Below are 41,372 nucleotides of genomic sequence, written 5' to 3'. Positions count from 1 at the left end.
AAGGGCAGGTCGCCTGTTCCACTAAAACAAAGCCATCTCCTTAAGTTGACGATTAGGAGCATTTAGTCAATTTTTAGAGATACCCTTAAATTAAACCTACCAATCTAATCAGCTAAGTTGCCAACTTTTGTTTAAAATTCTTAATCCAATAAAAAAAAGCCGCTTCTCTTGTGAGAAACGGCTTTTCTATTATGGCTCCGGTGACAGGATTCGAACCTGTAACAACTCGATTAACAGTCGAGTGCGCTACCGTTGCGCCACACCGGAATAAGTTGTGGTCTGTATTTATTGTCCTTTAGGCCCTGCTGACGGGATCAGCGTTGACTCTATTTTCCGCTCAACAACAGATTATCGCTGTCCCTCGATCGTAACGCAAGAGCACAGGACATTAAAATCCGAAATTTATCAAAGGGCTGAAAATTAATCCATTTGCGCCCCATTGTCAAGCGGTTTTGGCCCTCTAGTTTACAACATTTCGCTCCGCCCTTCCAGTGACTTCATCAAAGTCACGGTATCGGCGTATTCAATATCCGATCCGATGGGCAGGCCGCGGGCAATCCGCGTCACTTTGACCGCAAACGGCTTCAGCACTTTGGAAATATAAACCGCGGTGGACTCCCCTTCCATATCCGGATTGGTGGCGAGAATCACTTCCGTCACGTTGCCCTTCGCCACTTTCGCTTTCAGGTCATCGATGGTCAACTCCGACGGCCCGACGCCATCCAGCGGTGAGACCACTCCCATCAGCACGTGGTAAACGCCTTTAAAATGCCCGACGCTCTCAATGACATAGACGTCATACGGTTCTTCCACCACGCAGATTTGCGTCTGGTCGCGGCCAGGGTCCCGGCAGATGTCGCAGGGTTCTTTTTCGGTGATGCCGTGGCACTGGCCGCACAAGATGATCTTCTCTTTAATATTCTGAATTGCCTGGGACAGTTTTACCGCCCGTTCCTTGGGGCCGCGCATCAGGAAAAAAGAAAGCCGCTCGGCGGTCTTTTGACCGATCCCCGGTAATCTCTTTAACTCATCGACCAGGTCTGTGACCGCTTCAGGTCTTTTCACGTGATTGACAACATTAGTTTAAGCCATTGATGAATTGCAAGTGAAGGAATGGGCATCTCCTAGGTCCCTGGAAACAGGCCGGGAATTTTGATCCCGCCTGTCAGTCGGGTCATTTCCTCCTGGGCCAGGTCCTTGACCTTTTTATGGACCTCGTTCATCCCGGCAAGAATCAGATCCTCGAGCACTTCCCGGTCCTGCATATTGATGAGTTCATCATCGATGTGAACGGATAAAACCTGATGAATGCCATTGGCGGTAATTTTCACCATGCCGCCGCCGGTGGACACTTCAACCGTTTTACTGGCCAGGTCTTTCTGGATATCGGCCATTTTCGATTGCAGTTCTTTGGCCTGTTTAAACATCGAAACCAGACTACTCATGTTATTTACCTGTCTAATTTAATTTGGGCCTGTCAGCCCGTGACCACGCCGCCAAAAATCTCAAGGGCTTCCCTGATAATTTCGGATTCTGCGATTTGACGCTTACCATTATAGTCGATCGGAGTTTTTTTTTCCGCCTCATTGTTGGCGGCCGCTTTGCCAGACCCGCTCTGTCCCTGCGTTTTGAACGAAAGCCTGACGTTGACCGTCCGGTGGCACACGGCCTGCACACTGTCCTGAATGACTTTCAGGTTCTCCTCTTTTTCGATCAACTCCTTGGTGTAGGAGTCGGCAACGCTGAGATGGATCGCTGAGTCCGTGAGTTCGACGAAATCGCAGACCATGAAATAATGGCCAAAAGACGCTTTTCGCTTCACAATTTCCCGCTGGATTTTCTCCCAGGACTCTGAAGCCCCTCTGTCCTCTCGATTTTCAAGGGAAATGGAAGACTCCGGCGGTTTAGATGTTTCCGTCTGTTCCGGGGGTTCAATCCGGCTCTGCTCTTTTTTGGGTTGCGGCGCAATCGCCCGGCTGGGTTCGTCGGCAACCTCGCCCACGGTTTTATTGATGGTATCGATCAAGGCGTCGATCTTTTGAAACGGGCGGATGTCCGTCAAACGCAGGACCGCCATTTCAAACACCGCCCGCGTCTGCGAACTGCGTTTCATTTCCGTTTCCGTCCTGGACAGGACGGTGAACATCTGTTGCCATTGGTCGGAATCCAGTTGCCGGGCTTGCCGGGCCAGCACCGCGAGATCGCAGGTCTGAGCATCGAGAATCGTTTCTGGATTCTTTGCAATTTGAAATATCAGCAGATTGCGAATGGTTTCCAGCAGATCGCGGCAAAAATAGTTGAGATCCTTGCCGGCATTGGCGATTTCCTGCACCTGCTCGATGAGTGCCGCCGCATCACGGGCGATCAGGTGGTCCACAAAAGTTTCGAGCGCGCTTTGCCCGACAATGCCGAGAACGGATTCGACCGACCCCTGCGTCACTTGCTTGCCGCTGAAGGCAATCACCTGATCGAGCAGACTCTGGGCGTCACGCATGCTACCGGCCCCGGTTTTCGCGATCTCGTCCAGACTCTTCGGGTCGATTTCGATGCCATCGTGTTTGCCGATCAACGCCAACTGCTGGACAATCTGTTTGTGCGACAGGGGTTTGAACTCGAAACATTGACAACGGGACAGGATGGTCTCTGGAATCTTGATCAATTCCGTGGTGGCAAAAATAAAAATGACTCGGGGCGGCGGTTCCTCCAGCGTTTTTAAGAGCGCGTTGAAGGCGCTTTTAGAAAGCATGTGCACTTCGTCAATGATATAGACTTTGTACTTGCAGGAGGAAGCTGAGTATTGGATGTTTTCTACAAGGTCGCGGACTTCCCCGACTCCGTTGTTCGAGGCTCCGTCGATTTCCTGCACATCGAGGCTGGTTCCCTGCTTGATCTCGATGCAGTTCGGGCAGACATCGCAGGGCTCACTGCCCTTCGGGTTCTGGCAGTTTAACGCCTTGGCAAGAATTCGGGCCGAAGTGGTTTTGCCAACACCACGGGTTCCCGAAAACAAATACGCGTGCGATACCCGATTGAGTTCAATGGCATTGGTCAGGGTGCGGACGATGTGCTCCTGCCCGATCAGTTCACTGAATGTCTGGGGACGCCATTTGCGTGCGGAAACCTGGAATTCCATAAAATCATCCTGGAGGATGGCAACGAACCATCAGAAACGGTGGGAAACCTGGCAAATAAGGTGGATTCAAAAAATGATGCTTTTGGGCTTTTGAAATCGCCCACCCCCTATTTTAAGGGGTCATAGCCCAAGTTAAAATTTTCAAGACGCCCTGAAAATTAGAAGGCAGAATTGTTGGGGAACTCACAGCACACAAGGAAAAGTGCTACCGCTGCTTCCTTCCGGACCTGACGGGGTTCGCATAACCTTATTGCGTGAGGCCCAACAAAACTGCCCATTTTCTTTAAATATCAACGGAGAGGGAGGGATTCGAACCCTCGGTAGGGGATTAGCCTACACACGCTTTCCAAGCGTGCGCCTTCAACCGCTCGGCCACCTCTCCTTAAATAATTTCTGCTGTGAATAGTGAATGGTTCCAAGGCCTCATAGGGTCCAGCGTAACGCTGAAGGAGAGGGTGGGATTCGAACCCACGGTCCCCTTTAAAGAGGACAATTGATTTCGAGTCAATCGCCTTCGACCACTCGGCCACCTCTCCTAAAGGGTCTCAATCCATTCACTACCAACAACGCTTCCCGGCAATGAAGCCAGAAAAATAAGAATGCGCCCAGGAGGACTCGAACCTCCGACCTACGGTTCCGCAAACCGTCGCTCTATCCAACTGAGCCATGGGCGCATGCTAAATCTGAATCAGGGGAGACATCAACCAACGCTTCCCTCCGATCTAATAATTTATCCAGTGTTTGTCAGGATATATCCACAGGGATGTGATCCTTCAATTCCAGCGCATACACGTCGTGTTCAAAGGCGTACATTGTCGGATATCTAGCGAAGGTCCAACCTTTGTATAGAATTTTTCCGTTTTCTTCAACCGTAAGTTGCACAGCGGGGTTGATCACCTGATTATTCATGGAAGTATACGTTCCCTGATCCATGACGAAGTTGGGTAAAAAAGGGCCGACCGTGACTTTGATTCCGGAATCCGCCACCACGAAACTCGATCCGATCTCCGCAGTTTTGAGCTCGTTTTTCCCTTCGTCGGCCTTGTTGCGGACCAAAATTTTCACCGCTTTCCACTTACCTTCAACATCTTTAGGAATGTAGACCTGCCGCTCCAGCTTTTCCGTTTCCTCAACATCAGGATGATCCTTGACCTCTCCGCCGGAACCTTCTGGCCTTTGCGTCTCTTGAAGAAGCTCGTTCGTTGAGCTGTCAGTCAGGGTGAGCCCCGGAGCCGCGTCCATCGGTTTCTGAGGTTCTTTATCGTCTGTTTTTGTACAAGCGGTAACAAACACGCCGAATAGTATCAACGAAACGGCAAAGAAACGAAAAACAATTTTAAAGCCAATGGATGATTTGGACATCGCCCTTTCACTCATAACAAGTTGCCAACATTTTACAAAGAAATCTCAAAAATATTATGGCGGAGAGGGAGGGATTCGAACCCTCGGTAGGGGATTAGCCTACACACACTTAGCAGGCGTGCGCCTTCAGCCAACTCGGCCACCTCTCCTTAAATAAATACATACCAACGAACCCTTTGAAGAGCAACCCTCAAGTGATTGATTGGTAAGGACTTATTAATAAAATAATTGGCGGAGGGAGTAGGATTCGAACCCACGGAACTTTCGTTCAACGGTTTTCAAGACCGCCGCCTTAAACCACTCGGCCATCCCTCCTCTAGGATGTGCTAATAATTATCCAGTTCACTATAAATGTCAAGCAGGGTGTTTTCCATTCTTGTTTCTGCTTTGCGATTCAGTGGCAGGATTTATCTTTTTTCGACGATTATTCCTGCTCCTTACGAAGTATTTCCCTGCCATGCATATAGGGCTGAAGAACCTCCGGGATGACGATGGAACCGTCCTCCTGTTGAAAGTTTTCGAGCACCGCCACAAACAACCGCCCTGCCGCCAGACCGGACCCGTTCAAGGTGTGAACAAATTCCGGTTTTTCCCCTTCGCCGCGTTTAAAGCGAATGCTGGCCCGTCGGGCCTGGTAATCGGTGAAATTACTGCAGGAAGAAATTTCCCTGAATGTGTTTTGACTGGGAACCCAGACTTCCAGGTCATAGGTTTTCGCCGCCGAAAACCCCAAGTCGCCGGCACACAATACCACCACTCGATAATGCAGGTTCAACTTTTTTAAAATGGATTCCGCATTTCCTACCAGGGATTCCAGTTCCTGGTACGACCGTTCCGGCTGCACAAACTTGACCATCTCCACTTTATCGAACTGGTGCTGGCGAATCAATCCCATCGTGTCTTTTCCGTACGATCCCGCTTCCCGCCGAAAACAGGGGGTGCAGGCCGTATAGCAGATGGGCAGGGAGTCGCCCCTCAGCACTTCATCCCGATGATAATTAGTCAATGGCACTTCGGCGGTCGGGATCAGGTAATACGGGTCATCCTTCATTGCGAACAGTTCCTCTTCAAACTTGGGAAGTTGACCTGTCCCCTGCATGCTCTCCTGGTTCACCAGAAACGGCGGATAAAGTTCCTGATAGCCATTCTCTCGAGTTTGCACATCGAGCATGAAACGGATGAGCGCGCGGAGCAACTCAGCTCCTGCGCCTTTGTAAACGACAAAACGCGATCCGGCAATCTTTGCCGCTCGTTTGAAATCCAGCAGGTCCTGCTTTTCGCCCAGTTCCACATGGGTTTTGGGAGTGAAAGAAAATTCCGGTTTTGTTCCCCATTCCCGTACCGGCTGATTTGCCGATTCATCGGCTCCATCCGGGGTGGAGTCGTCTGGAAGGTTGGGAATACTGAGCAGGGTGGCTAAAATTTCCGCTTCACAATTGCGGGTTTTATCATCCAGCTCTTTGATGGAAGCGTTGATGATTTTGACTTCCTGCATTTCCTGAGCCGCGTCTTTCCCTTGTTGCTTGAGCTTTCCCACCTCGGCTGAGAGTCTCTTTTTCTTATTTTTCAACGCTTCGGATTCGGTCAGACAGCGCCGCCGTTCTTCCTCCGGTCGCATAAGGTCTTGCAACGCTTGAGAAGTCCCCGGACTCCGGCGTTCCAGACGGGTCTTCACGGCTTCCATATTTTCTTTGATCGTTTTTATATCCAGCATTATTTCTTCTTTTTTATACTTTTATTTTTTTTCATTCTTTCCTCAAGACCTTCCATCTTGGTCTTGAGAATGGCGGGGTACGGGTAATTTTCTCCCAGAAGTTTGAATCGCTTGAATGCCTCCTCCAGGTGTCCCTCTTCCTCCAGACAGGAAGCCTGGATGAAATCCACCTCAGCCTTGAACTTGCTGGTGGGGTATTTCCCCATGAAACTGTCGTATTGCTCACGAACTTGAGAAAATCTCTGCAAAGTAAATAAAGTTTCGATCACTTTGAACTGAGACTCTTCGGCCCGTCGGGAATCGGGATATTTATCCAGCAGGACTTCCCATTCAGCCAGAGCCTGCTCATAATTCTGCATTTTGAAATATACCGAAGCGATGCGGTATTGATGATCGCCTTTTTCTTCTTTTTCATCATAACGATTGATCAGGTGTTGATACTCGATGATCGCCTGCTCGTAGTCCCTGAAAGTAAACTCAACAATTTCCGCTATATATTTTTGCGCGTCATGAGCAAAAGATCCCTTTTTGTTTAATTGCAAAAGCTCCTGAAAATACATGATCGCCTGCGAGCTGTTGCCCAGACTGAAGTGAGAAATTTCTCCCAGACGAAACAGAGCCTCTTCCGCCGGCGGACCGGACGGGTTTTTTTTCAGCACCGACTTGAACAGTTCAACGGCCTGTTGGTTACGGCCTTCGACCCATTCATTGTGAGCCTGCTGGATCAGAGGATCTGGCCCATCATTACCACAGCCCGACAGAAGGTAACAAAAACATAAGCCAACCAGAGAAATAAAAAGTCTACGAGAAAGCAGGCGGAAAAAGTGAGGGGGCGGCGCAGAAGAGGCTTCGGCTCGTAGAAATGGAAACGGGCTATGAACCCTCGATACTGGATTGAAGTGCATTGCTCCGGGTGCCTTTGTCATTCGGGGCGACTCGAGATCACTCGATCAGCTTTTCGACGCTGACCACCCGGTTGTCCTGCCCCAGGCCCACCAGCCGGACCCCTTGAGTATTGCGGCCGATCACGGAAATTTCTGTGACTTTGAGACGGACAATATTGCCCCCGGACGTGATGAGCAACAACTCTTCGCTGTCTGTTACCTGATGAATGGCAATGACGGAGCCGGTCTTGTCGTTACAACGGATGGTCATGACCCCATACCCGCCACGGCCCTGGATGGAATATTCTTCCAAATTAGTTCTTTTCCCATAACCTTTGTCGGTGACGGTGAGGAGCATGTTGCCGGGTTCCACGATCTCGGCGCCGACTACCCGGTCATCCTGGCGAAGCTTGATGCCGCGCACCCCTCGGCCGGTGCGTCCGATAGTCCTAATTTCACTGGCCTTGAAGCGGATGGAGTACCCGGCATGCGTGGCCAGTAATATTTCCTTTTCGTCCTCACACAATTCTGCGGCGATCACCCGGTCGCCCTCATCCAGCGTCAGACCGATAATCCCACCCTGCCGGGGTTTGCTATAGCCCATCAGCGAAGATTTTTTCACGATCCCGTTTGCCGTCACCACAACCACGGATTTATTCTCTTCAAATTCGCGGACGGAAAGGATACTGGAGATGGTTTCTCCGGCTTGCAGTTGCAGTAAATTGGCCACCGATTTGCCTTTGGCGATACGGCTGACTTCTGGAATCCGGTAAACTTTGAGCAGATGCACTTTACCAATACTGGTGAATATCAACAGCGAGCTCAAGGTCGAGGCGATGAACAGTTTTTCAACCACATCTTCTTCTCTCAAGTCCATCCCCTTGATGCCCTTGCCTCCACGATGCTGGGCGCTGTAGTTGTCGGTGCCTTGCCGCTTGATATACCCGCCACGGGAATACACGACAACCACATCCTCATCGGCGATCATGTCTTCTATATCGATGTCATAATCTTCCGATTCCATGATCTCGGTGCGCCGGTCATCGCCGTATTTGTCTCGAATCTCGGTGAGTTCCGCGCAGATGATATTCAACTTCACTTGTTCGTGGGCGAGAATATTTTCCAGCCTGATAATTTCCTGTTTAATGGCTTCCAATTCATCGATGATTTTTTGGCGTTCCAGTCCGGTCAACCGATGCAGACGCATATCGAGAATGGCTTTGGCCTGTATTTCCGATAAGCCAAAGCGGGCCATCAACTCAGTTTTTGCGACCGCAGGATTTTCCGATTCACGAATCACGCGCACCACTTCATCGAGATTGTCGATGGCGATTTTCAAGCCTTCAAAGATATGCTCGCGTTCCCTGGCTTTATTCAAGTCAAACTGGGTCCGGCGGGTGATCACTTCCTTGCGGAAAAGAATGAAGTTCCGCAAAATCTCCTTGAGGTTCAACACCTTGGGCTGCTGGTTGACCAGAGCCAGCAGGATGATGCCAAACGTTTCCTGCAACTGGGTGTTTTTATAAAGCGTGTTCACAACAACCTGGGAGATCGCTCCCCGCTTGAGTTCCAGCACCACGCGGATGCCGTCGCGGTCCGACTCGTCTCTGAGATCAGAAATTCCTTCCAGGCGCTTGTCGCGAACCAGTTCAGCTATTTTTTCAACCAGCTTCGCCTTGTTGACCTGAAAAGGCAGCTCGTTGATAATAACGCGTTCACGATCCCCCTTCTCCATCGGTTCGACTGCAACCCGCCCACGAACCTTGATGAGCCCTCGCCCTGTGCGATAGGCGGAACGGATGCCCTGGGTTCCATAAATAAAACCACGGGTTGGAAAATCAGGACCCGGAACAATAGCGATGAGTTCTTCGATCGAACAATCCGGATTGGCAATGAGGTGAATGGTGGCGTCGATAATTTCCCGAAGATTGTGCGGAGGAATGTTGGTGGCCATGCCGACTGCAATGCCGGACGATCCATTCACCAAAAGGTGCGGAAAACTGGCAGGAAGAACTGTGGGTTCTAACAGAGACTCGTCATAATTGGGGTCGAAGCGGACGGTATCTTTTTCGAGATCGCGCAAAAGTTCCTGCGTCACCTCGGCCATGCGGATTTCCGTGTATCGCATTGCGGCGGCGGAATCGCCGTCTATGGAACCGAAGTTTCCCTGACCATCGACAATCACATAGCGTTGCGAAAATTCCTGGGCCAGGCGCACGATGGTGTCATAAACCGCCGTGTCTCCATGCGGATGATATTTACCCAGAACATCGCCGACGATACGCGCGGATTTTTTATAAGGCCGGTTAAAAACGTTTGACGCTTCATGCATGGCATAAAGCACCCGGCGATGTACCGGCTTGAGTCCGTCCCGAACATCCGGCAGAGCCCGTCCGATGATCACGCTCATGGCGTAATCCATGTATGAACTCTGCATCTCGTCGTCAATATTTATCTGGTCTATCTGTTCCGGCACTGTTTTTCCTTTAAAGGCTCATTATAATAAATCAGGTCCAGCGTGACGCTGAATTAGATATCGATGTTTCTTGCCTGCAAAGCGTGTTTCTGGATGAAATCCCGTCTCTGTTCCACGGCGTCACCCATCAGGGTGGTGAAAAGAAGTTCAGACGCTATCAGGTCATCCGCCTTGACCTGCAGGAGAACTCTTTTTTCAGGGTCCATGGTGGTTTCCCAAAGCTGATCGGGATTCATCTCGCCCAGACCTTTATAACGCTGGATATACATCCCTTTTTTCGCGGTCTCCAGAATAGCATCCATCAGATCGTGCATGGAGTTCGCTTTTGTCGTGTCGCCGTTATGCTTCAGAGTAAAAGGCGGGTGATCTATGGGACGAAGAGGTTCATACACTGCGAGAATTTTTTGCATGATGACCGACTCGATAAAATCCGCATTGAACTTTATATTGAATTCCCGGCCATGACTCAAGCCCTGGATAAAAAACTTGAATAAATCGGTATCGGCGTCATGGTCCAGAAGCAAGCGCACTCCTGTGATCTCCGTGTTCAAATCAATTCTTTCAATTCCGTGCGACGTTTTCGCCGACATCCGGGTTTCATCGTCATGATCCAGCTCGATGAGGTATTTTTTAAGCTGGCTCTCTATATTCCAATTGACGCGTTCCGGGTTTTTAAATTCTATCGGGACGTTCAGGTATTCCTGCTGGTAGTGGAATTTTTCCCTGCATTCCGAGTCGATGAGTTGATCCAACACATTGACCACCGTTTCCACCAAAGCATCCAGACTCTCGAAATTTTTGCGGCTGACATTGAGCTTAACCAAAGCCGACAGGATTCCCGCAGGGATATTATTTTTCACCACCTGATCAAACCGATCCTGATAGCGGGAAAGATTGTTTATGAAACTGACCAGTTCCGGCCCTTGCAACGAACGGTCGTTATCGGCATTTTGAACCTCGAGGTTGTCCGTTCCCTGTTCTACAAGATATTGAAAAAGCATCTTCTCGTTTTTCATGTATTTTTCGGTCTTGCCTTTTTTGAGCTTAAACAGCGGCGGTTGCGCTATATACAGATAACCTTTTTGAATCAACTCCAGCATTTGCCTGAAGAAAAATGTCAACAACAAGGTCCGAATATGCGATCCATCCACGTCCGCGTCCGTCATGATAATGACTTTGTGATAGCGCAGATTTTCTACTTTAAAGTCGGAAATGCCAATCCCTGTTCCGAGAGCGGTGATGAGCGTGCGAATTTCATTGCTGGCCAGCATTTTATCGTAACGGGCTTTTTCCACATTGAGAATTTTACCGCGCAAAGGCAGAATCGCCTGATATTGGCGGTTCCTGCCCTGTTTCGCCGACCCTCCCGCCGAGTCTCCTTCCACCAGATAAAGTTCCGACAATTCCGGACTTTTTTCCGAACAATCGGCCAGCTTACCCGGCAGCGAACTCACCTCCAGCGCGCTTTTCCGACGCACCAGGTCTTTGGCTTTTTTAGCCGCTTCCCGCGCCTGCGCCGCACTGATGGCCTTGGCAGTGATGGCTTTCGCAATCACCGGCTGTTCCTCAAATATCTGCTTCAATTTATCGTTGACCATCTGCTCAACAATACCTTTCACATCCGTATTGCCAAGCTTGCCTTTCGTCTGCCCTTCAAACTGAGGCTCCGGAATTTTAATGCTCAACACAGCGATCAAACCCTCCCGAACATCTTCGCCCGTCAGGCTGGGGTCGGTGGCTTTGATCATATTATTCTGTACCGCATAACTGTTGACCGTCCGGGTCAGGGCGGATCGAAAGCCGCTCAAATGGGTGCCGCCGTCGCGGGTATTGACGTTATTAACAAAACTGAAGATCTCTTCGCTGTAGCCATCGTTGTATTGCATGGCCAGTTGCAGGTCGCAATCTTCTTTTTCTTTCTCGATCCAGATGGGATCAGGATGCAATACTTTTTTATTCTGACTCAGATGATCGACAAAGGACACGATTCCGCCTTCATAGAAAAATTCACTGTCCTTGCCATCCCGCTCATCATGCAAATGAATTTTCAGACCTTTATTGAGAAAGGAAAGTTCACGCAAGCGGTTAGCCAGAATTTCAAAACTCAGCGTCACTTCTTCAAAAATGGTCGGGTCCGGCTGGAAGTCTATTCGAGTCCCTGTGGCATTGGTTTTCCCTACAATCTCCAGAGGGGTGATGGGTTTGCCTATCTCATATTTTTGCGAGTAAATGGCCCCGTCCCGTTTGATTTCGAGATGCAAACTCTCGGACAGGGCATTGACCACCGACACGCCGACTCCATGCAACCCGGCGGAAACCTTATATGAATCTTTATCGAATTTACCGCCGGCATGCAGCACCGTCATCACCACTTCCGCCGCAGATATATTACGGTCGGAATGAAGATCTACAGGAATGCCACGGCCATTATCGATAACGGTCATGCTGTTATCCAGATGGATAATGACCTCGATTTCCGTACAGTGACCGGCAATGGATTCATCGACGCTGTTATCCACCAGTTCGAAAACGAGGTGATGCAGTCCCGCCGTTCCGGTGCCACCAATGTACATGGCAGGTCGTTTGCGGACGGCTTCTAATCCTTCAAGGATTTTTATATTTGTGGAATCGTAGATCGGTTGTTGCTCTGGTTTCATATTACAAAAGACAAAGAAAAAATAAGAGTAAGTAACTAGATGAAGTAATAGGGGCTGTTAGTATGTGGAAAACCCACTTAACTCCATATATATTAGTGTTTTAAGTGAAGAATAAGATGTTATCAATTTTGCTGTTATTCAGGTGTGGGGGAGGATAAGTTTACTGAGGCTCCAGTATACCGTATTTTTGCGGGATTACTCACATTTTTTATTCACTTTTTATACACTTTACTCACTTTCAATCTTTTCGGTAATGTCTTGTATATTCTTGGCTAACTGGTTATTTTCCAGAACGCTCTTGGTAATTTTTTTGTGGGAGAAAATAACCGTGGTGTGGTCTTTTCCGCCAAACTGTTTGCCGATATCCGGGAGAGAGCATTTGGTATATTCACGACACAGATACATCGCAATTTGGCGGGGAAAAGAAATTTCCCGGGTCCGTTTTTTGGACTTCAAATCCGCAACCTTGAGATTGAAATAGGCCGCCACGATTTTCATGATATTTGGAACGGTGAAGTTTTTGGTTTTATCGTAGGAAAATTCCTTCAAGATTTCTTTTGCCAGGTCCAGGGAAATTTCCCGGTGCGTGAACGAGGCATAGGCGATGATTCGAAGGAGCAGTCCTTCCAGTTCCCTTATATTAGATTTGATGTTGCTGGCGATGAACATGGCGACATCCTGGGGAATAACTTTTTTGTGGATATCGGCTTTTTTGTACAGAATAGCGACCTTGGTTTCCACATCCGGGTGGTTGATATCCGCGACAACACCGGAATCAAAGCGCGAGCGCAGACGTTCTTCAATGTTTTGCATATCCTTCGGATACCGGTCACTGGAGATGACGATCTGCTTGTGAGATTCGTACAAGGTGTTAAAGGTATAGAAGAACTCTTCCTGGGTTCGGTCCTTACCTGCCAGGAATTGGATATCGTCTATCAGCAATACGTCAAGAGGACGATAGCGTTTTCGAAATGCCGGCATCTCGTCCCTTTTCAGAGACTCGATCAAATCCACCGTAAACGTTTCTGCTGACAGGTATCGGACTCTGGCGTTGGGATCATTTTCCAGAATCTGGTGACCGATGGCATGCATAAGATGAGTTTTTCCCAGACCGACCGCTCCGTAAATAAATAGCGGGTTGTAGGCCATCGCCGGATTATTGCCCACTGCCAGCGCTGCGGCATGGGCGAATTGATTGCTGGACCCAACGACAAAATTAGAAAATTTATATTTGGGATTTAATGAAGATTCTATCCTGAGGTCCCAGATATCATTACTCGGGGCGGGTATGATTTGCTCGGTTTTGTTGTTATTAGTAAGCGCGTTCTGCGCCTGATTGTTGCCTCGCGGTTCACTGTCGACGAAGAAGTCCACCCGAGTTCTCTTTTTCAAAAGAGATTCAAGAGTGGACTCGATCAAATCCTGATAATTTTCCTGCAGACACTTTTTATAAAAATTATTGGGAACGGCAATCGTGAGCGATTCGTTATGTAAAGCGTAAGGATAAGTGGAAGCGAACCAGGCGGTGTAGTTCTCCGGCAGTATTTGTTCTTCGATTTCCTTCAAACACTGTTGCCAAAGAATGTCCTTCGAATTCATAAATTCCTAGTGGGCAGAAATTTGTAAGATTATTTTGGAGGGAAAGAAGTGGGTAATATATAAAACCAATTTTCTAAAATCAACTGGAAAAACAAAAGTAAAATGAATTGTTAGCTAACCCTTAAGTTAACAGAAGTATTTTGTTGAAAAAAAAATTAAAAACGGCTGCAAAAAAATTTCCTTCTTCCTTTGAGTTTCTTATTTTAACGTCTGCCTAACTTTTTTTTGCCCAATCTTTGTTTGTTTAAAAAGGTTTACGGGCTTGCCACCTTACTCTTTCTGGTAATAAGTGAGAGGGAGAAAAGGCAGGCCCCACGCGGAAATCTGCGGCGATAAAAATAGGATTTTTTTGCTCAAAATGGCGGATAGAGCTAAAATTGTTTTAGATGAAAATAGTATTTAACTCGACTCTCCCTCCCCTCAAGTAAACTCCACGCTATAAACCATTCAGCCAGTGATACAGCGGACTCAATTCTTTATATTGTTTAAGGCAGTAATCCACCGCTTGTTCCGTGGACAGCTGGCTTGCAACCGGTGCTTCGATAAACGCATATAGGTTTTTGTGTCTGAGCAGATCTTCACGCGGATGGTCTTTTTCAAAGCCTTGGGGAACCCGCCTGTAATGAGGTTCGTTGATCCAGAATCCGTTTTGCCTGAATCTATCCAGGATTTTTGCTAACTGCGGTCCCTGTTTTACATCGGCGACGGATTTTCGATACCTTTCCAGCATCCGGTGGTCGTTTATTTCATAAACCCCGGTGCCGAGAGCCAGTGTGCCGGGTTGCAATCTGAAAAAGTACATGGCCGAGGAGCAACCCTTTTTACCCTTTTTGTCAGCTGACGCAAAGGCTATTTTGATCATCGGGTTGTAGGGTGTTTTGTCCTTGCTGAAGCGTATATCGCGATGGATGCGAAAAATCTTGCCTCTCACCGGGCCGCCGATCAACGCTTGCATTTTGTCGGTCATGACCGCTACAAATTCTTTGGTCGGCGCTTCCAGCGATTCCTGGTAGCGGGTTTTGTTTTGCTGGAACCATTCCTTATTATTGTTTTTTTCAAGTTCCGCCAGGAATTTTATTCCTGCTTTGGGAAATCCGTGAAAAGGTTTCATTTTTACCCCGGAAACACGTGCGGCGGCGGGTCGCGAGGGTCAACGAGTTTTTTGTGCAGAAACTTTTCCTCGGTGGGGCCCGGCGGCTGGGATTTCCTTATATAGATTTTCGCCAGTGGATCTTCATAAAACTTGAGCCATTCGGTTTTATTTTCCATAAAATTCCGATTGGGGTCCGATTTGCGTATGACAACAAGATCGGTCGGGAAATCTTTCAGCAAGCCGTCTCCTTCCGGCTGGCCGGCGGTGAAGGCCATGTGTTGTCGCAGGATTTTGTCCGGGTAGACGGTACGGAACCTGCCGTCGACGGAAACCCTGGACTCGGGCAGTTTCCAGATAAAATATTCGCCCCAGTCGAAGGGGACGAGAGCATTGCCGTTGATTCCGTTTGCCAGCAGAAACTGTGCGGCGTAGGTGGGGTAGCGCCCCGGTTCCACCAGAATTTTGAAGTCACTGGTCTGGTACTTGCTGAGCCCGACAAATAAATGCCCCACGGTTAATATAACGATTGCTGATTTCAACACCATGCTTACCTGAGTTGACAGGCCGTCCAGGGTTTCCTGGATGTGAAAGCGTCTCGAGAATTCTGCCATCTTGAGCGGCAGGTAGGGGATCATGACGATTGCCGCGAGCACGGTGTGGCGCTGGTGTTTGAAACCGTAAATGATTGCCAGACCGATGATGAGAACTTCCCACAGGCGTTTACGCCCTGGAACAAACAACGAGGCCACAAACAGGGCTGTCAGGATTTTGAACTCCAGAAACCCGGTGCCCGACAGGGGGACCGGGTTCCATTCGCCAATGTCGCGCGGCACGGAGAGTGACTCGAAAAAAAATACCCATAGTTTGTAACCTTCGGGGTTGACCAGAAGAGCCAGGCAGGAGAGGGTAAAATAACCCAATAAAATCCTGCCGTGTTTTTCTCCGGTATAGAGGCAACGCCCTCCCTCCACTGCGGCCACCGCACCGAAGATGCCTATTCCCGCCACCACGCCACCATGACAATTCGCCCAAACGAGCATTAAAAGCGGGGACCAGGCCAGGGCCTTTAAATTGCCGTCAAAAAATTGTTGCAACTGCACGACAAGCAGGGTTAGAAAGAGAAACGTTAAGAGGTGAGGGCGGGTCATGAACCCGGGAGCTATCACGGTGACCAGAAGAAAGAAAATGAGCAGGTAAATGTACGCGTTATTTTCTTTGGCAAAATACAGTGAGGAGAGCAGATGAATAATGAATAGTCCCAGTGCCAGCTTGAAAACCAGAAGACCTGTGGAACCCAGCGCCGCATAAATCAGATAATAAAAAATTTCTGCCAGCCATTCGTGATTGACCCAGGGCAGGCCCTCGGCTGTATAGGAGTATGGGTCCGTGGACGGTAATGAATTTTGCATCCAGGCCGCTTCCCCGAATTTGAGATGTCCCCAGAGATCTGTATCGGCGGAGATCAGGGAAAATTGATTGAATGCGTATGCCAATATCAGGACTTTGAAGAGCAGGGCGTATATTCGGTTTGCGGGTTGGGTCATAATTTAAAAGGACGGGTGAACTCAGGATTCTGTTATATTTTTGTTGGGTTCCTATTTATCGGGAACAATGAGATAATAGCAAATTGTTGAACCAGCGGAAACCTCAAGTCAATTTACCTATGCGAATCATCGTCTGCGTCAAACAAGTCATCGACACCGCCGCCAAAATCAGCATCAAGGAAGGCCAGATTGATGCGACCGGCAGCCCCAGGGTGATGAACCCCTACGATGAGTTTGCGGTGGAGGAAGCGCTCCGCATCAAGGCCAACAAGCCTGATTCGGAAATCACCCTGATCAGCCTGGGGCCGGAGAGTTTTAAAGAAGTTTTGAAAACCGGGCTGGCGATGGGGGCGGACAAAGCCATTCACTTGAGCGATGCCGCGTTTGACAACCTCGATAACCTGGCGGTGGCCGAGGCGCTGGCACAAGGCATTTCCACGCTCGCATTCGATTTGATCCTTTGCGGGCGGCAAGCCGTCGATGACGATATGGCCGAGGTCGGACCGGCGCTTGCGGTTTTACTGGATATTCCCTTTGCCTCCGTCGTCACTCAGTTGACGTTCTCTGACGATTATAAACAGGCTCAAGTTACGAGGCAGATAGAAGGCGGCTCCGAGTGCCTGGAATCTTCTCTGCCGCTTTTATTGACTTGCCAAAAAGGGCTTAATGAACCGCGCCTGCCTTCGCTCAAGGGAATCATGGCCGCCAAGAAAAAGGTGATTCAGGTGCTGGATGCTAAAAGTATCGGATTCGACCCCGAAATTTCGGGTGCGCCGAGAGTCCGGCAAATGGATTTCTCCCTGCCGGCTGCGAGAAAGAAAGGCCGGATACTCGATGGGCCTTTGCCAGAGTCGTTGCCTCAACTGGTGCGCCTGCTGCGCGAAGAAGAAAAAGTGATATGAAATTTATTGGAGTGACCCTTTAACCCCTCACCCCTCCTGACGACTATGCAAGACGCAACTTCCAATCAAGAAAATTCCGCCTCCTTCTCCTTTATGGATCGGCTCCGGCAATATTTTTATAAATATAAAGCCGGAATCGGGCTGTTCGTTCTCGTCCTGTATGTTCTGCTTTTAGGGTTGGGGACGATCGGTGAAATCTGGGAAGTCGAATGGATTCTGGACCTGCCCCTGTTCCGCCCGCCCGGAAAATACTGATTGCTCCCCGGCGGATATTGCCTGCCCGGTTGTTTCAGCCCTTTATTACTTTCTATTGAACCCGGTTCATTAAATGCGTTATCCTTTTGCCTTCTTTGGTCTGAATGGAGTGAAAATCAGTGACTAGCGGCAACCCAATTTTTGCGATCGTTGAGCAGGTGGAAGGCGCAGTTAAGCCGGTAGCTTTGGAAGTCATCCATGCGGCCAGGCAGTTGGCAGATAAAGCCGGTGGGCAGGTGACCGCCCTCTGTCTTGGGGCCGAGGATGGTGCCAACTTAAATTCTGAAGTCCTGTTTCACTACGGGGCAGACCGGATTCTTGTATTCTGCCATGCCCGGCTGGCCCGTTACACCACATCCGCCTATCTCGCGGCCCTGTTACCGGAGATCCGTGCCCGAAAACCCGAGTTTCTGCTTCTTCCCGCCACCAACCACGGCAAGGAACTGGCGGCGGCCCTCAGCGCCAAATTAAAAACCGGACTGGCGACAGATTGCATTTCCCTCGATCTGGATTCCGCCGGAGGATTGAAGGTGCGTCGTCCCGTCAATGGCGGGAAAGCCATTTCCACCCTGGTCTACGATTCTTCCCGTCCTCAGATAGCCACCCTGCGCGCCAATGTTTTCCGCGCCGATGGACCCGATACCAAACGGTACGGGGACGTTGAAAGGGTGGATGTGCAAATGCAATCCCTTCCCTTTGCGATGCAGTTGAAAGAAATCGTTCGGGAAGCGGGGAAACAACTTGATATTACCGAAGCCCGGATCGTGGTGTCCGGCGGGCTGGGGATGCAAAGTGCCGAAAACTTTAAACTGCTTGATGAATTGGCCGAGGTTTTAGGGGCGGCGGTTGGAGCCAGCCGTCCGGTGGTTGACGATGGCTGGCGGCAATATTCCAATCAGGTTGGGCAAACCGGGCGCACGGTTGCGCCTGATCTTTATATTGCCTGCGGAATCTCCGGCGCCGTCCAGCATCTGGCGGGGATGTCTTCCTCAAAATGTATCGTCGCTATTAATAAAGATCCGCATGCGCCGATCTTTTCGGTTGCCGACTATGGAATCGTTGGCGATGTTCTGGAAGTTCTTCCTCTTTTGACCGCTGAGTTTCGCAAGGTTTTGTAGAAGGACTGTGAGAGGAATTGAGAGCCGATCCTCATATCCCGGGACCAAAATAGCGATTGTAACCTTCCTTTTGACTCTTTATAACTCCCTTTAGCGGTATAAAAATAACTGTGTCCTACCTTAAACAATTACTTGAAGTATTTGCCGATCAACGGCTCCAGCTGCCGTCTTCCGAGTGCTCCGACAAATGGGCCGGGGCTTTGGATACGTTTTTGGGCGAGTGGGCCCGATGGAACGACAAGATCAACCTGACCGCCGAAGGCGATGCCAAAGCGGTCATTGAAAGGCATATTTTTGACTCCCTGCAATACGTGCGGGCAGTGCAGAGTCCTCAGGGCCAGGTCATGGACGTCGGTAGCGGCGCCGGGTTTCCCGGCATCCCCCTGAAAGTTATTTTTCCCGAACTAAAATTTGTTCTGGTTGAAAGCCAGAGGAAGCGCGCCAGCTTTTTACGCAACTGTGTTCGTAAAATGAGCCTGGATAATGTGGAGGTATTGAACCAACGGGCCGAAGATTTGAGCGCCGACTATCTCGACCGATTCGATCTTGTGGTTTTTCGCGGGGTGGGGGACATTCTTTATTGCTCGAAACTGGCAGGCCCTTGTTTAAAAATGGGCGGGCGGGTGGTTATCAAAAAGGAACCGGATGCCAGGCCCCCTGAGTTTACCGAACAATCAGGTTACAAATTTCAGCTGCAGGATGAAATCCCTTTCGAGGGCGGAACCGGGGTTTTGTCCAAGCTGATGCTATTTGCCAAGTGTTCCACGTGAAACCATAGTTTTCAAGGGCATACAGAGCTTCCGGTGTTCCACGTGAAACCAGGGCGCTGGACGAAACATTTAACTTCCATTCTTCTGCCGAAACCCATTGCTGAATCCGTCCCGAACTCCGATATTTTGATAGGATGTGTTTTTAAACTGTGCTATGATTTTTGCAGACGTACTCCTTTGGAAATCAAGCAAATATGGGAAAAACAATCTGCATCGTCAATCAGAAGGGCGGGGTTGGCAAAACCACGACAGCCATCAACCTTTCGGCCTGTCTGGCTCTCTCCGGTAAAAAAGTTCTCCTGGTAGACGTGGACCCGCAGGCGAACGCCTCCAGCGGTCTGGGAATCACGTTGCCGGACGATGCCCTGGGTCTCTATGATCTGATGATGGGGGAGGCGACGCTCGAGCAGGTGATTTACCCGACAGAAATAGATACCCTGAAAATCATCCCCTCCTCAGTCGATCTCACCGGCGCGGAAATTGAACTGGTTTCCTGTGAGAACCGCGAGAAACGATTAAAAACCGTCCTGCAAGGGACGGAGGAAGAATATGAATTTATCCTGATAGATTGTCCCCCGTCCCTGGGATTGCTCACGCTGAACGCCCTGGCGGTTTGTCAGTCGGTACTGATCCCCATGCAGTGTGAATATTATGCGTTGCAGGGGTTGAGCCATCTGCTGAAAACTTTGAAGCTGGTCAAGCGCTCCCTCAATCCGGAATTGAAAGTCGAAGGCATTCTTCTGACCATGTATGACGGCAGGACCCTGCTGGCGGGTCAGGTCCGCGACCAGGTCAAAAAATACTTTCAGGAATTTCTTGTTGAAACGATCATCCCGCGCAACGTTCGTCTGAGTGAAGCCCCCAGCCACGGCAAGCCCGTCATCCTCTACGCCAACCGCTCCCGCGGGGCGGAATCCTATATCGAGCTGGCAAAAGAAATTATTTCCCGCACAAAAAACGGCGCCCTGCAAAAAGACTCAAGAGGTGAGCGCGTCGCATGAATCGAAAAGCCTTGGGCAAGGGAATCAATGCCCTGATTCCGGACTTTGAAATAGGGGTTCCGCAGTCCGGGGGCGCCGGTCCGGGGGTGGGGGAGCTGTTGATCGACGAAATTTCTCCAAACAAGCTCCAGCCCAGAAAATACTTCGACGACGAAAAACTTGAAGAACTCGTGCAGTCTATCCGTGAAAACGGGGTTCTTCAGCCTGTGGTCGTGCAAAAAGGCAAAAATAACGGTTATGAGCTGATCGTCGGTGAGCGCCGCTGGCGCGCCAGCAAGAAGGCAGGCCTTAAAAAAATTCCAGCAGTCATCAGGGAAGTCAGTGATACGGAATCCCTGGAGCTCGCCATCATTGAAAATATTCACAGGCAGGATCTCAACCCTATCGAGGAAGCCGAGGCCTACTCGCGGTTGGCGAACGATTTTGGGTTGACTCAGGAGAAGCTGGCCAAACGGGTGGGCAAAAATCGAACTTCCGTCACCAATACATTGAGACTGCTCAAGCTACCGCAAAGCGTCAAAGAGGAAATGGTTGCGGGGCGATTGTCCATGGGGCATGCGCGCGCACTCCTTGGTTTGGAGTCCGTGCAGGACATGGAAGCCTTGAAAAAGGAAATCCTGAAAAAGGATTTGAACGTTCGGCAGGTGGAAGGCCGGGTCAAGCAAATGAAAACCCCGCCTCATGAGGCGCCTCCCGCCAGGAAAAAAGATGTTTTCATTAAAAATCTGGAAACGGAAATGGAGCGTAAGCTGGGGACGAAAGTTGAAATTGTCCCGCGCAAGAAGGGCGGTAAGGTTGTGGTCACTTATTATTCAGACGATGACCTGGAACGCATCCGCGGCATGATCGTGAAAAAAGTAAATTGATAAAAAACTGAAGTCAAACATTTGGTAGGGGAGATCGTATGGCGCAGAAAAAAGACGACGCCGAGCTGAAGGCCTATATGGGCGAGGACGCTGTTTTCAATGGTTCGCTGACTTTTGAGGGGACCGTGCGAATCGATGGCCGCTTTGAAGGCCAGGTGGTAACGAAAGACACGCTTATCATCGGTGAGTCTGGAAGGATCATTGCGGATATCAACGCCGGAACTATTATTTGCAAGGGCAAGGTCGAGGGCAACCTCATCGCCTCCCAAAGAATTGAGTTGCATTCTGCCAGTCAGGTTGTGGGTACTGTGAAAACTCCATCGCTTTTTGTGGAAGTTGGCGGCATCCTGGATGGGGAGTGCGATATGTCGAGCCAGGGAAATAAGGTCGTTGAGTTGAGGAAAAACGAAGTGGTCGGAACCGGCTGATTCCTTGCAAGAAAAACAGTGCACCTCTATTGATAGCAGCGCTGGAATTTTTTGGCAACGGCAGCGCAGTGCGGTCCGCCACTTTCAGATGATAGTACCAACGTTTATCCAATCCATTAAAATTCCAACTGCAATTCCTCAGGACATCCAATAAATCAGTGATTACGGGGTAATGTTTCCTGCGGAATTTTCCGCTATGATAATCAATGAAAAAGAAAATCCGGGCAAAGGTTCGCTTTATATTGTGAGCACCCCCATCGGCAACCTGGGGGATTTCACCATTCGCTCGGCGGAAATTCTAAATGGGGTGCAGTTCATTGCCGCCGAAGATACCCGGCGGACGCGAATTTTGTTAAATCATTACGAAATTAAAACCCGACTGACCAGTTTTCATAGTTACAACCAGGAAAAAAAAGGGCCGCAACTCATCAGCCTTTTAAACGAAGGGCAGGACATGGCCCTGGTCTCGGATGCGGGGACTCCGGGAATTTCGGACCCTTTATTTCATTTGGTGCAACTGGCGTTGGAAGCGGACATTCAAGTCCTGGCTCTGCCAGGGCCCTCGGCGGTTCTGGCGGCGCTCACGGTTTCAGGATTGCCCATGGATCGGTTTGTGTTTGAGGGATTTCTGCCGGTGAAGAAAAGAAGGAAGACGCGTTTGGAAGAATTGGCCCTGGAGAAACGGACCATTGTTCTTTACGAATCGCCGCATCGAATTCACAAGACGCTACGGGACTTACACAGCGTCCTGGGCAACCGCAAGGTGGCCCTGGCCAGGGAACTGACCAAGTTATTTGAAGAAGTGATTCGCGGCAATTTAGGGGATTTGGTCGAATCGCTCAGCGAAAGAAAATTGAAAGGCGAGATCACTCTGGTGATTGCCGGAACTTCAAACAAGGAGAGCTAGATGGCAATCATTTCAATCATTGGCCCCAAGGGCGGGATTGGAAAGACCACATTGTCCATTAATACCGCCGCGTCCCTGACGCGGGCGCTGGCCGGGCAGGGTTTGAAGAACAGGGTTTGCCTGGTGGACCTGGACTTGCGCCTGCCCACCATCTCCAGCATTCTGGACAGTCATCCGCGTAAAACGTTTTACGACCTTTTTGAGATCCTTGCCAGCAAAACCCATCAGGCCGAAATTCTGCAAAACCTTTACCAGATCATCAGTACCTTCAAAAATTATCTGGAAGGACATCTTGCCTCCAACAGCCGTCAGCTGGAAAAAAGCCTGTCTGTTTATAAGACAATCAATACCAACCTGTTTTATTTTTCAGATTTTAAGTTTGGCAACGAAGTTTACGATTTATTTCTCCAGCGGGGAAAAATCGAACGTCCGTCGCACATAAAAGCTCTATTGCCCATTTTAGCTAAAATAGATGCTATTGAATTTAAGGCCATTTTGGGCGTTTTTCAAGAGGCGGCGCGGCCAATGGTGGCGGAGTTTGTCAATTTTATTGAAGAGTATGGTTTCTCCATTATCGGCGGCGAAGTGCCGATCATGGGCAAAAAAAATCATCGCAAAAGAATCAACGAGCCCGCCTTCCTGTTGCTGTTTCTGGAGTTTCTCAACGAGGTTTATGGGAAGTTTGATCACATAATTTTAGACACGCCTGCCGGAGGCGTCAATCATCTTTCCTCGCTCATGAATTCCATAGACCAGGTCATTTTGGTGTTTGACATGAGTAACGTCATCGCCATCAACGGAAGCCTGGACGCCCTGCATTCCTTCATTGATTATTATGAAGACTTTTTTGATGATTTTAACCAGGACCGCTTGACGGGCCTTGACAAGGCCCATGTCAACCGGCTGGTAGCGGCAAAAGGCCAGCAGGCGATCGCGGAGTCTCTGCGTAATAAAAAAATAGGTGTTTTTTTCAATCGCTGTCAGGGAGCGAATGAAATCAAAGATTGTCTGCGCCGGTTACGAGAATACCTGGATACGCTGGATAAATATGAAGAATACAAAAACCGTATATGCATCGTGGGAATGATGCCTCAGCACAGAATCATTAATATTACCAATAACCGCGGGGCCTTATTTTACGATAAGGACAGGGAATTGAAAAGCCGACTGGACCTTGTAGCAAAAAGTATTATGTCGGAAAATGCATCCAGCCCGACCCTGGCGAGCTCGGATGAAGAAATTCTGAAATATCTTCACAATAAAGGGAAATCCAGTCTGGCGGCTGGAATAAGTCGTCTGGCCGCAAGTTTCAGCTGATCTGCTTATGGGAAATCCAAAACTCAACATTATAACCCCGCAGGAATTTGACTTTATGCAGGATAAAGATCCTGCCGGGGACTACGACCGTGAAACGCGGGAGGTGTTGTACAAAATCATCCAAAAACTGGGGGATCAGGGTCGCAAATGTTCCCGCCAGGAAAAAAAGATATTTAAGAAATTCGCAGGCGCCAACTTCGGCATTCTGATCAGGCGAGGAACCGAATCGGAAGGGAAAATTCTCCATCCGGGGGCAGTGCGCGTGGAAGGAAATTTCGAAGGGGAGATCCTCATCAACCAGACCTTGACGGTTGAACCCGAGGGCAAGGTTTTAGCCAGTATATCTGCGGCAACGGTGATTTGCCGGGGACTTATCGAAGGCAATATCCAGGCCCTGGTTCAGGTTCGCCTCTGTAAGGGATCTACGGTGCGTGGAAGCATTTATACCCCCTCGCTCCACGTCGAAGAAGGAGCGTTTTTTGAAGGCCGATGCTCCATGCCCAACCAACCCGGAGAAATTGCCATCCAGGAAAAGTCCAAGCCCTGGAAACTCCTCTCTGCGGGGTGATTATTTTTCTACCTGGTTACCATAATTACAACAATTTACTTTGAAATTCGTTGATTCCGCGTTAAGATTAAATGACGCAAGCCCGTATAATTCAATTGGTTGAAAAGGATCTAGATAAAGTGAATCCATTGGAAAGTACATCCTCTGCCAGTTCAAGCTTTTCCAGCGCTTCTACCGATCGCAAGCTGGCGGTTCTTAATGTTCCCGACTATAATCTGATTGCCAATAAAGATCCGCGTGGGAGTTACGACCGCAAAACGCGGGAAAACCTGTATTGGATCATTGAAAAGCTACAGGGGAACCCTGTGCGGTTGACCTCATTGGAACGTCGTTTGCTGGAAAAATTTGGCAATGCCAGTTTCAGCCCGTTGAAGGCGCAGGATAAAAAGGTCAAGTTTGAAGTCGCCTGGTACCGGTTGTCTCTGGGGGTCAAGCGGTATTTGAAATTGACAGCCATGGCCTTTTTGATTCTGGGGACAGCCACCTGGATGATTTACCAGTTTGGTGTTGATTCCGAGACGCAGCGGGAAATAGATATGGCTTATTATGCAGGCATGAACCGCGTGGGTCTGGTCTCCAAAGAGGATTTTGAACACATTAATGAAAACCTGACCGCCACGTCCTTGAAACTGGCGGAAACCCGCAAAAACAATGTCGAGCTCAGTCGCATGGTTGAGCAGATGATCCTCAATAATCAGGTCACTGAAAATTTTAAATACATTTTAAAACAAATCTACCAGGATCCCCGGACAAAATATGTTAAAAAGGGGGACCAGGTATCGCTGGTGTTCAATGATCGCAACATTGCAAGCTACAAAAGCCGACCGGAGCTTTGGTATATTGTGGGGGTCATTGAAAGCGGGGTGATTCGGGTGTATTACGATAATGAAAAAATCCTCGAAACCGAGGCGATTTTTGGACGCACCGGTGAGGAAACTCCCGCCGGCGAATATGAAATTGTAAATAAAGTTTTTAAACCCACCTGGTATAAAAAGGAAACGCTCAACGGCAAAACCCGTGTCCGCGCGATTCCCTTCGGCCATGAGGAACACGATATTGGCCGTTGGTGGATGGGGCTCAAGAAGGTGGGCGAGCCTGTCAAGGGAAGTTATGGGATTCACGGGGTCAATATCCAGAAGGTCAATGAGTTTTACAAAAAGAATTTCGATTGGCGAAACGGCAGTGCGGGATGCCCAAATATACAGGGCTGGTATTTGCAATTCCTGGCGAAGGTGGTGCCTGTGGGAGCGCATGTCAATATTGTGCAAAAAGACAAATGGCAGTCAGAACAACAAGTGTCTCCTCCCTCCGCCGCATAAAGCCCTTCCTTATATTTCTACTCCAAAAATTTTGAATTGAGTAACGACCTGTGAAAAAACTCTGGGGCGGCAGATTCCAAAAAACCACCGATTCGCTCATGGAGCGTTTTTCGGCTTCGATTTCATACGACCGGCTTCTCTACGCCTATGATATTGAGGGAAGCATTGCCCATTGCAAAATGCTGGCGAAATGCAAGATCATCAAACAGGCTGAAGCGAAAAAGATCATCGGCGGCTTGCAGAAAATTCGTATTGAGTTTGATGAAGGACGCTTCAAGGTTCAGGAACGTCTGGAAGATATTCACATGAATATTGAGAGCCGCCTGGCGGAGCTTGTGGGGCCGGTGGCCGGTAAACTGCATACGGCGAGAAGTCGGAACGACCAGGTTTGCCTCGATATCCGCATGTATTTGCGGGACGAAGTGGCGGAGATCATCCAGGAAATAGAGAGCCTGGGTAAAACCCTGCTGGCTCTGGCGAAAAAGAATATTGACCATATCATCCCCGGCTACACGCATTTACAGCGGGCGCAACCGTTATTATTATCGCACCATCTGCTGGCGCACCTGGAAATGCTTCTGCGCGACCGCGAGCGCCTGCAGGACGCTTTGAAACGAATCAACATCATGCCTCTAGGTTCGGCGGCGCTGGCGGGAACCAATTTTCCCATCGACCGCGAGTATACGGCGAAGTTGCTCAAGTTTCCCGAAGTGTCCCACAACAGCATCGATTCGGTGAGCGATCGCGACTTCCTCATCGAATTTTGCAGTGCGGCTTCGATCCTGATGATGCACCTCAGCCGGTTTTGTGAAGAGGTGGTGCTCTGGTCGTCGAGCGAGTTCAATAGAATCGAGTTGTCCGATGCGTTTTCGACGGGCAGCAGTATCATGCCGCAAAAGAAAAACCCCGATCCGGCGGAACTCATCCGTGGTAAATCCGGGCGCGTGTATGGCAGTCTGGTTGCCTTGCTGACGCTGATGAAATCCTTGCCGCTCGCTTATAACCGGGACTTGCAGGAAGATAAGGAGCCGGTGTTCGATACGGTCGAAACCGTAAAAATGTGCCTGGCGGTTTTCAATGGCATGATAAAATCGGCGAAATTTAAAAAAGTTCCTCTGGAAAACCTTCAGTCCGAAGGGTTTTTGACCGCCACGGATATAGCGGATTATTTGGTTTTACAGGACGTCCCCTTCCGCGACGCGCATGAGATCACCGGAAAAACGGTGGCCTATTGTATAAAAACCAAAAAAAATCTGGAACAACTCGCATTGGCGGAGTTTCAAGATATTTCTCCAAAGTTTAAGAAGGACGTTCTGGATCATATTGCCATTGAAAAATCCGTGGAAAGAAAAGCCTCCTACGGCGGCACCGCCCGGAAAAATGTGGTTGCGCAGATGGCGCGGCTGCAAAAAAAAATAAAAAAGGCTGAATAGAAGTTTTTTGCCGGTCCAGAAACGGGCCCCTGAAAAATTTCCGGTACCAACACGCAACCTTTGGAAGGCGCTAAATGAATAAAAAACATTTTATAATCCTGGGAGTGATTTTAAGCCTTTGCCTGCTACAGACCGCCTGTGGTCATAAAGGGCCGCCTCAACCTCCTAAGGAGAATGTTGCGCTACCGGCATTCAAAATTTTTTGATTCCAGTTGTCTTTCCTGAGTGAAACTTATTAATGCCCAACCCAACCCCCATCAAGGCCCGACCCATGAACAAAGACCAGATCGCGATCTACCTCAATGAGCACCTGGAGTTTTTCAATGACTATCCCGAGCTTTTAACCAAAATCCAGGCCATCGATATGCAGGATCTGCCCCTGGAGCCATTGGGAACATTGAGTCTGGCGGACCGGATCATCAAGCGGGCGCACGCCGATAAAGAGCATTTGAAGAGCAAACTGGAATGGTTTGTGGAAATTTCTCAGGCCAATGAAAAAATTCAGGAGCACCTTTTCGAAATTGAGCGGTCGATTCTCACCAGCTCCAACCTGAATCAGCTGGTGGAGCAACTTCGGGAAGATATCAGCTCGCGTTTTGCCATTCCGCATGTGTTGATTTGCCTGGTGGATGAGGAAGACTACTTTATTGAAAGTAAATTAAAGGAAAAATACGGGGAAGGCCTGAATAACGCCCTGCGTTTTGTGGATCAGGCAACGGCCACCCAGTGGTTTGCCGGCGGCAAGGACCCGGTCATGAATGGCGAAATCGAGGGCGAATCCGAATGCTTTGAAGATGCTGAAAGCAAGGAAGCCATAAAGTCGGAGGCGTTGATCCCGATCATGGTTCGAGGTTCAGTTGCGGGAGCCATAGTGCTTGGCAGCACAAAACCTTTTCATTTCCATGCGGGCCTGCGCACCGATTTTCTGCAAAGAATGGCGGGCAAAATGGCCATCGCTCTGGACAATATTTTTCTGATCGACCGTCTGCGCCGCCAATCGGTGGTCGATAAGCAGACAGGGTTGTATAACCGGGCCTATCTGGAGCCGGTTTTGCATCGGGAATTCAATCTGGCGGAACGCCGGAAGAAAAATTTATCCTGCATCAAAATGCAGATTGACTATTTCGATGATCTTTTGGATACTTGGGGAGAGGCGGAAGGGGAAACCGTTCTCGAAATCATTGGAACAATTCTGACGGGCAATTGCCGGGCCTGTGATATTTTAATTCGCACGGATATCGGGGAGTTTTTGATTCTTTTACCGGAAATCGACCCGCAGGGCGCAACTCTTGTGTCTCAACGCATTCGCAAGGCGCTGAGCGAACCCCATCTCAAGGAATTTGAAGGCTTTGCGAAACTCACAGTCAATATAGGGATGGCAACGTATCCAGGAACTTCGATCGCGACACCGGAGGATCTCCTGCATGAAGCCTCCAAGGATTTGACAAGTACTAATGAATTGGCTGAAAAACGAGCGGTATGACACCATTGATACGCAAAGCAAACTATGAAGACGCCGAGGCGATCCAGAACCTGATCCTGCTTTTTACAGAGAATGGACAGATGCTGTATCGGTCCCTCCCCGAAATTCAACAGAACATCGACACCTTTCTGGTTTGTGAACAGGAAGACCATCTGGCGGGGGTTTGCAGTTTGAAAACTGGCGGGGACCAATATGTGGAGGTTCGCTCGCTGGTTGTTCACCCACGCTTCAACCGTCAGGGAATTGGAACCGCACTCGTCAGGGAGTCCATCGAGTGTTCCCTGGCCACGGATTCGCAGGTTTTGTTTGTTTTAACTTACGCCGCGCCCCTGTTTATAAAGCTGGGATTCGGAGTCGTCGATAAAAGCACCCTGCCCATGAAAATATGGAACGATTGCCAGTCCTGTCTGCATCGCGACAAGTGCGATGAAATCGCTCTGACCCTTTCCCTAAAGGCTTTGAAAACAAGCCGATTGAAAAACATTCCCTTGAACAATTCACCGGAAGTTTTATACTGAGAGCTTAAGGATACGGGGAAATTTCGCTCAGGCTAAGGATAATGATCACTCCTTGCTGGCCGGGTTGACCCAGAAACCCAACTCAGGGGGGAGTCATGTTCATAAATTCCATATTCAGTGCGTTGTCCGGCATGCGGACATCCGCTACGAAACTGCAGACCAGCGCCAATAATCTGGCAAACTTACAGACTCCGGGGTTCAAAAAAAGCCGCACAGAAATCAGCGATGTGTCGTCAGGTGGCGCCCAGGTTAGCGCTGTCACCCGATTATCGACTCCCGGCTCCCCGATCCCAACCACAAACCCACTCGGACTTGCCGTTAACGGCGAGGGTTATTTTCAAGTGAGCCTTGCCGACGGCGGCACCGGCTTCACACGCGCCGGCAGTTTCAAAATAGACAACACAGGTCAAATAACCACTTCATCAGGCAATCCCTTATCTCCCCCGGTATCGGTTCCCGGCAATGCCACAGGTGTCTCCATCGACTCTTCAGGCCAGGTCTCGGCAATTGTTGGCGGGTCATCCGTGACCGTTGGGCAAATTGAACTGGCCCAATTTAACAATCCGGGCGGATTGACGGCTGAAGGAGGCAACCTGTTCAGCGCATCGTCGGGGCCTTCCGTTTCGGGGACGCCTGGGTCGGGTTCCAGAGGCACGGTGATTTCCGGAGCTCTGGAAAGTTCCAATGTGGATATTGCCGAGGAAATAGTCGGTCAGATCGTTTCCAAAGCCGCCTTCAAGGCAAACGCCAGCGTTATTCGAGCGGCGGATGAATTGATCGGCTCGCTCCTGGATATCAAATCTTAAAACAAAAATTCTATAGCAGTTGTCAACTTTTTTTCTCGTCTTCGTCCCGTAACCGGGGATTAAATATTATCATCGAAAATAAATTCCCGGCGCAAACCCTTTCAACACGAGGTCTCTCCTCCTGGGTTGAAAAAATGATTGAAAGCAAATTGCATCGGGACTAAAATCCAATCTATAGGTTGCCGGAAACCTTGACCCTTCCAATCCCGGAAACGATTCGACCCCGTCGCATTAAATCGTGGATTTAAACTCTATCTTGATTCCTTAACCGATGCCGCACGCACAAACTCAATCGAATCCCTGTCCGACCTGCAAAGGCCGGGGCTATACGCTGAGCAACCAGAACGGGCGGCTGCATGTGGCCCCCTGCGATTGTTTCCTTTGCGACAAGTGTGAAGGCGAAGGCCGCATTTTCACGCAGAATGCTAAGGGCCGCTCGTATCTTGTGGATTGCGAATGTTCCCAGCTCAAAAAACGCTTTCGCCTGCTGGAAGATGCGGGAATTCCCGGAAAATTTGCAGAGGCGGATTTCGATTCGTTCGTAAAGCACCATCAAACCCAGGGGCGGGCCAAGGGGGTGGCGATGGATTTCGTGACGGACTTTATAAAATCCAAAAATAATTTCGGCCGCGGATTGATTTTCATGGGGCCTCCGGGTCTGGGCAAAACCCATCTCGCCATCGCCATCATCAAGGCGCTCACTTTGGAGGCGGGGGTTGACTGCCGGTTCGTTGATTTTTTTCAGCTCCTGTCCGATATCCGCCACGGTTTTTCCGAGGATTTGTCCGATCAGACATTTATCAAGCCCTATCAGGAAGCCCGTGTTCTGGTGATCGACGAGTTGGCGAAAGGCAGAAATACAGAGTGGGAGCTGACGGTGCTCGATCAACTCATTTCCAACCGCTACAATGCCGCCGACAAGGTGACGATTTTCACCACCAATTACCCCAGTGAACTGGTGATCGAAAAAAAAGAGAGCAGAAGTACCTCTGGCGATGGGGCTCTCAAAAACTACGCCGATGCCTATACACGCGAAAGTCTGCAGGAGAAAATTGGCGCGCGGGTTTACTCGCGGTTGGCCGAGATGTGCAAATTCGTGATGATCCAGGGCCAGGATTTGCGCCAAACAAATATTCCCGCCACTCAGCGTTACCCCCGCCCCAAACGATAAATTCCACTTTTTCTTTCGCTTAACCGCTGGTCAAAATCTCCCCTGTGACCTATATTTCAAGCCGGGAAGGAGGGTGCCATGCCCACCAGAAATCAACTTGCCAGAGTGCATATTGCGAAAAAGGAACTGAAGCTCACCGACTCTCTGTACCGGGATTTTCTTGAACTCTGGTTTGGCAAGCGCTCTTCAAAAAACTTTACTTCGGATGAAATCGAAGCGCTGTTGACTCACTTCAAGGGATTGGGGTGGGAACAGTTTCGCTCGGCACCGCAAAATCCTCTATTGGCCAGCCCGGCTCAGCTTTATAAAATCCAGAAACTGTGGATGACCGGCCCCGGCGTCCGGGTCAAAACGCTCGCCGCTCTTAAGCACTTTTTGAGTCATCATTTTCACATTTCCAGTTTGGCGGCGGTGAAGGCCGCACAGGTAGGGTCGATTTTTGGAGCCATCCGCAAAATTGCCGAAGGCCCGGCGCCGTCTGCGGGTCCTGAAAAAACTTCCAAACCGCAAAATAATACGATTCTGTTTTAGGGGAGGTGGGAATGCCGATGGTGTTTTTAAGAGGGGCGATGCTTTAGAAGGAAATATAAAGGATTAACTATTTGGGAAGGGGGCACGCGGGGGGTTGCCAGAATGGCTTCCCCCCACGTTTCTTTCAGGGAAAATTTCGATGTTTCCAACTCAACCTTTGGTGGAGGATTAGGAGTCAGGAATCAAAACAATGGCCCTGAAATATTGTCAACCGCTTCAGGCGGTGTCAGTCTTCGGAAAAGTTAAGTTCTTCGTAAGTCATCGGTTGAACTTTTTTAGCTTCGGTCTTCTTTTGAGTTTTGCGGCCTTTATCTTTCGCCCCGACATTTTTATTTTTGATGTTCTGGTCGAAGAAATCACCCCAATACCGCTGACTCAATGACTTGGCCGTAATGACTTTTTTCACTTTCCCTTTGGCTGTTAAAATTTTTACGGGATAAAACATACGACCCTCCTCCATGACGACCCTTGAGCATTATTGTCTGCAAAAACTTCCGGGAGCGCCGAAATGCTCCTTTGGTTTTTAAGGCCTTATGGGGTATCATTGAGAAAAATCCATCCCAGTCGAATCTCAACTGGAATTTACCTGCATCAAACAAGCAATCCATAAGGCCACGGCAACGAGGGGCATCACGTTTCTTGAAATTAAAAAACCCTCTACTATTAAGATGTCGCAGAACCTGTTTGGTTTCCTGTTTGCTGTTCAACATATTTGGCGTTTGGAGAAATGTTTTGAAAAATCGTATTTTATTATTTTTAGCCGTTGTGGTTTTTTTTAGTTCCGCCTGCGAAAAAAAGCTGAAGGAACATCCTCTGCCCGAAAGCCTGAAACAAAAAATTATCAAGCAAAGTGACCCAACGCTACAAGCGAAAGAAATCTCGGGAACGATCACCGTTGATCCAAGTCATGCAAACTCCATTCCAAAAAATGCCAGGCTGTTCATTATCGCCCGTCCCGAAGGTGTAGAAGGGGGGCCGCCGCTGGCAGTCCAGCGTCACAGTCTGGTGGAGTTTCCCTTCAATTACAATATCGGCCCTTCCGATGTAATGCTTGAGGGGAATCAGTTCGAAGGGGCGATTACCATCAAGGTGAGGCTCGATCAGGATGGCAATGCCAAGGCCACAGCTGGAGATATTGAGGGTCAACGGTTGAGCCAGGCGGGCGACAAACAGGTGGATATTGTGTTGGATAAAATGGTTGTTCTTTCGAATAATTCCGTTCGCGGAACTATTGATATCGATCCGGAATTAGCGAAAAATTTGCCGGAGACCTGGAAATTATTTCTCTTTGCCCGGCCCGAAGGAGTTGCCGGTGGACCGCCGCTGGCTGTCAAACTTTTGGATTCGGTCAAATTTCCCTACGCTTTTTCGATCGGCCAGGAGAATACCATGATGCCGGGGTCGGTTTTTGAGGGCGAGTTGACCTTGACGGCCCGTATCGATCAGGACGGCGATGCGCGTTCGGGGCCGGACGACCTGGAAGGAACGGCAACCATCACTGCGGGCAATCAACAGGTGAAGATAGTCATTGACCGGCGCGTGGGTGCCAATTAGTTGATGGCATCTACAGAGTTGGGTTGGCAGGAAAATGGCTGAGCGTCATGGGTCCCATACAATGGCTCATTTTGGCGGCCAAATAAAATGACCGGCGGTCCAGCACCACAGGAGATAAGCTGGAAAATATTTTGCGGAGAGGGGTTAAGCTTCAGGGCCCATAAATCGAATAAAGTTTTCCAGAATTTCAAGGTCAAACTCTTTGTTCATTTTCTTTCCCATAACAATGAGGGCGTCAAAGGGAGTCAAAGCCCTTTTATAGGAACGATGGGTCGTCAGGGCGTCATAGGCATCCGCTACTTTGCAAATCCTTGCGAAATGCGAAATGTCATTTCCGGCCAGGCCATTAGGGTAGCCAGTTCCATCATATTTTTCATGGTGTTGGCCTGCCATCTCTATGATGCGGGTTGAAAAACAGTTTACAGCCTCCAGCATCTCCTGCCCATAGGCTGAATGGCCTTTAGCATGATTGAATTCGTCATCTGTCAATCCGGAATTTTTGTTGAGGATTTTGGGGTCAATTTTGGATTTCCCAACATCGTGCAACATACCGCCGATACCCAGATCCCGGATATCATTTTCGCTCATCCCGGTTTTAACCCCATAGGCCAGACAGTAAAGCCCGACGTTCACACTGTGAGTATAGGTGTAATAATTTTTAGCGGTGATCGTGAATATTGAATGAAAATTGGCATCCGCATCGGACAAACATTCACCCATGACTCCCACCACTTCATCGGATGATTTAAGGGTATTTAGCGAGCCATTGTGCACAAAAAAATCCTTCATGAGATCTTTCGAGACCTCATAAGCTTTCTTGGTTCTATCCTCGAAGGATATATTGTCGTCGGCCATCATGTTTCTGAGTTGAGCCGTGGCTTGATTGAAGTACTTACCGATATCTTCCTTCCTGATGAAAAAGTCCTCAGTTCCCTCCTTTTCTGCAATCAACTTCTGGGCTTTATCTTGGTTCTCAGGATCGGCACTGACTAGTTTGACAAACCGGATGGTTCCAAAGGATTCGGTCTTATAAAAAATTTCGAAATTCTCTTGTATTTTACCCTTCAGGTATTTGAGGTGCACCGGTCGAAACTGCTCCTCGTCACTAGTGTCTAACTCTGTTTCCATAGGTTTCCTGTCTTAAAAGAGGTAAAAGTTTAAACTTTATCGGCGAAAAAAACGAGCTGGGTTAGAGTAAAAATCTCGAAGGCCAAACAGCCCCATCAGCAACAGCAAAATCTGGCTGAACAGATCGCCGTGCCGGGTATAAAAAGTCCGTTCTCCTTGGTTGGGCCTGATTTCGGTGATGACGATATCTTCTTCAAACAGTTGGGTCGCTTGCCTTATGGCGCCGGTCGGGTCGATGGTCCCCGTGATTCCCGTATTGGCGGCGCGGACAATGGGAACGCGATTTTCCACGGCGCGCAGGGCCGCCATGTCCATGTGCTGGTAAGAGGCGGGGCTTTTCCCAAACCAGGCGTCGTTGGTGATATTCACCAGAAATTGCGCCCCGTGCAGGATCGGTTGCCGCACCAGATCGGGGAAGGTGATTTCATAGCAAATGGAAATCGCCAGCTTGGTACCGTTCAGATCAAAAACCTTGTCTTCCGTTCCCTGGCCGAAATCGCCGATGCCTTCCACCATTTTGCTGACAAACCATAAGAGTTTTTTAAAGGGGACGAACTCTCCAAAAGGCACGAGATGAATCTTGTCGTAGCGGCCCAAAGTTTCGCCGTTGGCGTCGATCAGGTAGGCGCTGTTATACAGGACGCGTTTTTGATTGGTAAATTCCCCGTAAGGACTGCCGAGTAAGAGAGGCGTTTTAGTGATCTGAACGATGTCTTTTATTAACGCGCTGTTTTTTTTATCGAGGGAATAGTAAAACGGGATGGCGGCCTCGGGCCAGACGATGAGATCCGGTTGTGACTGTGCAGCTTTGAGACTGAGCTTCCGGTAAGTATCCACCACCTGATTCTGGTAAAGGGGGTTCCATTTCAGGTGTTGCTGAATGTTGCCCTGAGCCAGCCCCACTTTGAGAGATTTTCCTCCCGTTGAATCATTTTTCCATTGTCCCAAGGCTATCTGCCCGTAACCGATCCAAAAGACCCCTATTGCCAAGGAAAGCCCCAACACCCCGGCCACCTGCTTGTTACCCTGCCGGGATTCCTTGCGTGTCAACCAGGTGTTCAATAAATAGAAGAGACTGGCGTTGATGAAAACGATCAACGTGGAGATGCCATAGACTCCTGTTATTTCTGCCATTTGAATGACTGGCAGGTTCCCTGATTGGGAATACCCGAGCCCCAGCCAGGAAAAGCCATATTGGGAATGGGTGGACCGTAAATATTCCAGCGAGGTCCAGAGTCCGGGAGCGAGGAATATAAAATATAAAGGATTTCCGCGACTCCACTTTTTGAGAAGATAGCAAAACAGCGCCATGTAGAGGCTCAGATAAGCGGCCAGAAGCAATAAAACCAGGTAGCTGACGATAACAGGGAGGTTTCCGTAATTGACGATGGTGTTGGTGACCCAGCGCAACCCGAAAAAATAAAAAACCATCCCCGACCAGAACCCAAAAGCGGTGACCCGTAACAAGGGCTGATCCTGGATGAGGAAAAACAGCGGGATCAAGGAAAACCAGGCGAGTATTTCAAGGTTAAACTGCGGAAATATCAGGACCAGCATCAGACCGCTTAAGGTCGATAAGGTCCAGGGTCGTCTGCTATCAATGGTTTGCACTGGGCTTTTTTTCGAACATGGGTTATAGTAAAAAGAGTAATAATGCTAAAACAAAGGAATTACTGGCTTTGAGTTCTCAGAAAGAGTTAATAGACAGCTTTAAAAAGGTTTGCATTTGCCGCAACGTAAAGGCCAGTACCATCACGGCCGCCCTTCGTCAGGGGACGTTGTCTTTTGAAGCGCTGAGGAGTAAAATTGGTGTCGGAACCGGGAATTGCAAAGCGAAAAGGTGCCGAGGTCCTATTGAAAAAAGGGTCAAGGATTACAAAGAAAGCATGAAAGAAGAACTGGAAAAACCCGCCGTCTGAGATCACCCGCCCTGCGTGGACGATCGTTCATTTGTTGCCACCCGCCATTCCGGTTTAAGAAATCCACTGACTCGATTCCCTTCCTCCGAATTTTTATTATAACCTGCTTAGAAAAAAGGCGTTTCAGGAAGTTACTGAAGTGAAGCCACGGCCTTTGCGATGCGCTCAACGCCCTGCCGGATATTTTCCTGTGTCGTGGCGAAGGACAACCGGATATTGTTGTCGGCCCCAAAAGCCACTCCGGGAACCAGGGCGACTTTGGCTTCTTTTAATATGAACTTGCAAAACTCAACCGACCCCGCCACCGATTGTCCCTGGAAGCTCTTTCCGTAAAGCGCGGAAAAATCCGGAAAAGCATAAAAGGAGCCTACGGGGCGATAGCAGGTCAACCCGTCAATTTTCGTCAGCAGATCTACAAGGAGATCCCGCCGGGTATTAAACTCTTTTACCATATGGTCGATTGTATCCTGCGGGCCCACCAGAGCTTCGACGCTGGCCGCCTGGGAAATCGACGTGGGATTGGAAGTGCTTTGGCTTTGAATTTTGTTGACCTGCGCGGCAATGTCACGGCCCGCCGCAAGGTACCCGATCCGCCACCCGGTCATGGAATAGCATTTGGACATGCCGTTGACGACTACACAATTGGCCTGCATTTCTTTGCTGAGCGAGGCGATGCTGACATGTTGGAAGCCATCAAAAACGATTTTTTCATAGATTTCATCTGAGATCACCAGCAGTTTATGCTTCAAGGCGCATTCCGCGATGGCTTCCAACTCCTCCTTGCTATAAGCGGACCCGGTGGGGTTGGAGGGGCTGTTGATGATGATGGCGCGGGTGTTCGGGGTAACGGCGGCCTCGATTTGTCGGGCTGTAATTTTGAACTCGTTCGCGTCTGTCGTTTCAATGATGACGGGAGTGGCGTTTGCCAGACGTATGATTTCAGGGTAAGACAACCAGTAGGGAGCCGGGACGATGATTTCATCTCCCGCATCCCAAAGGACCTGCGCGAGGTTGTAAAGAGAGTGCTTGGCGCCGCATGAAACCACTATTTGATCGCGCTGGTAGTCCAGGCCGTTGTCCTGCTTGAATTTATGGACAATGGCATCCTTCAATGCATTGGTGCCGCTGACCGGGGTGTAATAGGTATCGTTATTCTGAATGGCCCGGATGGCGGCCTGTTTGATATTTTCAGGCGTATGGAAATCCGGCTCCCCGGCGCCGAAACTGATAACGTCTTCACCCTTGGCCTTTAACTCGTTAGCGAGCGCGGTGATTTCCAGGGTCAGGGAAGATTGGACTGTTTGAATACGCTTGGAAAATTTCATTTTAAATTGATTTTCTGAAGCCCTTGAGTGACGCTCTCCGGGACGAGGTTTGAGATATCTCCACCGTGGCAGGCAATCTCCTTGACCAAATTTGAACTGAGGAAGGAGTATTCCTGGCTGGGGATCATAAATAGAGTTTCAATGGTTTCATCAAGAGTTCGGTTCATCAACCCCATCTGCAACTCAAACTCAAAATCGGAAACCGCTCGCAACCCCTTGATGATGACGCGCGCGTTTTTTGCATGCACAAAACTGGTTAAAAGACTGTCAAAGGGAACAATTTCAATATTGTCAATATCTTGAGAGGCATCAATGATAAACTGGACGCGTTTTTCCTGCGAAAATACGGGGCTTTTTTTGGGATTCAAAGCCACGGCCACAACCAGATGGTCAAAAATTTTGACCGCCCGCCGCATAATATCTAAGTGACCGTTGGTGACAGGGTCAAAGGTTCCTGGATAAATGGCAATCCGTTTCATTTTTACAGGTTGTTTGTTGAGGGGAAAAACGCTGAATTATATCCTTAATTTATCAATTCTCAAGCTAAAAGTCAGACCCGAAATAATTCTTCAGTCCAAAACCCAATGGGTTTATTTTCATCCCGATAATCTGGATTGAATCAGAAGATGGAGAAGGTGCGCTCCCTTCAAAGATTCCGGAATTCCTGAGAAACCTGAAAATCAGAATTGTCCTATTGTATTCCGGCCTTCGTAAAGAGTTAAATAAAGTTGAAAATCTTCTGGATTCTTACAATCTATCTCTTGAAAAATAATTATGTTCCCGCGCAATCCGATATTTTCCTTTTGGCGATACATTCTATTGAGCCTGATTCTGGCCGCCACTTTTTTTTATATGGATCGCCTGCTACCCCTTGGATTCGCTGGAGGCGTTCCCTACATTTCGCTGGTTTTGGTCGGTTTATGGTCGGAATCTCGCAAGCTCATTATTTTTAACTCCCTTTTGGGAACGGTTTTAACGGTTCTTGGGGCGCATTTTTCTCCAGTTGATTCGGATCAGGTTCTTGCCAATTACAATCGCCTGCTGGCCAACGGTACTCTCTGGCTCACGACTTATTTTTGTTTAATGAACCTGCGATGGATGGAGGAAAAATATCGTAGCGAACTTCTGGAAAAAGCCAACAGTCGTCTTAAAAAAGAAACCGGCTATGTTCAATTGAACCGTGACATTGCGTCTTTCACCAATTTGTCACGCTCGCTGGACGACGCCATCACCTACAGCTTGAAGAAGATTTGTGCGTTTACCGGTTGGCCGGTCGGACATCTCTACTTGTTGGGGGAAGACGGGCAAACTCTTTTTCCATCGGGTATCTGGTATCTGGAGGATAAAAAAAGGTTTGAAAATTTTCGTGAAATTACTCAGCAAAACCCGCTGGCCTCTGGAGAAGGTTTGCCGGGGCGTGTGATTGCTCAAGGAAAGGCACAGTTTATTTTGGACCTGAAAGCAGATCCGAATTTCCCAAGAGGTGCGTTTTCAAAAGAAATTGGTGTGGTTTCCGGATTCGGATTTCCAATTTTAAGCGAGGACACGGTGGTCGGTGTCATGGAATTTTTCTCATCAATCCCCATGGAACCTGAAAAAAGGCTGGTGGAAGTGATGGAAAGCATCGGTGTTATGCTTGGGCGCGTTATTGAAAGAACCCGGGCCGATCAGAATAAGGAGAGTTACAGCGTTAACTTACGGCAGTTGTATCACAAGCTCGATTCTATCCGCGAAGAGGAGAGCAAGAGAATTGCACGGGATGTTCACGATGATCTGGGGCAGGTGTTGACCACTTTAAAAATAGAACTGTCGTTGCTGGACAATAAATTGTCCGAAAAAAAAGTGGATGTTAAGGAAAATATGCGGATGATGTTCAGCCTCATTGAAAAAAACATTCAAGTGGTAAAAAAGATTTCCCGGGATTTGCGCCCACCGGTATTAGATTCTTTGAGTTTGACGGAAGCCATTGATTGGCAGGGAACGTTGTTTCAGGAAAAGACAGGGGTGAAATTCAGTTTATCCACATCCCCTTCCCAAATAAATCTGGACGCACCAAGGTCGATCACCCTCTTTCGGATATTTCAGGAATGCCTGACAAACATTTCCCGGCATTCAGGCGCCAGCGATGTTCACGTCGATATTATCGACCAGGATAAAAATCTGGTCATGCGAGTGCGGGATAATGGCAAGGGCATTGCTGAAAAAGAAGCCAAAAATAATTTGTCCCTGGGGGTTCTGGGCATGAAGGAACGGGCGCAAATGTGGGGAGGCGAGGTTGAAATTGCGGGAGTGAAAAATGAAGGGACAACCGTCACCATTAAAATTAAATCGGATTGAGATCAATGGCAGAAAAAACAGAGACGATTCACATACTGATTGCGGACGATCATCCGGTGTTCCGGCAAGGTTTGCATCGCGCATTTGCCGAAAGCTGTGGCCTGCAAGTGGTTGCAGAAGCTGTAAACGGCTCGGACTTATTGGAAAAAGTCCGGGCGGCGAAGAAGGTTGATATTGTATTGCTGGATATCACTATGGATGGGGAATGGAGTCTCGATTACATGAAAGAGTTGAAAGGTGAATTTCCCGATTTGCCGGTAATCGTGCTGAGTGTCTACCCGGAAGAACACTTTGCCATGCGTTATATCAAGGCAGGCGCTTCCGGTTATGTTACCAAGGAAAGCCCGCTGGAGATTTTAGAGCAGGCCGTACGCAAGGTGGCTGCAGGGGGGCGGTTTTTGAGCCCTGAGTTTATGGAGAAAATGGCTTTTAATTTTTCCAGCAGCGTGAAACAACCGCATGAATCACTTTCCAATCGGGAGTTTCAGGTTTATCGTCTGCTGGTTTCCGGGGTCTCACTGACGGCAATCGCCGAGAAACTCTTTTTGAGTGTGAAAACCGTCAGCACGCATCGCAGCCGCATTCTGCAAAAAATGAAAATGGAAACCAACGCCGAACTCATTCAATATGCAATCTTTAATAAGTTGATTTAATTCAGAAATCGTTTGAAAATAACCTCCAACACAACATCTCCGCTGCCCCCTCCCCCTCTTTTTATATTGCACAAGATTTGACTATTGGAATCATGAGAGTTAGGCGTTTTTCTGATAGTCGATCGGGTTTGTTCTGTCTGGAAAAGCAGGTATCTCTTATACGACAATAAGGCTTGTCTGATTTCCCTTCTTGCCCGGATTGTCTAAACTCCCATCAACTATAAAAGCTTTTATTTCTTTACACTTGGAATTTTTTTATGCGGCTCCAAAACTTAATCAGAGCTGGGACTTGCCCTCCCTTCCTTGCCTGGTGGCAGGGACTCTGATTAAGTTTTGGAGCTTTTTTTTGTTTTTTTGTTAAATCATCGAATCTAAATTGCGTGAAATTTTAGAGAAGAGGATTGACGAAAATGGAGGGGTGCCCTGAGGCACCAGGTTAGATGCTTGGGAAGTAACGGGGTTGGTTGGATTTCAACCTTCCCTGAATAGACTCACGTTGAAGCCATAATTTTAAGGAGGTTTCTAGTATGAGGTTAAATAGAAGGAAATTCTTGCAGGTGAGCGCTGGTGTAGCGACAGCTATGGCGTTATCAAGCAAGAA

The 41,372-nt window shown here is 48.9% G+C and carries 37 protein-coding genes, 6 tRNA genes and 1 other RNA gene; 21 read left to right on the top strand and 23 right to left on the bottom strand.

The features are described 5' to 3' along the window. Positions 1–192: 192 nt before the first annotated feature. From O3C58_10960 to O3C58_10875, 18 genes are all read right to left on the bottom strand, one after another. Positions 193–267: transfer RNA gene (locus O3C58_10960), tRNA-Asn, on the bottom strand. 198 nt (positions 268–465) lie between these two features. After that, the gene (gene recR, locus O3C58_10955; GenBank protein ID MDA0692373.1) at positions 466–1,065 is read right to left on the bottom strand and encodes a recombination mediator RecR; all 600 of its coding nucleotides are present in this window, start codon (positions 1,063–1,065) and stop codon (positions 466–468) included. Positions 1,066–1,124: 59 nt separating this feature from the next. After that, a complete protein-coding gene (locus tag O3C58_10950) occupies positions 1,125–1,445 on the bottom strand; it encodes a YbaB/EbfC family nucleoid-associated protein (protein ID MDA0692372.1) in 321 nt (106 codons plus the stop codon). A gap of 32 nt (positions 1,446–1,477) precedes the next feature. Continuing rightward, positions 1,478–3,133, bottom strand: coding sequence for a DNA polymerase III subunit gamma/tau (gene dnaX / locus O3C58_10945; GenBank protein ID MDA0692371.1), 1,656 nt, complete (start codon positions 3,131–3,133; stop codon positions 1,478–1,480). Between the two features lie 169 nt (positions 3,134–3,302). Next, an RNA gene (gene ffs, locus O3C58_10940) (signal recognition particle sRNA small type) lies at positions 3,303–3,400 on the bottom strand. 27 nt (positions 3,401–3,427) lie between these two features. Next, positions 3,428–3,515 (bottom strand) — tRNA-Ser (locus tag O3C58_10935). 65 nt (positions 3,516–3,580) lie between these two features. Further along, a tRNA-Ser gene (locus O3C58_10930) sits at positions 3,581–3,669 on the bottom strand. Positions 3,670–3,733: 64 nt separating this feature from the next. After that, a tRNA-Arg gene (locus tag O3C58_10925) sits at positions 3,734–3,807 on the bottom strand. A 70-nt stretch (positions 3,808–3,877) separates the two neighbouring features. Further along, the gene (locus tag O3C58_10920; GenBank protein ID MDA0692370.1) at positions 3,878–4,510 is read right to left on the bottom strand and encodes a DUF2155 domain-containing protein; all 633 of its coding nucleotides are present in this window, start codon (positions 4,508–4,510) and stop codon (positions 3,878–3,880) included. Positions 4,511–4,552: 42 nt separating this feature from the next. Then, positions 4,553–4,644 (bottom strand) — tRNA-Ser (locus tag O3C58_10915). Between the two features lie 80 nt (positions 4,645–4,724). Beyond that, positions 4,725–4,810 (bottom strand) — tRNA-Ser (locus O3C58_10910). A gap of 109 nt (positions 4,811–4,919) precedes the next feature. Then, on the bottom strand, positions 4,920–6,209 hold the full coding sequence (gene serS, locus O3C58_10905; protein MDA0692369.1) for a serine--tRNA ligase: 1,290 nt from the start codon (positions 6,207–6,209) through the stop codon (positions 4,920–4,922). After that, positions 6,209–7,135 (bottom strand): tetratricopeptide repeat protein, encoded by a 927-nt coding sequence (locus O3C58_10900; GenBank protein ID MDA0692368.1) that lies wholly within the window; start codon positions 7,133–7,135, stop codon positions 6,209–6,211. The genes serS and O3C58_10900 overlap by 1 nt, the downstream gene beginning before the upstream one ends. Before the next feature lie 16 nt (positions 7,136–7,151). Next, positions 7,152–9,569, bottom strand: coding sequence for a DNA gyrase subunit A (gyrA, locus tag O3C58_10895; protein MDA0692367.1), 2,418 nt, complete (start codon positions 9,567–9,569; stop codon positions 7,152–7,154). A 53-nt stretch (positions 9,570–9,622) separates the two neighbouring features. Beyond that, on the bottom strand, positions 9,623–12,226 hold the full coding sequence (gyrB, locus tag O3C58_10890) for a DNA topoisomerase (ATP-hydrolyzing) subunit B (protein MDA0692366.1): 2,604 nt from the start codon (positions 12,224–12,226) through the stop codon (positions 9,623–9,625). A 228-nt stretch (positions 12,227–12,454) separates the two neighbouring features. Continuing rightward, complete coding sequence (dnaA, locus tag O3C58_10885; protein ID MDA0692365.1) at positions 12,455–13,825, bottom strand: chromosomal replication initiator protein DnaA; 1,371 nt, start codon at positions 13,823–13,825, stop codon at positions 12,455–12,457. Positions 13,826–14,261: 436 nt separating this feature from the next. Then, the gene (locus O3C58_10880) at positions 14,262–14,936 is read right to left on the bottom strand and encodes a DUF2461 domain-containing protein (GenBank protein ID MDA0692364.1); all 675 of its coding nucleotides are present in this window, start codon (positions 14,934–14,936) and stop codon (positions 14,262–14,264) included. Positions 14,937–14,938: 2 nt separating this feature from the next. After that, the gene (locus O3C58_10875; GenBank protein ID MDA0692363.1) at positions 14,939–16,462 is read right to left on the bottom strand and encodes a hypothetical protein; all 1,524 of its coding nucleotides are present in this window, start codon (positions 16,460–16,462) and stop codon (positions 14,939–14,941) included. A 119-nt stretch (positions 16,463–16,581) separates the two neighbouring features. Between O3C58_10875 and O3C58_10870 the strand changes: the two genes are divergently transcribed. The 17 genes from O3C58_10870 (at position 16,582) to O3C58_10790 (ending at position 31,855) form a co-directional block, all read left to right on the top strand. Further along, the gene (locus tag O3C58_10870; GenBank protein MDA0692362.1) at positions 16,582–17,364 is read left to right on the top strand and encodes an electron transfer flavoprotein subunit beta/FixA family protein; all 783 of its coding nucleotides are present in this window, start codon (positions 16,582–16,584) and stop codon (positions 17,362–17,364) included. Between the two features lie 45 nt (positions 17,365–17,409). Continuing rightward, positions 17,410–17,619 (top strand): hypothetical protein, encoded by a 210-nt coding sequence (locus O3C58_10865; GenBank protein ID MDA0692361.1) that lies wholly within the window; start codon positions 17,410–17,412, stop codon positions 17,617–17,619. A gap of 119 nt (positions 17,620–17,738) precedes the next feature. After that, complete coding sequence (locus O3C58_10860; protein MDA0692360.1) at positions 17,739–18,737, top strand: electron transfer flavoprotein subunit alpha/FixB family protein; 999 nt, start codon at positions 17,739–17,741, stop codon at positions 18,735–18,737. Between the two features lie 110 nt (positions 18,738–18,847). Next, a complete protein-coding gene (gene rsmG / locus O3C58_10855) occupies positions 18,848–19,507 on the top strand; it encodes a 16S rRNA (guanine(527)-N(7))-methyltransferase RsmG (protein MDA0692359.1) in 660 nt (219 codons plus the stop codon). 194 nt (positions 19,508–19,701) lie between these two features. Continuing rightward, the gene (locus O3C58_10850) at positions 19,702–20,508 is read left to right on the top strand and encodes an AAA family ATPase (GenBank protein MDA0692358.1); all 807 of its coding nucleotides are present in this window, start codon (positions 19,702–19,704) and stop codon (positions 20,506–20,508) included. Continuing rightward, positions 20,505–21,374, top strand: coding sequence for a ParB/RepB/Spo0J family partition protein (locus tag O3C58_10845; GenBank protein ID MDA0692357.1), 870 nt, complete (start codon positions 20,505–20,507; stop codon positions 21,372–21,374). Before O3C58_10850 ends, O3C58_10845 begins: the two co-directional genes overlap by 4 nt. A gap of 38 nt (positions 21,375–21,412) precedes the next feature. Then, a complete protein-coding gene (locus O3C58_10840; GenBank protein MDA0692356.1) occupies positions 21,413–21,802 on the top strand; it encodes a polymer-forming cytoskeletal protein in 390 nt (129 codons plus the stop codon). A 196-nt stretch (positions 21,803–21,998) separates the two neighbouring features. After that, positions 21,999–22,709, top strand: coding sequence for a 16S rRNA (cytidine(1402)-2'-O)-methyltransferase (rsmI, locus tag O3C58_10835; GenBank protein ID MDA0692355.1), 711 nt, complete (start codon positions 21,999–22,001; stop codon positions 22,707–22,709). Next, positions 22,710–24,026: an AAA family ATPase gene (locus O3C58_10830; protein ID MDA0692354.1), complete on the top strand. Its 1,317-nt coding sequence runs from the start codon at positions 22,710–22,712 to the stop codon at positions 24,024–24,026. It begins immediately after the preceding gene. Between the two features lie 55 nt (positions 24,027–24,081). After that, positions 24,082–24,594: a polymer-forming cytoskeletal protein gene (locus tag O3C58_10825; protein ID MDA0692353.1), complete on the top strand. Its 513-nt coding sequence runs from the start codon at positions 24,082–24,084 to the stop codon at positions 24,592–24,594. A gap of 71 nt (positions 24,595–24,665) precedes the next feature. Then, positions 24,666–25,913, top strand: a complete 1,248-nt coding sequence (locus O3C58_10820; GenBank protein ID MDA0692352.1) for a L,D-transpeptidase — start codon at positions 24,666–24,668, stop codon at positions 25,911–25,913. Between the two features lie 50 nt (positions 25,914–25,963). After that, positions 25,964–27,346: an argininosuccinate lyase gene (gene argH, locus O3C58_10815; GenBank protein ID MDA0692351.1), complete on the top strand. Its 1,383-nt coding sequence runs from the start codon at positions 25,964–25,966 to the stop codon at positions 27,344–27,346. Between the two features lie 238 nt (positions 27,347–27,584). Then, positions 27,585–28,829 (top strand): DUF484 family protein, encoded by a 1,245-nt coding sequence (locus O3C58_10810; GenBank protein MDA0692350.1) that lies wholly within the window; start codon positions 27,585–27,587, stop codon positions 28,827–28,829. Beyond that, on the top strand, positions 28,826–29,347 hold the full coding sequence (locus tag O3C58_10805; protein MDA0692349.1) for a GNAT family N-acetyltransferase: 522 nt from the start codon (positions 28,826–28,828) through the stop codon (positions 29,345–29,347). Before O3C58_10810 ends, O3C58_10805 begins: the two co-directional genes overlap by 4 nt. Before the next feature lie 95 nt (positions 29,348–29,442). Further along, the gene (locus O3C58_10800; GenBank protein ID MDA0692348.1) at positions 29,443–30,153 is read left to right on the top strand and encodes a flagellar hook-basal body complex protein; all 711 of its coding nucleotides are present in this window, start codon (positions 29,443–29,445) and stop codon (positions 30,151–30,153) included. 271 nt (positions 30,154–30,424) lie between these two features. Continuing rightward, positions 30,425–31,324, top strand: coding sequence for an ATP-binding protein (locus tag O3C58_10795; GenBank protein MDA0692347.1), 900 nt, complete (start codon positions 30,425–30,427; stop codon positions 31,322–31,324). A gap of 78 nt (positions 31,325–31,402) precedes the next feature. Continuing rightward, positions 31,403–31,855 (top strand): regulatory protein GemA, encoded by a 453-nt coding sequence (locus tag O3C58_10790; GenBank protein ID MDA0692346.1) that lies wholly within the window; start codon positions 31,403–31,405, stop codon positions 31,853–31,855. 226 nt (positions 31,856–32,081) lie between these two features. Here the strand turns inward: O3C58_10790 and O3C58_10785 are convergent, their stop codons facing one another. Continuing rightward, complete coding sequence (locus tag O3C58_10785) at positions 32,082–32,300, bottom strand: hypothetical protein (GenBank protein MDA0692345.1); 219 nt, start codon at positions 32,298–32,300, stop codon at positions 32,082–32,084. A gap of 287 nt (positions 32,301–32,587) precedes the next feature. On the opposite strand from O3C58_10785, the gene O3C58_10780 reads away from it, so the two are divergent. After that, positions 32,588–33,409, top strand: coding sequence for a hypothetical protein (locus tag O3C58_10780; GenBank protein MDA0692344.1), 822 nt, complete (start codon positions 32,588–32,590; stop codon positions 33,407–33,409). A 144-nt stretch (positions 33,410–33,553) separates the two neighbouring features. On the opposite strand, the gene O3C58_10775 is transcribed toward O3C58_10780, so the two are convergent. Next, a complete protein-coding gene (locus O3C58_10775; protein MDA0692343.1) occupies positions 33,554–34,537 on the bottom strand; it encodes an HD-GYP domain-containing protein in 984 nt (327 codons plus the stop codon). Between the two features lie 36 nt (positions 34,538–34,573). Next, complete coding sequence (gene lnt, locus O3C58_10770; protein ID MDA0692342.1) at positions 34,574–36,148, bottom strand: apolipoprotein N-acyltransferase; 1,575 nt, start codon at positions 36,146–36,148, stop codon at positions 34,574–34,576. Between the two features lie 68 nt (positions 36,149–36,216). On the opposite strand from lnt, the gene O3C58_10765 reads away from it, so the two are divergent. Further along, complete coding sequence (locus tag O3C58_10765; protein MDA0692341.1) at positions 36,217–36,456, top strand: (2Fe-2S)-binding protein; 240 nt, start codon at positions 36,217–36,219, stop codon at positions 36,454–36,456. Positions 36,457–36,587: 131 nt separating this feature from the next. Here O3C58_10765 and O3C58_10760 read toward each other — a convergent pair whose 3' ends face one another. Together O3C58_10760 and coaD are read right to left on the bottom strand one after the other, a co-directional pair. After that, a complete protein-coding gene (locus tag O3C58_10760; protein ID MDA0692340.1) occupies positions 36,588–37,781 on the bottom strand; it encodes a pyridoxal phosphate-dependent aminotransferase in 1,194 nt (397 codons plus the stop codon). Beyond that, a complete protein-coding gene (gene coaD, locus O3C58_10755) occupies positions 37,778–38,260 on the bottom strand; it encodes a pantetheine-phosphate adenylyltransferase (GenBank protein ID MDA0692339.1) in 483 nt (160 codons plus the stop codon). Before coaD ends, O3C58_10760 begins: the two co-directional genes overlap by 4 nt. A 295-nt stretch (positions 38,261–38,555) precedes the next feature. Between coaD and O3C58_10750 the strand changes: the two genes are divergently transcribed. Together O3C58_10750 and O3C58_10745 are read left to right on the top strand one after the other, a co-directional pair. Continuing rightward, a complete protein-coding gene (locus tag O3C58_10750; protein MDA0692338.1) occupies positions 38,556–40,118 on the top strand; it encodes a GAF domain-containing sensor histidine kinase in 1,563 nt (520 codons plus the stop codon). Positions 40,119–40,123: 5 nt separating this feature from the next. After that, positions 40,124–40,771 carry a response regulator transcription factor gene (locus tag O3C58_10745; GenBank protein MDA0692337.1) on the top strand — a complete coding sequence of 216 codons (648 nt, stop codon included), beginning with the start codon at positions 40,124–40,126 and terminating at the stop codon, positions 40,769–40,771. Positions 40,772–41,372 lie beyond the last annotated feature (601 nt).

It is taken from the genome of Nitrospinota bacterium (assembly GCA_027619975.1).
Classification (GTDB): domain Bacteria; phylum Nitrospinota; class Nitrospinia; order Nitrospinales; family VA-1; genus JADFGI01.
Note: the sequence above shows the minus strand (reverse complement) of the source record. Positions and strands in the feature narration are given on the sequence as shown.

Coding starts and splice junctions, on each gene's coding strand:
- O3C58_10950 (MDA0692372.1), bottom strand. CDS start 1,445: ATGAGTAGTCTGGTTTCGATGTTTAAACAGGCCAAAGAACTGCAATCG.
- dnaX (MDA0692371.1), bottom strand. CDS start 3,133: ATGGAATTCCAGGTTTCCGCACGCAAATGGCGTCCCCAGACATTCAGT.
- O3C58_10920 (MDA0692370.1), bottom strand. CDS start 4,510: ATGAGTGAAAGGGCGATGTCCAAATCATCCATTGGCTTTAAAATTGTT.
- serS (MDA0692369.1), bottom strand. CDS start 6,209: ATGCTGGATATAAAAACGATCAAAGAAAATATGGAAGCCGTGAAGACC.
- O3C58_10900 (MDA0692368.1), bottom strand. CDS start 7,135: ATGACAAAGGCACCCGGAGCAATGCACTTCAATCCAGTATCGAGGGTT.
- gyrB (MDA0692366.1), bottom strand. CDS start 12,226: ATGAAACCAGAGCAACAACCGATCTACGATTCCACAAATATAAAAATC.
- dnaA (MDA0692365.1), bottom strand. CDS start 13,825: ATGAATTCGAAGGACATTCTTTGGCAACAGTGTTTGAAGGAAATCGAA.
- O3C58_10880 (MDA0692364.1), bottom strand. CDS start 14,936: ATGAAACCTTTTCACGGATTTCCCAAAGCAGGAATAAAATTCCTGGCG.
- O3C58_10875 (MDA0692363.1), bottom strand. CDS start 16,462: ATGACCCAACCCGCAAACCGAATATACGCCCTGCTCTTCAAAGTCCTG.
- O3C58_10870 (MDA0692362.1), top strand. CDS start 16,582: ATGCGAATCATCGTCTGCGTCAAACAAGTCATCGACACCGCCGCCAAA.
- O3C58_10865 (MDA0692361.1), top strand. CDS start 17,410: ATGCAAGACGCAACTTCCAATCAAGAAAATTCCGCCTCCTTCTCCTTT.
- O3C58_10850 (MDA0692358.1), top strand. CDS start 19,702: ATGGGAAAAACAATCTGCATCGTCAATCAGAAGGGCGGGGTTGGCAAA.
- O3C58_10845 (MDA0692357.1), top strand. CDS start 20,505: ATGAATCGAAAAGCCTTGGGCAAGGGAATCAATGCCCTGATTCCGGAC.
- O3C58_10840 (MDA0692356.1), top strand. CDS start 21,413: ATGGCGCAGAAAAAAGACGACGCCGAGCTGAAGGCCTATATGGGCGAG.
- rsmI (MDA0692355.1), top strand. CDS start 21,999: ATGATAATCAATGAAAAAGAAAATCCGGGCAAAGGTTCGCTTTATATT.
- O3C58_10830 (MDA0692354.1), top strand. CDS start 22,710: ATGGCAATCATTTCAATCATTGGCCCCAAGGGCGGGATTGGAAAGACC.
- O3C58_10825 (MDA0692353.1), top strand. CDS start 24,082: ATGCAGGATAAAGATCCTGCCGGGGACTACGACCGTGAAACGCGGGAG.
- O3C58_10820 (MDA0692352.1), top strand. CDS start 24,666: ATGACGCAAGCCCGTATAATTCAATTGGTTGAAAAGGATCTAGATAAA.
- O3C58_10810 (MDA0692350.1), top strand. CDS start 27,585: ATGCCCAACCCAACCCCCATCAAGGCCCGACCCATGAACAAAGACCAG.
- O3C58_10805 (MDA0692349.1), top strand. CDS start 28,826: ATGACACCATTGATACGCAAAGCAAACTATGAAGACGCCGAGGCGATC.
- O3C58_10800 (MDA0692348.1), top strand. CDS start 29,443: ATGTTCATAAATTCCATATTCAGTGCGTTGTCCGGCATGCGGACATCC.
- O3C58_10795 (MDA0692347.1), top strand. CDS start 30,425: ATGCCGCACGCACAAACTCAATCGAATCCCTGTCCGACCTGCAAAGGC.
- O3C58_10790 (MDA0692346.1), top strand. CDS start 31,403: ATGCCCACCAGAAATCAACTTGCCAGAGTGCATATTGCGAAAAAGGAA.
- O3C58_10785 (MDA0692345.1), bottom strand. CDS start 32,300: ATGTTTTATCCCGTAAAAATTTTAACAGCCAAAGGGAAAGTGAAAAAA.
- O3C58_10775 (MDA0692343.1), bottom strand. CDS start 34,537: ATGGAAACAGAGTTAGACACTAGTGACGAGGAGCAGTTTCGACCGGTG.
- O3C58_10760 (MDA0692340.1), bottom strand. CDS start 37,781: ATGAAATTTTCCAAGCGTATTCAAACAGTCCAATCTTCCCTGACCCTG.
- coaD (MDA0692339.1), bottom strand. CDS start 38,260: ATGAAACGGATTGCCATTTATCCAGGAACCTTTGACCCTGTCACCAAC.
- O3C58_10750 (MDA0692338.1), top strand. CDS start 38,556: ATGTTCCCGCGCAATCCGATATTTTCCTTTTGGCGATACATTCTATTG.
- O3C58_10745 (MDA0692337.1), top strand. CDS start 40,124: ATGGCAGAAAAAACAGAGACGATTCACATACTGATTGCGGACGATCAT.